This is a genomic window from Micromonospora sp. NPDC005413 (assembly GCF_040606435.1).
Classification (GTDB): Bacteria; Actinomycetota; Actinomycetes; order Mycobacteriales; family Micromonosporaceae; genus Micromonospora.
Genome location: NZ_JBEXEV010000028.1, coordinates 1 through 55,219, shown reverse-complemented (window position 1 = coordinate 55,219; position 55,219 = coordinate 1). Strand labels below are relative to the sequence as shown.

The window sequence follows — 55,219 nt, the reverse complement described above, 5'->3', positions numbered from 1 at the left end:
CCGGCCGATCCACCGTCCGAACCGGACGGTTACGGGTCTGCGGTGGACGTTGTCGCGCCGGTCGGCGCGGCCCGTGCGCTCGCTGGGCTGTCGGCGACTCCGCTGGCAGCGGCGGCAGACCGGTTCTGGTTGCCGCCGGTGCCGCTGCCAGATCGGCCGCCCCGACTGCTGACCGGCCCCGACCTGCTGCTGCGCCAGCTCGGAGCGCCAGCCCCGGCCATCGGTGGGCCGGGCCTGCTCGAACGGCTGCGCCGCGCGTACCGGGCGTTCGGCCCGGCCGACCGGTGAGCCGTCACGTCCAGCGGCGGCGGAACCGCCACATGATCGCGGCGTTGGCCACCAGCACCACCGCGCAGATAGCACCGGTCAGCCGACCGGCGAACACGGCTATCGCAGGCAGCGACGCCCACAACACGATGGTCAACAACATCAGATAGCGGCCCCTGCGGGCCCGGACCCGGTGGTCCATCCGGGCAAAGAAGGCCGGGTCACTCTCCCGGAGCTGACGGGTGATCTGGTCGAACCTGCGCTGATCCTCTTTGCTGAGCATGGCGCTGCCTTCCCCTCACGCGTCCAGCGGTTCGGCGGCATACCCGTTGCGGTGGCGGCTCACGCTCGCCCGCTGCTGCTACTTTTCCTTGGCGCGAGGGAGTCTCATGTCCGGCTTACCTGAACCTTAAGTTTGCCTGTGGTGGCGAACGGCGCGGAAAGTGTCGCGTAGGGCGGCGTGGTCCGATCCGTGCCCGGCTGCCGCGCGTACGCCCTGATGAGAGAGTCCGCGTACGTCCCCGGCCCGCCGCCTGTCGCCGTTGCCGCACTGAGCGCTGTCTTAAGTGCCCTCAGGAGGGTGTTCGGCCCACCTTGAAGGCCCCTGGGGCCTTGGTTACTTTGCCGTAGCAACCCCCTCAGGCAACAGTCGCCGCACCTGCCGCACCTGCCCGGTCGCAGCTTTCGGCGCTCATCAGAAATCGGGATTGGTACATGGCCGACCAGAATGTGCCACCACGTCGACCGCGGGACGACCGCGGTTGGGACGGACGCCAGCACCACAGCGCGGACGGTTACGGCGACCCCAACGCATCGACGCCCTACGGGTACGACTCGCCCCACCCCTACCAGGGCGGCCACCCGGCGCAGGCCGACCCGCGTGAGCAGTACGGCGACGGTTACGCACACGCCGGACAGCCCGCCCCCGCCCCGCGCGGACCGCAGTGGGTCGGCCCGGAAGGTCTCGGCCGTCCGGCCCCGGCACGGCCCGCCGGCACCGGACTGCCCACCCTGGACGATGACGACGAACCGGGTCGCAAGGTCGGCCGGCGCAAGGCCATGGTGGCCCTCGGCGGCACCGCTGCCGTCGTCGCCGGTGGCGCGGCGCTTGCCATGACCCCGCAGTTCCGCGGCCTCTTCGGTGACGAGGCGGCGGCCGGCGACGCGACCGGCAGCACGGTGACCGACGGCACCGCGGCGCGGCCCAGCGGCCAGCAGCCCAGCACGGTGCGTACCTACACCGAGCAGAACGAAAGCTACATGGGCTCCCGGGCCGGCGAGGCGCTGAAGAAGAACGCGCCGGCCGGTGGACGGACCTTCTCCGGCCCGGCCGCGGCCGCGGCGGCCACCCAGGTGACCGTGAAGACGGTCCTGGCCAAGGACCCGATCCTGCACCTGGCCCGGCGCACCACCTTCGGCGTGACGCCCGCGGTGGTCTCCGACATCAAGAAGCAGGGCATCGACGCCTGGATCCGCGCCCAGCTGGACCCGGACAAGCTTGAGCCGAGCAAGGCCGAGCTGAAGCTCGCCGAGCTGCCCACCCAGAAACTCACCGTGCAGCAGCTGCGCGACCAGCGGGACAAGCTCAACGACCAGGGTGCCCAGCCGGAGCGCGAGATGGTCGACGCCACCATCGCCCGGCAGATCTGGTCCAAGCGCCAGCTGTTCGAGGTGATGGTCGACTTCTGGAACGACTTCCTGCACGTCGCCGCGGACTTCGACGGCGGCGAGGTGTACCGCAACTCGTTCGACCAGGACGTCGTGCGACAGCACGCGCTGGGCAGCTACCCGGAGATGCTGGTCGCCGCGAACAAGCACCCCGCGCTGCTGATCTACCTGAACCAGAAGGACTCCCGCAAGGACGCGATCAACGAGAACCTCGCCCGGGAGAACCTCGAGCTCTACTCGGTTGGCGTCGACGGCGGCTACAAGGAGCCGGACGTCCGGCAGGCGGCCATGCTGCAAACCGGCCGTGGCGTCGACGACAAGGGCAAGTACGTCTTCCGCCCCGAGCAGCACTACGTCGGCAAGGTGAAGATCCTCGGCTTCAGTCACCCGAACAACTCGGCGGACCCGAAGAAGGCCGAAGCGGCGATCGACGCGTACATCACCTACATCGCGTTGCACCCGTCGACCGCGAAGTACGTGGCGCAGAGCCTGGCGACCCGGTTCGTCTCGGACACCCCGCCGAAGTCCCTGGTGGACCGGCTGGCCAAGACGTACACCACCAACAAGGGCATGATCAAGCCGGTGCTGATGGCGCTGTTCTGCTCCTCGGAGTTCTGGGCCGGTGTGGGCCAGAAGGTGCGCCGGCCGATGGAGTACTTGGTCGCCACGTACCGCACCCTGGGCGTCTCGCCGGATCCGTCGCCGACCCACAACAACGGCGACAACAAGCGCACCCCGTACGCACGGGGCCTGCGGCAGATCCACGACAAGCTGCGCGAGCTGGGCCACTTCCCGATGGGTCAGCCGACCCCGGACGGCTACCCGGACGTCTACATCGCCTGGACGTCGGCCGGCACCATGGTAAACGGCTGGAACGAGGCGGGCGAGATCCTCGCCGGCTACCGCACCGCCTTCACGTACACGCCACCGGAGAAGCTGATCGGCAAGCCGCCGGCCACCGCCGGGGCGTACGTGGACGCGCTCTCCCTGCGCCTGGTGGGCCAGAAGCTGAGCACGCGGGAGAAGAACCTGATCCTCGGCGTGGCCGGCGTGCCGGCGACCGCCAAGGTCGACGCCACGTTCAACGGGGCCATCACCGCCGTCGCGCGGGCGATCCTCGCTTCCCCCCAGCACCACCTCAGGTGAGGCACCCGATGGAGAAGACTGTGTACAACTCTTTCCCCCTGCACCCCGAATGCCCCGACGTGCGGCGGCTGGCCGACAACCCGGCCGAGGCGTTGCTGCGCGCGGAGGCGGACATCGTCGCCGCCGAGAACGCCGCCGAGTTCGACCGCTACCGCACCCTGGAGAACCTGGAGGAGGCGCAGCAGGACGGCCGAGGCGTCACGCGACGGACCTTCGTCGCCGGTGCCGCGGCCACCGCCACCGCCCTGGCCACCGCCCAGTTCGTCACCACCTCGGCGTCGTTCGCGGCGACCAAGACCGGCACCCTGATCCACGTCTTCCTCTACGGCGGGCTGGACGGGCTGAGCCTGATCGCGCCGGACAACGACGCGGTGCTCAACAAGGCCCGCCCCGACCTGCTGCTCGGCAACGACTCGCTGGCCCTGGGCCGCGGCTTCAAGCTGACCAGCGCGTTCAAGCCCCTCGAAAAGTGGCTCACGGCGGGTCAGCTGGGCTTCATCCCAGCGGTCTCCGACGAGCGGCTGTCGCGCAGCCACTTCCAGGCCGCGGACGCCTGCAACCTGGGCGGGCTGCCCAACGAGACCGGCGGCCGGGGTTGGCTGGACGGTCTGGTCGACAACCTCGGCAAGGGCACCGCGTTCCGTAGCGTCGGCATCGGCAGCACGCTGCCCCGCTCGCTGGTCGGCAACAACGGCGCGCTCTCGCTGAACAACGTCGGCTCGCTGCGGCTCAACGGCGACGAGCGGTTCCGGGCCGCCACCGAGAAGGCCATCAAGGGACTCTTCACCGGGATCAACCACCCGGTCGAGGAGGCCGTGCAGGAGGGCATGGGCGCGTTGGCCACCGCCCAGAAGCTCGCCGCCAAGCCGTACCAGCCCGCCGAGGGCGTCAAGTACGAGGGCGTCGGCAACGCGTTCCAGCAGCTCGCCCAACTGATCAAGGGCGGTGCCAACGTCCGGGTCGCCACCGTCGGCATGGGTGGCTACGACACCCACGAGAACCAGGGCACCCGTGACGGCGGCCAACTGCACCGCCGGTTGAACGAGCTGGCCAGCGCCATGGCCGCGTTCTTCACCGACCTCGGCCCGCAGGCCGCCGACGTGACGATCATGGTGTCCAGCGAGTTCGGCCGCCGGGTCGGCTCCAACGGCGGCGGCACCGACCACGGGCACGGCGGGGTGGTCACCCTGCTGTCCGGCAAGAAGCTGGCCGGCTCGCTGCTCGGCACCTGGAACGGCCTGGACAAGCTGGACTCCGGTGACGTGCCGGAGTACAACAACATGTTCAACGTCTACGGCGCGGTGGCGCAGGGCCGGTTCGGGCTCACCAACGCGGAGGTCGACAAGGTCTTCCCCCGCCAGAAGTACGCCCCGATGAAGCTGTACGCGTGACGCATTCGCACACCCACGCCGCCGGCCGTCGTACCGGGACCTCGTCCTGGCACGGCGGCCGGTCGGCTGCGCCCGTACCCCCGCAGATCCCGGCCCGGCGCGGACCTGGCGGCCGGCGGCTGCTGGCCGCGCTGCTCCTGGTCGGCCTGCTCGCCAGCGTGCTGCCGTGGTGGCTGGGCACTCCCGCCGGTTCGCTGCGGAGCACCGCGGCCACCGTCACCGCGGCGGGCCGAATCAGCGGCCTGATCGCTGGCTACCTGCTGCTGGTGCAGGTGCTGATGATGAGCCGGCTGCCGGTGCTGGAGCGGTGGATCGGCGGCGAGCAGATGGCCCGCTGGCACCGCGACATCGGTGCCACCCTGCTGGTCGCCGTGCTCGCGCACATGTCGCTGATCATCGTCGGCTACGCGGACCTGCGTAACCAGTCGGTCCTCGCCGAGGTTGGCACGCTGCTCGGTGACTACGAGGACATGGTGTCGGCGTTCGTCGCCATCGGCATCATGATGCTGGTCGGGTTCAGCAGCATCCGGGCGATCCGGCGGGCGCTGCCCTACGAGCTGTGGCACGCGCTGCACCTGTCCAGCTACCTGGTGCTGCTGCTCGGCTTCGGTCACCAGTTCACCCACGGCGCGCAGTTGTACAAACCCGGTCCGGTACGCACCGGCTGGATCGCGCTCTACCTGCTGGTGGTCGCCGCCCTGCTCTGGGGTCGGGTGATCGCGCCGCTGGCGTTCAACCTGCGGTACCGGCTGCGGGTCGCCGACGTGGTCGCCGAGAGCACGGACACCATCTCGATCTACCTGACCGGCGAGCGGCTGGACCGGCTGGCGATGCTCGGTGGCCAGTACTTCCGCTGGCGCTTCCTCACCCGCGGCTGCTGGTGGCAGTCACACCCGTTCTCCGTCTCCGCGGCGACGAACGGCCGTTGGCTGCGCCTCACCGTCAAGGTCGTCGGCACGCACACCGCCGACCTGCGCGACCTGGACCCGGGCACCCGGGTCTGGGCGCAGGGCCCTTCGGGCACCTTCACCGCCGCGCACCGGGTCCGCGAGCGGGCACTGCTGATCGCCGGCGGCAGCGGCATCACTCCGATCCGGGCCATGCTGGAGGAGTTGCCGCCGGGCGCCGCCCTGATCTACCGGGCCCGTACCCCGGCCGACGTGCTGCTCAGCCGTGAGCTGGACTGGTTGGCTCAGGAGCGCGACACCTCCGTCTGGTACGTCATCGGCTCCCGCGACGACCCCGGCCCCCGTCAGCTGATGAGCCCGGACGGGTTGCGTCAACTGGTGCCCGACGTGGCCCGGCGCGACGTCTACCTGTGCGGGCCGCCCGGGCTGGTGGAGCAGTCGGTGCGCGCGCTGCGCCGAGTCGGTGTGCCTCGCCGGCAGATCCACCTGGCCACGTTCGAGTTGTAGGAAGGGCATTCCATGCGTCGCGCGTTGCTCGCGATCACCGGCCTGGCCGCCAGCACCACCGCGCTGGTGGTGCTCAAGGGGTCACCGGGCACCACGCCGGTCGCCCAGGACCTGCCGACGGCCGAGGGGGTCGTCCCCACCCCGCAGGGTGCCGACCCGAACGCCGACCCGGTGGACGTCGCACCGACGCCGTCGGTGGCTCCCAACGCGCCGTCGTCGCCCAAGCCGACCAAGAGCACCAGTCGCCCATCGGGCACCCGCACCACCACGAAGGCGCCCTCCGCGCCCCGCACCACCACCAAGGCACCGCAGTCGACCACCCGCCGGGTCACCGGGCTGGGCGTGGACAACGAGTACGGGTACGTGCTGGTGCAGATCGTGGTCTCCGGTAGCCGGATCATCGAGGCCGTCGCGCTGTCGCTGCCCAGCGGGGGCGAGTCCGACATCCACAGCGGCGACGTCCGCAACAAGTACGACGGCACCGGCGGCGAGGTGGTGCAGAAGCAGAGCGCCAACGTCGACACCGTCTCCGGTGCCACCGAGACCAGCAACTCCTACAAGCAGTCCCTGCGGGCCGCCATCGAGAAGGCGTTCTGACGTGCCGGCCGCGATGACCCGACCCGGGCTGCGCCGGGTCGAGCAGATCATGGGTACGGCGATCACCCTGGACCTCGCCGACGACCTGCCACCGGCGACCCTGCGCGAGTTGGCCGACCAGGTCTTCGCCTGGATGCGCGAGGTGGACGCGCGGTTCAGCACGTACAAGCCGGACAGTGAGGTGTGCCGCTTCGACCGGGGCGAGGTGCTGCTCTCCGAGGCGTCCGCGGACCTGCGGTTCGTGCTGGAGACCTGCGCCGATCTGTGGGGTGCCACCGACGGGTTCTTCGACGCGTACGCCACCGGTCGGCTCGACCCGTCCGGGTTCGTCAAGGGCTGGGCGGCCCAGGTCGCCTCGGATCGTCTGCTCGCCGCCGGGGCCGCGAACCACTGTGTGAACGCCGGCGGCGACGTGCGGGTGCGCGGCTGCTCCCCGTCGGGGGAGCCGTGGCGGATCGGCATCCGGCACCCGTGGGACCCGATGGCGACCTGCCTGGTGCTCACCGGCACCGACCTGGCCGTCGCCACGTCCGGTGTCTACGAGCGGGGCCGGCACGTGGTGGACCCGCGCCGAAGGGTGCCGGCCAGCGGGCTGCGCTCGGTGACCGTGGTCGGCACCGACCTCGGGGTGGCCGACGCGTACGCCACGGCTGCCCTGGCCATGGGGGTCACCGGCCTAGGCTGGCTGGACCGCCAGGAGCACCACTCCCACGCCGTGGTAACCGACGAAGCACGCCAGTACCACTCCGCCGGCCTCCCGCTGACGAGCTGATCCCCATCCCCGCGATCGTGCAGTTTCGGCCGCTCGTTCGTCCTGAAAGCGGCGATTGTCGGGACCGGAAGTGCAAGATCGCGGAGGGAAGTGACGGGCTAGCGGAGCGGGCGGTTGGTGCCAGCGGGCCGGGAGCCGGTGGGGCGTGGGCGGCCGGGGCGCGAGCCGGACGGCCGGGTGCCGGCCCACCGGTGCCGTGGGTGGCTGCGCCGGGGCGGTTCGGTGCCGCCGGGATGAGCCGCTCTGTCGTCGGTGGACATCGTTCCCCCGTTCGTGGCGCGCGTTCGCGCCGTCCCCCTGTCAACGAGGACCGGCGCCCCGGCGACGCTGTCGGGCACCGGATGGAATCGTCGGCCCGGGCTGTCTCACATGCCTCGTCGGGGCAGTGGCAGGTGACCGGGGAGCAGGTCGGGGGCGAGCGTCACCCCGGTGGCGCGCAGCGCACCGATCAACGTGTTCTGCACCAGGTACGAATCTGGGAGTTGCCAACGGGCCTGCTCGGGGGCGACCGCCCAGCGGACCGTTCCCTCCGGCAGCCGGGTGGGCGGCGCGGGGATCCACGAGCCCGGCCCGTGCCGGACCACGTGGAAGCAGTGCTCCAGCTCGGGCCGGAGCGGATCGCCGGGGCGGACCAGGAACATCCACCGCCCGGTGGGGGTGACCAGCACCGGGCCGCGTACGCCGGTGCCGGCCGGGTGGATCTGCACCGCGTCGAGCACGTGCCGGCCGAGGTGGGCGGGCACCTCCAGCACGTCGAAGGCCCGGCCGGTGGGCAGCAGCACCCCGTGTGGACGGTTGCGCCACCAGGTGGCCACCCGGGCCGGGTCGGCGCTGGCAGCCAACTCCCAGTTCTCCAGGGCGGGGTGGCAACCCACGGTGGGACAGCCGGCCCGCCCGCAGACGAAGCGGCTGCGGGCCAGACAGGCCCCCGGGGTGACCTCCCAACCGTGTGCGGCGTACCGCATGGCGACCCGGCGCAGCCGGACCCGTTCCAGCGGCGACAGTTCGGCGACGCGCGGTGCGACGTTCCCCCACATGTGTGCCATCTCCCCTCGTGTGGCCCGGCGAACGCCAGGTCGCAGTTCGAGCACCGTCACTGCCGTAACCCACGATCGTTGAGGTTGACGAACGGCCCGTGCAACTTGCACGAAAAGTACGAGGACTGGCTGTACGGCTGACGTACATCGTGTGCGACCAGCGAAAACCTGAAGACGAACGACGGCCGCCGCACCCGCGGAGATCGCCCCGACCCGATGGGTCGCCGGCGGCAGGGGAGGGATGGGGAGATGGACGAGCTACCCATAGGACGGCGAGTGGCCTATTGGCGGGGGCGCCGCAAGATGTCGCAGCAGGTCTTCGCCGATCGGTTGGGCAAGTCCAAGAGCTGGGTGGACAAGGTCGAACGCGGCGTCCGCCGGTTGGACAAGTTCTCGGTCCTCTACGAGATCGCCGACATCCTCCAGGTAGACGTGCAACTCCTCATGGGCAAGGATCCAGAGCGCCGCACCGACGCGCTGAACTGCATCGACCAGGTCGAGGTGCAGGAGATCCGGGCGGCGCTGGAACGCTACGACTCGATGAGCGCGTACTTCGACGCGGCACCCTGCCCGCCGCCGCTGGACGGCATGCGCAAGGCCGTCAACCACGCCTGGCTCACCTACCAGTACGGCCGCTACGGGATGCTCACCCGGGCGTTGCCCAAGCTGCTGCGCGACGCCCAGGCGGCCGACGCCGCGTACGGCGGTGAGCAGGCCGCCGAGGCGGCGCACCTGCTCGGGCAGGTCTACCAGATCGCCTCCTCGGTGCTGCGCAAGCTCGGCGAGTGCGAGCTGGCCTGGTTGGCCGCGGACCGGTCGATGGCGGTGGCCCAGCGGGCCGACGACCCGCTGCTGGCCGGCATCGCCACCACCCGGGTGTGCAACGCCCTGGTCGCGATGGGTCGGGCCCGTCCCGCACTGGAGCTGAACGTCCAGATCGCCAACCGGCTGGCACCGGGCGGGAGCAACGAGATCTCCCCGGCTCGGCTCTCCGTCTACGGAATGCTGCTGCTCCAGGGCGCGATGGCCGCGTCCCGCATCGGCGACTCGGCCAGCGTCGATGACCTGATCAACTGTGCGCAGGAGGCCGCCACTCTGCTCGGCGGTGACCACAACCATTACTGGACGTCGTTCGGCCCGACCAATGTCGAGCTGCACCGGGCCGCCGCAGCGGTGGAGTTGGGCGACGGGGGCCGGGCCGTGGAGGTGCACCAGCTGCGCATCGCGGAGCACTCGTTCAACGCGCTGTTGCCCGAACGCCGCGCCCACCACCTGCTCGACATCGCCCGCGGGTACGCCCAGATCGGCGACGTGGCGAACGCCGGCGAGATGCTGCTGCTTGGTGATCGGCTCGCTCCGTCGGAGATCCGTTGCCGGCCGATCGCGCACGAGGTGATGTCGGACATCCTCCGTCGCACACGTGGTGCGCCGCCTTCGCCGGTAGCGGAGTTGGCTGAGCACATGGGAGTAGGGGTATGAGCGCGGAGCCGGTTTGATGGCCGGTTCACCGCACAGCAGCGGGCATCGCGAGGTGCTCTACGTCATCGCCTGCGGTTCGCCGCTGGCACGGCACGTCGGTCGTCTGGTCGACCTTGCCCAACAGGATGGTTGGGACGTCTGCGTGGTCACCACGCCGGACGGGGTCAAGTTCATCGACCAGTCGGCCCTGATCCGGCAGACCGGCCACCCGGTGCGGACGCACTACAAGAATCCCGGTGACCCCGACGTGTTGCCGTCCGCCGACGCCATGATCGTCTGCCCGGCCACCGTCAACACGGTCAACAAGTGGGCGGCCGGGATAACCGACACCCTCGCGCTCGGGCTGCTGGTCGAGGCGCAGGGCAAGGGCGTCCCTATCGTGGCGGTGCCGTACACCAACGCCGCGATGGCCTCCCACCCGGCGTTCCGTGCCGGGATGGCCCGGCTGGCCGAGTGGGGCGTCACGGTGCTCTTCGGTGATCACGTGATCGCCCTGCATCCGCCGGGAACGGGGGAGCAGCACCTGCACGCCTTCCCGTGGGCGATGCCCCTGGCCGCGCTGCAAACCGTCTCCTGGAGCGCGGCTTAGCGCTCGCGACCGGGCTTCCACCCGGCGCGGCCGGGCCGGGCGTCACCGCTCGGCGGCCCCCGCGCCGGTAAGCTGGCCCGCCGTGAGCATAAGCCGATCCGCCCCCACGGTGACCGACGTGGTCGCGGAGCTGGAACGGCGCTATCCGCCGGTCTGGGCCGAGGAGTGGGACCGCGTGGGTCTGGTGCTCGGCGAGCCGGCCGCTCCGGTCCGCCGGGTGCTCTGTGTGGTCGACGTGGTGCCCGAGACGGTCGCCGAAGCGCTGGCCGCCGACGTGGACATGATCGTTTCGCATCACCCGCTGCTGCTGCGCGGGGTCTCGTCGGTCGCTCCGACGACCTTCAAAGGGCGGATCATCCACCAGCTCATCCGGGCCGGGGTGGCGCTCTACGCGGCGCACACCAACGCCGACGTGGCCTCCCCAGGCGTCTCCGACGCCCTCGCCGCCCGGTTCGGGCTGACCGGGCTGCGCCCGCTGCAGCGGCCCGCGCCCTCCTCACCCGCCCACGGCGACGACCGGGGGTTCGGTCGGATCGGCGAGCTGCCCCAGCCGATGACCCTCGCCGAGCTGACCCGGCACGCCGCCGCCGTGCTCCCCGTCACGTCCTGGGGAGTTCGCGCCGCGGGGGACCCCGGGCGTATGGTTCGTACCCTCGCCGTCAGCGGCGGGTCGGGGGACAGCTTCCTCGGCGCCGCGACCGCCGCCGGGGTGGACGCGTTCCTCACCGCCGACCTGCGGCACCACCCGGCCGGCGAGCACCTCGCCGCCGATGGTCCCGCCCTGATCGACGCCGCCCACTGGGCGACCGAACGACCGTGGCTGGACGACCTGGCCGCCCTCCTACGGGAGGCACTGGGCGTCGAGACGCTGGTGTCCGACCTGGACACCGACCCGTGGACCGTGCACGCCGCCGCACCCGTTGTGGACGACAAGGAGCCCGACCGTGAAGGCTGACCCTCAGGTGCAGCGCCGCCTGCTCGACCTCCAGGCGATCGACACCAACCTCGCCCAGCTCGCCCACCGTCGGCGTTCGCTGCCCGAGCGGGCCGAGCTGGAGTCGCTGGCCCGGGAGTTGTCGTCACTGGAGGACGAGCGCGTCCGCGCCCAGGTGGCGGTCGACGACCTGGACCGGGACATCACCCGACTGGAGAAGGACGTCGAGCAGGTCCGGGCCCGTAAGGAGAAGGACCAGAACCGGCTGGCAGCCGGCACCGGCCCGGCCCGGGAGCTGGAGGCGCTCCAGCACGAGCTGGTCTCGCTGAACCGGCGCCAGGGCGACCTGGAGGACGCCGAGCTGGAGCTGATGGAGCAACGGGAGACCGCGCAGGGCGTACTGGACGGTGTGGAGCAGCGGCTGGCCGACACCCGGGACAAGCGGGCCGCGACCGAGCAGCGGCGCGACGCCGCGATGGCCGAGATCGCCAAGGAGGAGGAGTTCAAGCGGGGGGCCCGTCAGCCGCTCGCCGCCGACCTTCCGGGTGACCTGGTCAACCTCTACGAAAAGATCCGTGAGGACACCGGGCTGGGTGCCGCGCTGCTCACCACGGGCCGCTGCGGCGGGTGCCGGTTGGAGCTCTCCGGTGCCGACCTGGCCCGGATTCGCAAGACCGCCCCGGACGACGTGGTCCGCTGCGAGGACTGCCGACGGATCATGGTCCGCACCAACGAGTCGGGTCTGTAGGTCGTGGCGCCGCGCGTGGTCGTCATCGAGGCCGACGGCGGGTCCCGGGGCAACCCGGGCCCGGCCGGCTACGGCGCGGTCGTGCGCGACCCGGAGACCGGTGAGGTGCTCGGCGAGCGCTCCGAGTCGCTCGGCACGGCGACCAACAACGTCGCCGAGTACCAGGGACTGATCGCCGGGCTGACCGCCGCCGCCGAGCTGGGTGCCGCCGAGGTGGACGTCCGGATGGACTCCAAGCTGGTGGTCGAGCAGATGAGCGGCCGGTGGCAGATCAAACACCCCGGCCTGCGACCCCTCGCCGCCCAGGCCGCCGGGCTGGTGGGCCGGTTCACCGCGGTCCGGTTCACCTGGATCCCCCGCGAGCACAACCGGCACGCCGACGCGTTGGCCAACGCCGCGATGGACGCCGCCGCCGGTCGCCCCCCGGCGGCCCCGGCCCTCGGCCGCCCTGCGGCTCCGGCCACCGGCCAGGCTCCGGCGGCTCCGGCCCTCGGCAGCGACCCGGCGACCGCGCCGGCCTCGTGGGAGCCGCGACCGAGCTTCACCGCCACCCGGCTGATCCTGGTCCGGCACGGCGAGACCGAGTACACCGAGCAGCGGCGCTACTCCGGCCGCGGCGACGTGCCGCTCTCCGAGAGTGGCCGAGCCCAGGCCCGGGCCACCGGCGCCCGGGTGGCCGAGTTGGCCCCGTCCGTCGCGGCCGTGCTCAGCTCACCGCTGTCCCGGTGTACGGCTACCGCAGCGGCGATTGCCGGTGCTCTCGGTGACGTGCCGGTCCGCACCGAGGACGACCTGATCGAGTGCGACTTCGGCCAGTGGGAGGGGCGCAGCTTCGCCGAGGTGCGCCAGCAGTGGCCGGGTGAGATGGACGCCTGGCTCGCCTCACCCCGGATCGCCCCGCCGGACGGAGAGTCGTTCACCCACGTCGCCGAACGCGCCCACCGCGTGATAGCCGGGCTGCTCACCGCGTACCCCGGCGAGACCGTGGTGGTCGTCTCGCACGTCTCGCCGATCAAGCTGGTGCTGCGTGACGCGCTCGCCGCCGGCGACGGGTTCCTGCATCGGCTCTTCCTGGACGCGGCCGGCATCTCGCTGCTCGACATGTGGCCCGACGGCGGCGTCGCCGTCCGCACGGTCAACGACACCGCCCACCTCGCCGCGCTCTGATCGCTGCTGGCGGTGGATGAGGTCCACCGGCTCGTCCCGTCCTCCGTCGGCCGGGCCTGCTGCCCCGGCGGCTCGTCGTTCGGCGCACCGTAATCACCGCTCGGCGCACAATTCGCCTTCCGGGCCGCGTGACGGCCGTCACAAAGTCGTAGCCTCCGGCCGTTACATCGAGAGCCACGACTCCCCGGAGGTGTGTCAGATGGCTGCACCGGAACCGGAGGCGCCGACCACGGCGCCAACCAGGGCGAAGGACCACAGCCCCTGGAACTGGTTGCTCTTCATCCCCATCGTGGTGCCGCTGATCCCGGCCTTCTTCAACGGCGACTCGCCCCAGATCTTCGGGTTCCCGCGCTACTACTGGCTGCAACTGGCGTACATCCTGCTCGGCGTCACCACCACGACGCTGGTCTACCAGATGACGAAGAAGCGGGGTGGCCAGTGAGCGCGAGGAGTGAGCCGGGTCTGCGAGCCCCGCAGTCGCGAACGAAGGTGGTGCCGGTGAGCGCGAGGAGTGAGCCGGGTCTGCGAGCCCCGCAGTCGCGAACGAAGGTGGTGCAGTGATGTGGCGGGACCATCTCACCGAGATCATCGTCTTCTCCCTGCTGTTCCTCCTGGTCAGCGGGATGGGCTTCGTGGCCGCCCGCTGGCGGGCACCGAAGGACATGGCGCACCTGGACGAGTGGGGGCTGGGCGGGCGCAGCTTCGGCGGCTGGATCACCTGGTTCCTGGTTGGCGGTGACCTCTACACCGCGTACACCTTCGTGGCGGTGCCGGCGCTGATGTTCGGAGCCGGGGCGGCCGGGTTCTTCGCCGTGCCGTACACCATCGTCATCTATCCGTTGGTCTTCCTGGTGTTGGTCCGGCTCTGGTCGGTGTCGCACCGGCACGGGTTCGTCACGCCGGCCGACTTCGTCCGCAAGCGGTTCGACTCGCCGGTGCTGGCGCTGCTGATCGCGATCACCGGCATCGTCGCCACCATGCCGTACATCGCGTTGCAGTTGGTCGGCATCGAGGCGGTGCTCAAGACGATGGGGGTCACCGGCGACAACACGCTGGCCCGGCACCTGCCGATCATCATCGCGTTCGCCATCCTGGCCGCCTACACGTACCAGTCGGGGCTGCGCGCGCCGGCGCTGATCGCGTTCGTCAAGGACATCCTGATCTACATCGTCATCCTGGTGGCGATCATCTACCTGCCGTACAAGCTGGGCGGCTGGGGTGACATCTTCGCCGCCGCGGACGCGAAGTTCGATGCCTCGCCCAACCCGAACGACGGCATCCTGCTCAACGGCAACAACCAGCTCCAGTACGTCACGTTGGCGCTCGGGTCGGCGTTGGCGCTCTTCCTCTACCCGCACAGCATCACCGGTGTGCTGGCCAGCCGGAACCGCGACGTGATCAAGCGGAACATGTCGGCGCTGCCGGCGTACAGCCTGCTGCTCGGGCTGATCGCGCTGTTGGGTTACATGGCCATCGCGGCGGGCGTGAAGCCCCTGCCGGGGGCGTCAGCCGGCAGCGTGGACAACAACACCATCGTGCCGCTGCTCTTCGACCAGCAGTTCCCGGACTGGTTCGCCGGTGTGGCGTACGCGGCGATCGGCATCGGCGCGCTGGTGCCGGCGGCGATCATGTCGATCGCGGCGGCGAACCTGTTCACCCGCAACATCTACAAGGAGTACCTGAAGCGGGACGCCTCCCCGGCCCAGGAGGCCAACGTCTCGAAGATCACCTCGCTGGTGGTGAAGGTCGGCGCCGTGGCCTGCATCGTCTTCCTCGACCCGCAGTTCTCCATCGACCTTCAGCTGATCGGTGGCGTGATCATCCTGCAGACCCTGCCGGCGGTGGCGCTGGGCCTCTACACCCGCTGGTTCCACCGCACCGGGCTGATCGTCGGCTGGGCCTTCGGTATGGGGCTGGGCATGTGGATGCTCTACCAGGTGGCCAGCCCGACCCGGAAGCACTTCGGCGGCTCGGCGTTCCCGCTGTCGGAGTTCGGCTTCGACACCACCAGGACGATCTACGTCGGCATCGTGGCGGTGGTGGTCAACCTGGCCGTCGCGGCGCTGGTGACGCTGGCGCTGCGGGCCGCGAAGGTGGCCGAGGGCGTCGACGGCACCACGCCCGACGATTACTTCGCCGACGAGGGCGACCCCCGGGTCACCCCCGGCACCGAGAGCAACGCAGACCCGGCCCGCGAACCGGTCGCCTGACCCCACCCCACCCCACCCCTGCCCCCACCCGCGTCCCCACCCCGCCACCCCGCCCCCCACCCCGCCGCCCCCGCCCCCGCCCTCCGCCGCCGCCCCGCCGCCCCGCCCCCCGCCCCCGTCGATCTAGGGCAGATAGTCGCTAGTTGATCTCCGCGAGCAGCGATTTGCCCTAGATCGACGGGGGTGGGGGCGCGGGACGCGGGGCGCGGGTGGGGGCGCGGGGCGCGGGCGTGGGCGTGGGGACGCGGGTGCGGGTGGGGTGGGGTGGTTAGCGGGGGCGGTTGCGGGACTCTAGGGCCTTGTTGAGGCGGTGTAGCAGCACCGCTAGGGTCTCCCGGTCATCGGCGGGCCAGTCGCCGAGCATCTCGCCGTAGAGCCGCGTCCGCGCGGCCCGCACCGCGGCCATCCGTTGCAGGCCGGCGGCGGTGGGGGAGATGACCGTGCCCCGTCCGTCGGTCGGGTCCGGGTTGCGGGTGATCAGGCCGTCGCGCTGGAGTGCGGAGACCTGCCGGGTCACGGTCGAGCCGTCCAGGTTGAGCCGGGCGGCGAGCGCGGAGACGTTCTGCGGGCCGGCGGTGTCCAGGTGGCGCAGGATCACGTACGCCGCCCGGTCGAGCACCCGGTGCTCGGCGGTGCCGGTGGCCCGCCGGGTGGCCTCGCCGAAGCGCATCAGCAGGGCCACCTCGGTCTCGATGCGGCCGAGGGTGATCTCCTGGTCGTCGTCCATAGCTGTACGATACAGGATAAGTGCCTGCATGATACAGCTAACTGGGGAGTCGAAGTGGATCGGCGTTCCGAACCGAACCGCAGTGCCATCTACGCCACCACGCTGGTGGCCTTCCTCGCCATCGCCGGCATCGCCGTCGTCGACCCGATCCTGCCGGCCATCGGCGACGCCATCGGGGTCACCGCCTGGCAGGTCGAGCTGCTCTTCACCGCGTACATCGCGGTCATGGCCCTCGGCATGATCCCGGCGACGCTGGCCAGCGGCCGGTTCGGTTCAAGCCGGTGCTCCTCACCGGCGTCTCCGTGGTCGGCCTGGCCGCGATCCTCGCCTCGTTCAGCAACAACATCGTGCAGCTGTCCGTGCTGCGCGGCGTCTGGGGGCTGGGCAACGCGATGTTCTTCGCCACCGCCATGGTGGTGCTGGTCAACCTGGCCGTCGACCGGGAATGGGTGGTCGGCCTCTTCGAGACCGCCCTTGGTCTCGGCTTCGCCGTCGGCCCGCTGATCGGCGGCCTGCTCGGCGGGATCAGCTGGCGGCTGCCGTTCTTCGTTTGCGGCGTGTTCATGGTCCTCGCCCTCGGCGTGGCCACCCGCAAGCTCCGCGAGCCCACCAATCGGCAGGCCCCGGTACGCGTCGGCCAGATCTTCGCCACCTATCGCCGGCCGGCGTTCATCGCGCTCTGCGTGGTGACCGGCACGTACAACTTCGTGTTCTTCGTGGTGCTCGGCTACACGCCACTCTTCCTGGGCCTGGACGTCATCCCGCTCGGGCTGGCGTTCACCGGCTGGGGGCTCGGCCTGGCCGCCGGCATCCTGGTGATCGGCCACCGACTGGCCCACCGGATCGGTGCCGTGCAGACCGTCGGCGTGGCCATCGCCGGGCTGCTGGTCTGCATGGTCCTCTTCGCCACCTCCACCAGCACCGCCGAGGCGCTCGTGGTGCTGGTGCTCTCCGGCCTGTGCATGGGGCTGGCAAACGCCAACCTCACCGACCTGGCGCTCGGCCTCGGCTCCAGCGACCGCCGGGTCGCCACCGGTGCGTTCAACCTGGTCCGGTGGGGCGCCGCCGCGCCGGCACCGATCATCTCCGGCAAGCTCGCTGAGCACTCGCTGTCGCTGCCGTTCTGGGTCGGCTTCGGGGTGCTCGCCGTCGGCGTCCTGGTCTACCTGGCCTTCGCGCACCTGATGGCCGCCGGATACGGCGAGCGGGTGCTCTGGTCCCGCCGGAACCGAGCCGCCTCCAGCACCGAGCACGAGCCGGTCGGCGAGACGTACTGATCGCCGTTGCGGGGTCAGCTCAGGGCACGCCAGAGCAGGTAGAGGCCGATCGTCGTGCCGAACACCACGATCACCGTTTTGAGCAGCACCGGCGGCAGCCGGCGGACCAGCCGGGCGCCCGCGTACCCACCGATCAGCGTGGCCGGCGCGACCACCGCGACGGCCGTCCAGTTCACCGGGCCGAACAGGGCGAACACCACCAGCGTCGTGCACCCCACCACCGCGGAAAGCAGATTCTTGATCGCGCTCACCCGCGCCAGCGTCGCGTCCAGCACCAGGGCCAGCCCGGCGACCAGCATCACCCCGAGCGCCGCGCCGAAGTACCCGCCGTACACCGCGCCGAGCGCGACCATCGTCTGCACCGCGATCGTCCGCTGGCGCGGCGACATGTCCCGGGGGTGGCCGACCAACCGGCGCAGCGGGTCCTGGAAGGCCAGGACCGCGGTCGCGCCGAGGACCAGAAAGGGTACGACCAGCTCGAACGCGCGGGCCGGGGTGGCCAGCAGCAGCATCGCCCCGAGGATCGTGCCGACGATGGTGGTGGGCACCAGCGTGGCCAGCGCGCGGGGGCGCGGCAGGTCCGCCCGGCTGCCCGCCACGCTGGCCAGATAACCGGGGAACACGGCGACCGAGTTGCTGACGTTCGCCGGTACCGGGGGCAACCCGACCGCGATCATCGCCGGGAAGGTGATCAACGAGCCACCACCGGCCACCGCGTTGACCGTGCCAGCGGCGAGACCGGCGGCGAGCAGCAGCGCGGCGTGGGAGAGATCCATAGCCCCACGAGGCTAGCCGTCGCCTCGCGGAGCGGATTCGCCGACCGCCCTTGAGCTGCGCGATCTTGCTCAGGCGGGGCGGCAATACCGGCAGCACGCTCGTCGTTAGGATAGGAGCGCGACGGACGAGTCGACCGGGCGGCCGCGTCGGCGGGCTTCGGCCCGCCGCCGAGGAACGTCCGGACTCCACAGGGCAGGGTGGTTGTTAACGGCAACCCGGGGCGACCCGCGGGACAGTGCCACAGAAAACAGACCGCCGACCCCATGCGGGGACGGTAAGGGTGAAACGGTGGGGTAAGAGCCCACCAGCACCCCGGGTGACCGGGGTGGCTCGGTAAACCCCACCCGGAGCAAGGCCAAGCAAGGGCCGTCACCGCAAGATGACGACCCGGCGCAGACGCTTGAGGGCTGCCCGCCCGATGTCTGCGGGTAGGCCGCTGGAGCCTGCCGGCAACGGCAGGCCGAGATGGATGGCCGCCGCCGGCGCAAACCCTCCGGGGTACGCGCCGCGCACAGAATCCGGCGTACAGGTCGACTCGTCCGTCGCCCACCAGCTTGGTGCGACGCCAATACTTTGCCCTTGCGCTAAGTGTCGTTGCAAGCCATGCTTAGCCGCATGGCACAGTATTCGGCGCAGCTCGACGATGTGTTCGTCGCCCTCGCCGACCCGACCCGGCGCGGGGTAATCCGGCGCCTCGGCCACGGCCCGGCGAGCGTCGGCGATCTCGCCAGCGAGTTTCCGATGACCCTTCCCTCGTTCATGAAGCACGTACGGACGCTTGAGTCCAGTGGGCTGATCCGCACGGCGAAGTCCGGTCGGGTGCGTACCTGTGTGCTCAGCCGTGAAGGCCTCGCCGTCATCGATGACTGGCTCGCGGAGCAGCGCCGCATCTGGGAAGAGCGCACCGATCGCCTCGAACACCTCGTCACCGACCCCGAGGAGAACCGACAGTGAATCCCGACCTGGATCTGACCCTGGAGCGGGTGATCCGCGCCCCCCGTGCCGCCCTGTGGAGCGCGTGGACCGACCCGTCCCGCTTCGAGAAGTGGTGGGTCCCGGCTCCGACCCTGTGCCGCGTCGACCGCTTGGACGTCCGGCCCGGCGGCGCGCTCGTGACACGACTAAGCGACGACGGGGTGGAGTTCGTCCCGCACGTCGACGCGACCTTCCTCGTCGTCGACGAGTTCGAGCGGATCGTGTTCACGAACGCGATCGACAGCGCCTGGCGGCCCGCGGACCCTGCCCCGGTCCGCATGACCGCCGAGATCACCCTGAGCGATCACCCGGATGGCACGGACTACCGGATCATCGTCCGCCATGGTGATCCCGCTGCTCGCGCCCGTCACCAGGAACTCGGCTTCGGGGAAGGCTGGAGCTCGGTCACCGAGCAACTCGCCGGGGTCACCGAAAGCCAGGGCGCGCGATGAAGATCGCCCTTACCGAGTTCGTAACCCTCGACGGGGTCAGCCAGGGTCCCGGCTCGCCGACCGAGGATACGAGCGACGACTTCACCCGGGGCGGCTGGCTTGTGCCCTACCTGGACAAGCTCTTTGTCCAGCGCACCTCTGAATGGCTGGGGCTCGCCGACGGTCTGCTGCTGGGGCGGCGGACCTACGAGGCGTTCGCTCGCGACTGGCCGCAGATCACCGACGTGGACGACCCGTTCACCGAACGGATGAACTCACTACCGAAGTACGTCGTGACCAACACCCTCACGGAGGGTAGTTGGCACCCGTCGACCGTGCTCCACGGCAACCCGATCCAGACCGTCGGGAAGCTCAAGGAGCAGCCAGGACGGGAACTCCAGATCCACGGGAGTGCACGACTCGGAAACGCCCTGTTGTCGGCCGGCCTCGTCGACACACTCCGACTCGTCGTGGCTCCCACCGTGATTGGTTCCGGGCGGCGGCTGCTCGACCGCCCAAGCGCACCCGTCGGTCTGCGACTCGTTCGCCACGAGGTAACGGCGAACGGTCTGCTGCTGCTGGAGTACGAGCGTGTCGGCGTCGCCCCCGTGGCGGAATACGAAGGCGTCACTGCCTTCGTCTAGTCACCGTGCTCACACATGTGGCCGGCCAGTGCCTCCATCGACTGATGCAGCGACACGCATGTGCGTAACGGATAACGCTGGCGTTGCGCGAACGGGGCCACGCCAGCCCACCGCATCGCGCCCCGCCCGCACGGGGGACAGGCGCCTCCGCGCGGCTGTCGTCGGTTACGGCCGCTCGGGGACCTGGGCGACGAACGCGGCCCAGGTTGTTGGGGCGAAGGTCAATGCCGGACCGGCTACATCTTTCGAGTCGCGGATGGCCACAACGCCGCGCATGTTGCTCGCCACCTCGACGCAGTTCCCACCGCTTGCGCCGCTGCGGGTGGACTTACGCCACCGGGCGTTACTGAGGTCCATGATGGCTCTCAACTTCCTTCAGCAGGTCGATGGACTGCCGGCGTGGGAGCGCCTCGTTTCGGACGCTCTCCCACCTTGCCTGAAGCGTAGCTACCTCATCGTTCTTGTCGATGACGTCCCCGCCAAGCTGGTTTTCGAGGTGTCCAACCCAGACGCCCTCGCTGGACCGAGCCAGCGCGAGCGGCCCGGACAGCCCGATGTGTAGGCCGCTGGCTATCGGGATGACGTGGACGTGAACGTGCGGAAGCTCGGCCATCGTGACCAGGTGGGCGACCTGTTGGGCCATGATCCCGCCGAGACCATCACCCGTGCGCCGTATCGCGGCTTCGTCCAGCACGGCGACAAACTGTGGCCGGCGCTCTCCAGTCAGGATCGCTTGCCGGCTCATGCGCCCTTCCACGCGCTGCTCAACCTCGTCATCGGTGAGGCTTTCGACTGTTCGCAGGACGGTGCGGGCGTAGTGCTCCACCTGTAGTAGGCCGGGGATCAGATTGGGCTCGAAGTAGCGAAGCTGTGTCGCTCCGCGCTCCGCGTCCAGCCAGGGCAGGAACCACGACGGTGCGCCGAACTTCGTCGCCAAGCGCTCGAATAGTCCGCCGTTGTTCAGTGCCCGATCGGCGCCCTTGATGAAGTCAGTCGTCAGCGCTCGGGTGCCGCCCTCTACGGCGCTGACGTGCGAGGCACTGAAGCCGGCAGCTCGGCCGAATGACTCTTGCGTCATGCCGGAAGCCCCTCGGGCGCGGCGGATCTCGCCAACGATGAACGCCGACATCGGGCCTGGCACGTCAGCCATGCAACGCTCCTCAAATTGAAGATCGACTACCCGAGGCGCCACACGTCTGGAGCCTGTTCTGCCAGCTCATCCCGGATGCCCGAGGCACCTTCCGAGCGTAGTGGTCTCCACATCAGAGTGTCACCAGGCGGCGTGACTGGTAGGGGCACGAGACCCGGCGGTCGCGTTCGTAGCGGGGCCGCTCCCGACGGGCGAGCACTCACGGGAGCGGTCCCTTCCCAACGGCACCAGGGGGAGACTGTGCCCGACGACAGGCCCGAGAAGTCCAAGCCCAAGGCGGCGAGCCCGCCGCCCGCGAACCCGGATACGCCGACTGCCTCTTACGACCCGTGGCCGCCGAGGACGATCGTTCCGCCCTTCCGACGTCCGGGCGCGAACCGCGCCCGCGCGTACCGGTGGGTGTCGCAGTGATCGGGGAGATGAAGGCTGGCGACGTGGTCCACCTGGCCACCGCGGCAAGCGTGCAGTTCCTTCGCCCGATCTTCGTGCGCGTCATCCGCGAGCTGCCTGAGCGGCACACGTACGACGGGTGGGTGTGGATTGAGGGATACGAGCTGAACGCGGCAGGCGACGCGGTGGCGCGCCGAGAGTTGTTCGTGATGCGTGCGGGCGTGCGGTTGCAGGCACTGCCCGCCGCACTGCCGAAGCCCGCCAAGCGTCGGCCCGTCCGTCGGGTTCCGGTGCGGGTCGGATGACCGCCCGCCCGCGCCCGCACCTGCCGATGCGCCCGGTGTGGCTGTGCCGCAACTGCGCCGCGCCCTGGCCGTGCAGCCCCGCTCAGCTTGACCTCATTGCCGAGTTTTACGGCCATTCGATCGCGCTGGCGTTCTATCTTGCCGCGTCGATGCACGAGGCAATCGACGACGTGTACGGCCTGGGGCTGCGCCCGAGCTCGCCCGCGATGCACGCCAGGTTCCTCGGGCGGTTGTCCCTGGCCCGCTGGCCTCGCCGGTCACCTCGACTCTGAGGTTCCGTCGTCGCGTAGCGAGGGCTGGGTCAGCAGTGGGAGCCGCCGAGCGGGGCGGCGCCGACGAGCGCTTCGACGGTCGTCGTTGGCGCGATCGACTCAGCCGGCGTCGGCGTCGGCGGGGCGGCACTGGCCGTGGGGGTCGGCGGAGCCGAGGGTGAACCGCTGGGCGTAACGGCGGCGGCGGGGTCGACGAGGGTGACCGTGCTGCCTTGGAGCTGCTTGGTGACCATCCGGATGTCGGTGGCGGTCGCCTGGTGCCCGTACACGTCGGTGATTCTGATGCTGTAGGGCCCGGGGCCGAGCCCGCCCTCGACGGTCCAGTAGTTGTCGCTCTGGCGGGCCGCCTTGCGGAAGCCGCCGCCAGGCCCCTTCGCCTCGACCGAGCGGAGCGGGTTGCCGTGGTTGCCGACCTGCACCGCGAACCACCACTGCGAGGCGCCCCCCTTCATCCGGAAGGTGAGCCCTCCGTCGAGCGGTGGGTTCACCACCGCCCGGTACGTCACCGGCACCACGCCCTGCGCCCGGTCGGCGATTCGGTCGAACGCCTGGTTCGAGAGGTCGATCTTGCCGGGTGGGCATCCGCCGCACTGGTCCATGACCAGGACCCGGACCGTGCCCTTCGGGCCGCTCACGTCCAGGTAACTGCCGCAGGCCGCCGCCCCGGAGTACTCGGATGAGCCGAGGGCCACGTAGAGCCGGTCCGCCGCAGGGCTCGGGAAGGAGCAGTTGCCGCCCGAGCGGCCCGCGTCGTAGAAGCTGGCCTTTCCCTTGTGGACGGTGTTTCCGGTCGGTGGCGCGGCGCAGGCCGGGGTGGCACCGGAACGTACGGCGAGGGTGATGCCGAGTACGGCCGCCAGGGCTGTCACCCCCGCACCGGCCAACCAGTGTCTGACCCGCCGATTCGACCGGGGCGTGCCGTTGTCGCCGGCCGGGGTGTCGTTCTCCGGGCCCGTGTCTGGTGCCGTCACGGCGCCTGATGTTGCCGCACGATGCTGCGGAAGCGCAAAGCCGTCGAGCGGACCGCGCCCCTTGGACGGCCACCAGCGGTAGATGGTCTGCTCGACTACTCGTATCGCCACGGGCCCGGGGCGCGGCGTTCTAGGCTCCGAGATATGGCGGCGGCGTGCCCATTTCGACGGTGGCACATAAGGCCCGGCGGTGTCTTCACCCCATGATTCCCCTTGCGAGGCGCGAACTCAGACGGAGAGGAAGCACGCATGGCTGTCAAAACCACAGCACGTCCAGGCACCACGGAGATTCGGCCGTTCACTGTCGAAATCCCTCAGGCGGACCTTGACGACCTGCGGAGGCGCATCGGGGCCACCCGCTGGCCGGAAAAGGAAACCGTTGACGACCAGTCGCAGGGCGTGCCACTCGCGACGATTCAGGCCGTTGCCCGCTATTGGGAGAACGAGTACGACTGGCGCAAGGTCGAGGCGCGGCTGAACGCCCTACCGCAGTTCATGACCGCCATCGACGGCGTGGACATCCACTTCATCCACGTCCGCTCGAAGCACGAGGATGCGCTGCCACTCATCGTCACGCACGGGTGGCCCGGCTCTGTGATCGAGCAGATGAAGATCATTGAACCGCTCACCGATCCCACGGCGCACGGCGGGAGCGCGTCGGACGCCTTCCACCTGGTGATCCCCTCGCTGCCCGGCCACGGCTTCTCGGGCAAGCCGACCTCGTCGGGCTGGAACCCCGAAAAGATCGCGACCGCCTGGACCGAGCTGATGAGGCGTCTCGGCTACACGCGGTTCGTCGCGCAGGGCGGCGACTGGGGTGCGGTCGTCGTGGATCAGATGGGTGTGCAGGCGCCTCCGGAACTGCTCGGCATTCACACCAACATGGCGGGTGCGGTCCCACCTGAGATCGACAACTTGTTCCAGGGCGACACCACTGGAGCGAACAACGCGATGGGTTCGCTGCCATCCGGTCTGTCCGACGACGAGATGCGTGCGGCCACGGAGTTGGACTACGTCTGGAAGCACGTCGCCTATGCCCTCATGATGGCGACGCGTCCGCAGACGCTGACCGGGCTGGCGGATTCTCCGGTCGGCCTGGCGGCCTTCCTGCTCGACCATGACGCGAAAAGTCTGGCCCTGATCGCGCAGGTCTTCGACGGAGCCAACGCAGGCCTCACCCGCGACGACATCCTGGACAACATCTCGCTCTACTGGCTGACGAACACGGCGATTTCCGCGTCTCGTCTGTATGCGGAGAACAAGCTCTCGTTCTTCGCCACCAAGGGCGTGAACGTCCCGGTCGCGGTGAGCGTCTTTCCCGATGAACTGTACGAGGCCCCGCAGAGTTGGGCCGAGCAGGCGTACCCCAACCTCATCTACTACAACAAGCTCGACATGGGCGGGCACTTCGCGGCCTGGGAACAGCCGAAGATTTTCTCCGAAGAGCTTCGCACCGCCTTCCGGTCGCTTCGCTAGATGGCCGTGTTCGGGCGGCCGCACCTGCCTCCGCTCGACGGGGCGGCCGAGTGGCTCAACACCGAGCCACTCGGCCCCACCAACCTGCGTGGCCGCGTCGTCCTGGTGAACTTCTGGACGCTGACGTGCATCAACTGGCTGCGTCAGGAGCCGTACGTCCGTGCCTGGTCACAGGCCTACCGCGACGATGGGCTCGTCGTCGTCGGGGTGCACACGCCGGAGTTCTCGTTCGAGCACGAGGTCGAGCGGGTCAGACGGGCGGTCGCGGCGCGGTCGATCGACTACCCGGTCGCGGTCGACAACGACTACGCGATCTGGGGCGCCTTCGACAATCACTACTGGCCGGCGCTCTACTTCGTCGACACCGACGGGGTCATCCGCGACGAGCACTTCGGCGAGGGGCGCTACGAGCAGTCCGAGCGCGTTCTCCAGCAGTTGCTCGGCATCGAGCGCGAACCCGTTCCCGTCGAGGGTCTCGGCCCGGAGGCAGCGGCCGACTGGGACAACCTGCGTACGCCGGAGACGTACCTCGGTTTCAGTCGCGGCGAACACTTCGCGTCGCCGAACGGCGCCGCGCCCGACGAACGCCGCGCCTACGAGGTGCCGGAGCGCCTGGGCCTCAACCAGTGGGCCCTGGCGGGTGAGTGGACGATCGGGGCGGAGAACGTCGTGGTCGACCGGGCCGGCGGCAGCATCGCCGTCCGGTTCCACGCACGCGACGCGCATCTCGTGCTGGCTCCCGGGACGCGACAGTCGATCCCGTTCCGCGTGCTCCTCGACGGCGACGCTCCGGGCCCGTCACACGGGGTCGACGTCGACGAAGACGGCATCGGCGTACTCCAGGACGGTCGCCTCTACCAGCTCGTACGCCAGCACGGCGCGGTCCGTGAGCGAACCCTGGAGATCACGTTCGGCGAGCCCGGCGCCGAGGCCTACGCCTTCACCTTCGGCTGACGCGCAGATCGACACTGCTCACCGTGTCGGAGACCGGTGAGAAGCTGCGTACCCGAGCGCCGGGACGCAGACGGTTGTCGGTGGCGTACCGGTCAGCGAGCGCCTTCTCCGCGGCCTCGTCGCCGTCGTCGGCCTGGAGCAGCAGCGCGGCGATCTCGTCGGCGAGCGTGAGGTCGGCGTCGGCGAGGTCGTCGGTCATCGCGCCGAAACTGTCCCACAGCAGCAGTTCGTCCTTCTGCCGATGGGCCAGTTCGTGCAGGACGTAGTTGTAGATGAACCAGGCGCCGTGGACCGGCAGGTCGGGGGCCACGCCGTAGACGTCGGGATCGATCGTCCCGGCCCGGTAGGCCGACCACACCCGCGCTGCCGAGTCAAAGAGCCCGGCCTCGGGGTCGAGGTCGTAGCCGTCGAACTGCCAGTCACCAGCCGGGTCGAGCTCCGGGTCCGCCCAGACCCAGCGGTGGCCGTCCCAGTACTCGACCAGTACGTGATCGTGATGCCAGCCGGGGGTGAAGTAGGAGGCGAAGCCGACCCGGCTGCGGCTGGGAATGCCGTGCTGACGGAGGATCGCGACCGACAGCAGTGTGTGGTCCCGGCAGCAGCCCGCCACCCGTTCGGCTGTCAGACGCCCGGTCGTGAGGGCAGGGGAAATCGGGACTGGTCGATGTCGAGGATGCGGTCCACCCAGCGGCAGTTCACCTCGTCCAGCCGGTCGCCGGGCAGCTCGACGCCGCCGGCCCGGTAGTGAACGATCACATTGCGCGCGGTCGCCGCCACGGTGGGGATGTCGGTCGCCACGGCGTCGAGGAGTCCGCCGTGCCGACCGGGGTCGCTGTAGGGGGAGTGTCTCCGGTAGTCATCGAGGTCCATGGGACCAGTCTCCGGCCCGCCACCGTGTCAGGGTCAAGGCGCCATTCCCGGATAGTGTCGATTGCTGTGACAACGCCTGAGATCACCGTCGCCAGCCCAGCCGACCGCGATGCGGTGGTCGGTTCGCTGGTCGCCGCGTTCGTCAAGGATCCCGTCCTGCGGTACCTGTTCCCCGACGAGGAGACCTACCCGCGCTACGCCGCCGCCTTCTTCGGGCACCTCTTCGACAAGCGGGTGCACCGGTCGTCGATCTGGACGATCGGTGGCGGTGCGTCCGTCGCCATCTGGGAGCCGCCGGCTCGGCAACCGGCTGACGTGCCGGCTGCCGGGCACGGGGCGCCGAAGGAAGCTCCTTATCCGGCCGACGTGCTGGCCCGGGTGCAGGGCTACGACGACACTGTGCACGCCGCCCTGCCGACGTTCCCGTTCTGGTATCTCGGCGTCCTGGGCACGCACCCCGACAGCGCCGGACGTGGTTGGGGTCGCGCCGTCATGAGGGCCGGGCTGGACCGCGCCGCCGCCGATGGCCTGCCGGCGATCCTGGAGACCAGCAACCCGGGCAACGTCGAGCTGTACCGCCGGGCCGGCTGGGAGGTGGTGGGCTCCCTGTCGGAGCCGGTGCCCACCTGGATCATGCAACAGTCGACCCGCTGAGAGCCAGATCTTGGACATCTCCCGTTAGGAGGGCGAGCTAACGGAAACTGTCCAAGATCTGCGCGGATTGCCGGTGACGTGAGGCCATCAAGCGGCGAAGATGCGCTCGTAGATCTCGTCGATGACGTCGTTCTTCGCCAGACTGTAGTCGCGGGGCCGGTCCGCGGTGTCGCGCGCGAGGCGCCGCTTGGTCGCGGCGTAAAGCTCCCGGTCCTGCGGATGCGAGCGCAGCCAGTCGCGGAAGAGCCGGTGCCGGACGGGTTCCGGCGCACCCTGCGGCCAGACGTGCAGGTTGACGTCCTCGGCGGCGCTGAGAAGCATCCGGTGCCCGTGCCACCAGGGCTCCCGGAGGACGAGTCGGTACCCGAGCCCTTCCAGGGCGGGGAGATACGTGGGCTCCTCCGCTGCGTCCTCGATGATGAGGTCGACATCGATGATGGGCTTGGCCGCCAACCCTGGCACCGCGGTGGACCCGACGTGTTCCACACCGATGATCTGGCCACCCAACGCGTCGGAGAGCGACGCGCGGACGGCTCTGAACCGTTGTGCCCAGTCCGGGTCGTACTCCTCGATGACGACGGACTCCCACGTCTGTGGTGGCTCGCCCAGCAGGCCGGCGTCGACCTGTTCGGGCGTGCCGTGGAAGCGCTGCACGACGTCCTGCGGGTACTCGGCCACGGCAACCTCCCGACGAAGCAAAGTCCGCCAGGATACGACAGGACGATCGGTGCGGCCCCACCCGACCGTTGCGGGCACCGGATGTCGGGTGCGCCACCGGCCCCGCCACCTAGCGTCACTGCTCGAAAGGGAAGGAGGCCCGGGTGCTGGAGCGGCTCAACGAGGCCATGGCGTACATCGAGCGGCACCTCGACCAGCGGATCGAGGTCGCTGAGCTGGCGCGGATCGCGCTGACGTCGGAGTACCACTTCCGGCGGCTGTTCTCCGCGCTGGCCGGCATCCCGCTGTCGGAGTACATCCGTCGGCGTCGGCTCACCGTCGCCGGCGCGGACGTCCTGGCGGGTGAGCGGACGTTGCTCGACGTCGCGGTGCGCTACGGCTACAGCTCGGCCGAGGCGTTCGCCCGGGCGTTCCACGCCGTGCACGGCGTGGGGCCCGGAGAGGCTCGGCGTACGGGGGCAGCGCTGCGCGCCCAGCCTCGGATGTCCTTCCGACTCACCGTCGAAGGGAGCGGCAGCATGGAGTACCGAATCGTCAGCAAGGACGTGTTCACGCTGGTGGGGCGCAAGGCCCGGGTCCCGCTGGTGCACGAGGGGATGAACCCGGCGATCGTCGCGTTCATCCGGAGCATCGACAAGGAGACGACCGGGCGGATCGAGGCGCTCTCCGATCAGGAGCCGGCCGGGATCGTCAACGTCAGCGACAACCTCGCCGACAGCCGGGAGGAGGGCACCGAGCTGGACTACTGGCACGGGGTGGTGACCGGCGCAGCCCCGCCGGAGGACCTGGACGCGCTGCCGGTGCAGGCCGGGACGTGGGCGGTGTTCACCACCTCCGGCGCGTTCCCGCAGGCGGTGCAGTACCTGTGGCGCGACGTGTTCACCCAGTGGTTTCCGTCCAACCCGTACCGCAGCCGACCGGGACCGGAGATTTCCCGGGTCCGGGTGTCCGCGGACGGCACCACGGCGGACGCCGAGTTGTGGATCCCCGTCGAACGGGTCTCTACCCCTATGTAGTGTTCCGATACAGTTGCCGGATGCGGATGACCATTCCGGTCGCGAAGGTGCTCGCGGCGCTGCTCGCCGAACCTGACGCGCAGCGCTACGGGCTGGATCTGATGCGTTTGACCGGCCTACCCAGCGGCACCCTCTATCCGGTGCTGCACCGGCTGAGGGGGGCCGGCTGGCTGGCCGCCGACTGGGAGGCGATCGACCCCGTCGTGGCCGGGCGGCCGGCCCGCCGCTACTACCGGCTCACCGCCGAAGGCGTGGCCCACGCCCGGAGCGCGCTCGCCGAGCTGCGCGCCGCCATCCCCGATGGTCGCTCTTCGTGGGGCGGCACCGAGCCCCCCGGGGCGCCGGCATGGTGAGCCGCCGGGCCGCCGAGCTGCTGCTGGAGATGGCCGCTCGCCGCTGGCCAGTCGACATCCGCGACGACCTGCGCCGGGAGTGGGCCGCCGAGTTGCACGTGCTCGCCGAGAGCGGCCGCCGGACGAAGATGGTCGGCTTCGCGGTGAGCCTCGCCGTCAGTCGGGCCGGCGCCCCGCTCGTCGACCGCAGCATGATGCATCGGCGGGCCCGCCGTACCGCGGCCGCGTTGCTGCTGTCCCCGCTCGTCTGCGCGCTCGCGTACACCATTCGGGCGGCCCGGTCGGCGCCCACCGCGCCGGTCGCCCTCGCGCCAACCCCGACCCCGGTCTGAGCCATGCGGCTCAGCTGGGTACGTCGTCCCAGGTCGTGCCCGGCTCCAGGTACCCGGTCAACTGGTTCTCGCGCAACGCGTACGCGATGACCAGCAGGGCGTGCTTGTCCAGCTCGGGCAGCCGGTCCAATGGGAACCACCGCACGGCCAGCGACTCGTCGTCGTTGACCCGGGCGGTGCCGGCCACCACCCTGCACAGGAAGCCCAGGTTGAGGTACTCGCAGCGGTCCCCATTGGGGTAGGTGTGCGGGTGCGAGACGGCACTGGACAGCCGTACCGGCGCGACGTCCAGACCGGTCTCCTCCCGCACCTCGCGGACCAGCGCGGTGGCCGGCTGCTCGCCCGGCTCGACGAATCCGCTGATCACCGACCAGCGCCCGTCGTCGGCGCGCTGGCCGAGCAACAGCTCACCGGCGTCGTTGCGGACCACGGCGCTGACGCTGGGCAGCCAGAGCAGGTCGTGACCGACGTGCTTGCGGATCCCCACGATGTAGTCCGGTGTCGCCATCCGGCGATCATAGGCCGCGACCCCACTGGCCAGCGCCGTCCCGCCACCCCGCGTCGGGCGTCAGGCCGACCAGCTGACGGTACGGCGGAAGCCCTCGTACTCCTTGGCGAGTTCAGCGTCGATCCGTTCCATGCGAGTCTCGGTGAGCACCACCGAGGGGTCCTGCCACGGTCGGCCGGCGAGCATCCGGCGGCGCAGTCCGGTCGGTGGATGGGGGGCGAACAGCGACGCCCCGGCACGGACCGACAGTGTCCGGAACTGGCCGCTCAGCCGACGGCCAGCGGCGGGTGAAGTATCCCTACCTGGGCTTCTTTCGGTGTTCCGGCCCGAGACGCCATAACCAGCTCTACTGTGGAGAGGGTCGGCGACTTGTGCGATCCGGTGGCGGCCGGTCGGTTCGCGGTGCACAGTGATTCCCATGAGCGACAGCGGACGTAGTGGGCAGTTCTACTGGTGCACCCGGCACCACCGGGTCGAGACGGACGCCAACGTGTGCCCGGCGAAGCACGTCCTCGGCCCGTACGACTCGGCGGCCGACGCGGAGAACGCCCTGCAACGAGTGCAGGAGCGGAACGAGGCGTGGGATGCCGAGGACGCTCGTTGGGCCGGGGAGGACAAGTAGGCGGCGCGGGACGGCCCGCGCCGAGGTATTTCGTGCTCCGCGAGGACGCACGCGAGAGCACGTCCCCAAGGAGGGAACCACGATGGCCGAGACACAGCAGGCCACCACCCGCCCGGCCGCCCGACGCACCACCGCGAAGAAGACCGCCGCGGCGGAGCGGAACACGGCGGCGAGCCGGACCACCCCCGTCCGCAAGTCCACCGCAAGTGCGGCTGCGGCGAAGGCCCCGGCCAGGAAGGCAGCCGGCGGCGCGGGGCGCGCCCCGGCCACGAAGACCACCACGGCGGCCAAGAAGGCCCCCGCGAAGAAGGCCACGACCAAGGCCACCACCAAGGCGTCCACTGCGGCCAAGAAGGCGCCGGCGAAGACCTCGACCGCCACCCGCAAGACGACCACCGCCGCCAAGCGGACCCCGGCGCCCGCGGCGAGGAAGACAACCGCCGCCGCGAAGAAGACCACCGGTACGGCGAAGAAGACGGTGAGCGCGGCGAGGAAGACCACCACCTCGGCGGCGAAGAAGACCACTGCCGCGGCGAAGGCGCCGGCGCGCAAGACCGCGACCAAGGCGTCCGCCGTCAAGAAGACAGCGGCCAAGAAGACGGCCCCGACGAAGACGACTGCCAAGAAGGCACCGGCGAGGAAGACGGCGGCGAAGAAGACCGTGTCCACCCGCCCCAGCGGCGGCGCCCGCAAGGCTCCGGCGAAGAAGGCCCCAGCCGCCAAGGCGACAGGCACCTCGTCGACCACCGCGCGTAAGGCGGCGGCGAAGAAGGCCCCGGCAAAGAAGACCGTCGCGGCCAAGGCTCCGGCCCGCAAGGTGACCGCCCGCAAGTCGCCGGCACGCCCGGCCGCCGCACGGGCCACTGCCCCCCGGGGTACGCGCAGCACCGCTCGAAAGGCGACCGGCTGAGTGCAGGCGGCCCGGCCGGCTGTGTGCAGGTCGCCCGGCCGGGTGGTGTGACGGGGTTCGTCCGGGTGTGCCTGAGCCGGTTCGTTCAGCCGTGCCTGAGGCGGTACTTCCGGCGCTTGAGGCGGTTCGGTGTGGCGCAGTTCGTTCAGTGGGCGCTCGCGAGACTCGTCGGCTGGGAACGGGCGCATTTTTGGGCCGGTCACCGGAAGCGGATCACGCGCGGCGCTGTCAGGATTGACCCGTGGTCATTCGACGCGTACTCGCGCCCCGTATCGACTTCGGCGCGCTGCGCCGCGAGCTCGGCCTGTCCGAGGATTTCCCGGCTGACGCTCAGCGCGAGGCCGACGAGGCGACTGCCGCACCGCCGCAGCCGCCCGTCGACCGCACCGACGTTCCGTTCGTCACGGTTGACCCGGCCTCCTCCCGCGACCTGGACCAGGCGATGCACCTCGCCCGCCGTCCGGGTGGCGGCTACCGGGTGCGGTACGCGATCGCCGACGTCGCCGCGCACGTCAGCCCGGGCGGCGCGTTGGAGGCGGAGACCTGGCGGCGAGGGCAGACCATCTACCTGCCCGACGGAAACGTGCCGCTGCACCCGCGGACGCTCAGCGAGGGTGCGGCCAGTCTGCTGCCCGACGACGACCGGGCCGCGGTGATCTGGACCATCGACCTGGACGCCGACGGTGCCACCGTGGCCGTCGAGCTGGAACGCGCCCTGGTTCGCAGCCGGGCCAAACTCGACTACTCCGGGGTGCAGGCGGCAGCCGACGGTGGGCGACTGCCCGACCCGATCGCGCTACTGCCCGAGATCGGCGACCGGCTGACCGCCCGAGGGTTGCGTCGCGGTGCCATCAACCTGCCGCTGCCCGAGCAGGATCTGGAGCCCGACGGCGACGGTTGGCGGCTGGTGCTTCGTGCGCCGGTGCCCATGGAAGAGCACAACGCCCAGATCTCCCTGCTGACCGGGATGGCCGCCGCCGATATCATGCTGGCCGGCCGGGTCGGCGTGCTGCGTACCATGCCGGCGCCGAAACCGGAGGCGGTGCAGCGGCTGCGGGCCGCCGCCGCGCCGCTGGGCGTGCACTGGCCGGACGATGTAGGCCCGGGTCAGGTGATCGCCGGTTTGGACGCCGCCCAGCCGCGCGCCGCCGCGTTCATCGACCAGGCGGCCGAGTTGATGCGCGGCGCCGCGTACACCGCCTTCGACGGGGCGCTGCCGGAGCAGCCGGAGCACGGCGGTGTGGCAGCCGCGTACGCCCACGTCACGGCGCCATTGCGGCGCCTGGCCGACCGGTACGCCACCGAGGTCTGCCTGGCCCTGCACACGGGCCGGGCGGTGCCCGACTGGGCCCGCGCCGCGCTGCCCCGGCTGCCCGAGGTAATGGCGAGCACCGACCGGACCGCTTCGACTGCCACGCGAGGTGCCGTCGAGCTGGCCGAGGCGGTGTTGCTGGCGCACCGGGTGGGCGAGACCTTCGACGCGGCCGTGCTCGACGTGGACGCCCCGCCCAACGGCCGAGCCCGCACCCGACCGCCCGGCGGCACGGTCGCGCTGGACGCCCCGCCGGTACGCGGCCGCTGCCTCGGCCAACTGCCGCTCGGCGAACGGGTCCGAGTCCGACTCGTCACCGCCGACCCGACCGCCCGCACGGTCCTGTTCGAGCTGGCCTGACCCGGCTGCCGGCCGCAAACCCGCTGCCTCGGGTTGGCCAGCTGCCTAGGGCTGGCCAGCTGCCTAGGGCTGGCCTGTTGTCTCGGGTTGGCCTGCTGCCTCGGCGGGCCGACTGCCTCGGGCGGACTGGCCGCTGCCTCGGGCTTGCCCGTTGGCCTGCTGCCTCGGGCTGGCGGCTCGTCGCTGGGCGGGATGCGGGCTACCTGGAGGCAGCGGGGATTGTCACAGCGCTCGGCGCTGCAGTCGGACCGGGCGGTTTGCGAGGATGAACCCATGGCATACGACGCGAGCACGCTGCCCGACGTGTCCGGGCTGACGGTCGGCATCATCGGTGGCACCGGCGACCAGGGACGGGGCCTCGCCTACCGGTTCGCGCGGGCCGGGCAGACGGTGCTGATCGGCTCTCGGTCCGCTGGGCGGGCCGTCGAGTCCGCGGCCGAGATCGCCGCCCTACCCAGGATGCCGGCCGACGTCAGCGTCACTGGTGCGGCCAACGATGAGGTAGCCCGGCGTAGCGACGTGGTGATCATCGCGGTGCCATGGGACGGGCACGCCGCCACCGTCGCCGCTCTCGCCGAGCCGCTCGCCGGGCGGATCGTCGTCGACTGTGTCAACCCGCTCGGCTTCGACAAGCAGGGCCCGTACGCGCTGACCGTCGCCGAGGGCAGCGCCGTGCAGCAGGCGGCTGCGTTGCTGCCCGAATCCCGGGTCTGCGCGGCGTTCAACCACGTCAGTGCCCCGCTGCTGGCCGACCCCGAAGTCGACCGGATCGACCTGGACGTGCTGATCTGCACCGAGGAACGCGAGCTGGTCGACGTGGTCGGCGCGCTCGCCGCCCGGATCCCGGGGATGCGCGGCATCTACGCCGGCCGGCTGCGCAACGCCCACCAGATCGAGGCGTTCACCGCCAACCTGATCGCCATCAACAAGCGCTACAAGGCACACGCCGGCATCCGCGTAACTGACCTGTGACCAGCTCACCCGACCTTCAAGTGCGCTGACCGGTGCTGGGTCGGCCCGATGCTGGGTCGGCCCGACGCTCGTCGGCCTTCGAGCGCGGCGCCCTGCGTTGGTGCTCTGACCGATGCTGGGTCGACCCGATGCTGGGTCGGCCTTGGAGCGCGGGCCCTGCGTTGGTGAGCTGATCTGCCGCGCTGACCTGACAGGGTGTGCCGACCTGCCATGGTGCGCCGATCGGCAGGGTTTGCTGACGTGCCAGGGCGTCTTGACCTGCGATAGGCGCGTCGGCCTGACCTTGCGCATGCCGGCCCGCCTTCGAGACGTCGACAGGTACCGATCGGCGCGGCTGTAGGCACGCCTGGCGGCCTTGAGTGTGCTCACGTGCGTCGGTGGTACTGGTTGCGGCGGGGGAGTTGGTTGGGGTCGAGCCAGGTTGGTGGGATGAATTCGGGGTGGCCGTCGCCGGCTAACCGCACCTGCCAGTCGCTGTGGTGGATGTGTCGGTGGTGGTGGGTGCAGAGCAGTGCCGCGTTGTGTAGGGCTGTGTCGCCGTTGTCGGCCCAGTGTTGGATGTGGTGGGCGTCGCACCAGCGGGGTGGGCGGTCGCAGCCGGGGAAGGTGCAGCCGCGGTCGCGGAGGAGCAGGGCGCGTCGGAGGGGGCCGGTGATGAGGCGGCGTTGTCTGCCGACGTCGAGGACTTGGCCGGTGCTGCCGAGGACGGCGGGCAGGATGGTGGCGTCGCAGGCGAGGCGGCGGACTGTTTCGGGGGTGAGTTCGAGGCCGGTGTCGAGGGTGCCGGCGTTGAGTTGCCGGGTCAGGTTGTCGTAGTTGGTGGTGACGACGAGTTGGGCGGGGTCGCCGCCGTGGTCGGGTAGTTCGCCGGTGCGCAGGGTGAGTCGGCAGAGGTCGGCGAGGGCGTCGTGTCGGCGTTGCCCGGGGGAGCGGGTGTCGTCGGGGCCGGTGGGTGCGGTCAGTGGGTCGATGGCGGCGCGGAGCAGGCCGGCTGCCTCGGCGTCCAGGGTGCCGGTTAGCCGCAGACGGCCGTCCTGCAGCGCCGACACAGTGACATGACGGTCGCGGCGGGCTCGGCGTGCCTCGGCCTCCAATGCCGCCTGGGCGGCGGCTTCGGCGGCCTCGGGTGCGACGTGGTCGAGGATCCGGGTGCCCAGCTTGCGCAGCAGGGTGGGGTCGAACTGCCCGGCCCACTCGGTGAGCACACCGACCGCCTTGTCGGCCGCCTCGGCGCCGGCGGCGGCCTGCACGGTGTCGACGGTGTCGGCGATGACCCGGGCCTGTTCGAGGCTGATGTGCCCATCGGCGAGCGCCTGTCGGACCCCCGGGTTGCCGGTGTCCAATGCGGTGGCGAGGTCGACGAGCCGGCGGGCGGCGGGGATGGTGAGGCGTAGCCGTTCGCGGAGCCAGACCGGGGTGGAGGAGGCGCCCTGGGCGTGGGGCGTGCCGCGGCCGTTGATCTCGCGGACCAGGGCGAGCTTGACTGCGGCGAGGCGTTGCTCGAGGCGGTGCGCGGCGTCGAGCGCCGCGACCAGCTCGTCCTCGTGCAGCGCCCAGGTGGCGGCGGCGGCGCAGGCCGCGACCGCACTCTCTGCCTGGGCCAACTCCTCAACCATGACTCGACACTAGAACAGGTGTACGACACCTTCATTTGTCATGATCGATTGATTCGTTGGCGGTCCCAGGCTGGTCGGCGGGGCCGGCTGGCGGACGGAAACTCCGTACCGGCCGACCCCGCCGCCATAGGCAATGCCGGCATGGCCCACGGACTGTCGGGCCGTGGGCCGCTCTAGAAGGTGTGTTCGGTGGCCGGGAAATCGCCGCCTCGGACCTCGTCGGCGAAACGGCGGGTGGCGTCGGTGAGGGTGCCGGCCAGGTCCGCGTACCGCTTGACGAAGCGTGGCGCCTTGCCGGTACGCAAGCCTGCCATGTCCTGCCAGACCAGCACCTGCGCGTCGGTGTCCGGGCCGGCGCCGATGCCCACCGTCGGGATCGGCAGTTCGTGGGTGATCCGCTTGGCGACCTCACCGGGCACCATTTCCAGCACCACCGCGAACGCGCCGGCCTCCGTCACCGCCCGCGCGTCGGCGAGCACCTCGTCGGCCGCGTCGCCCCGACCCTGCACGCGGTAGCCGCCCAGGGTGTGTTCGCTCTGCGGGGTGAAGCCGATGTGCGCCATCACCGGAATGCCGGCGCCGACGATCGCGGCGATCTGCGCGGCACAGCGGCGGCCACCCTCCAGCTTCACCGCGTGGCAGCCACCCTCCTTCATGAACCGGACGGCGGTGCGCAGCGCCTGGGCCGGGCCCTCCTCGTACGAGCCGAACGGCAGGTCACCGACGACCAGCGCCTGCCGGGTCGCCCGCACCACGGCCCGTACCAGCGGGAGCAGCTCGTCGGCGGTGACCGGCAGGGTCGTCTCGTAGCCGAACACGTTGTTCGCTGCCGAGTCACCGACCAGCAGCACCGGGACGCCGGCCTGGTCGAAGATCGACGCCGTGTACTGGTCGTACGAGGTGAGCATCGGCCACCGTTCGCCGCGCTCCTTGGCGGCCATCAGGTCGCGGGTGCGGACCCGTCGTGTGGCCGGGCCGCCGTACAGCGCGGTCACCTCGTTCGGAGTGGACTCCACCATCTCTGTCTCCCTTCCTCGAGGCCGCCTGCGCGGTCCCCGGGTTCCGCCGCGATCGTCGCACCGCGAGACGGGGTGACGGCAGGGCCCAGTGCAAGATGTCACTCCACCGCCTTGAGCAGCGCCGCGAAGCCGCCGCGAGCAGCGCCGCTAAGCAGCCCGCGCACAGCGCCGCGAGGCCGCGCCCGCGAGCAGCGCCGCGAGGCCGCGCCGCGCACAGCGCCGCGAGGCGGTGCCGGGCCGTGCCACCGACCCGGCACCCCCAGGTGTACGGCTCAGCCGCGCTCGCGCCACCGGTTGGTGATCGGCAGACGGCGGTCCCGGCCGAACGCCTTCATGGAGATCTTCGCGCCCGGCGCGGACTGCCGTCGCTTGTACTCGGCGGTATCCACCAGCCGCAGCACCTTGTCCACCACCGCCGGGTCGTGACCCGACTCGACCAGCCCGTCACGGCCGAGGTCGCCGTCGACGTAGCCGATCAGGATCGGGTCCAGTACGTCGTAGTCGGGCAGGCTGTCGCTGTCCAGTTGGCCCGGGCTCAGTTCGGCGCTCGGTGGCTTGCCGATCGAGTTCTCCGGGATCGGGGCGGTCTCACCGCGCCGATCCGCGTCCGTGTTGCGCCACTTCGCGAGTCGCCAGATCAGCGTCTTCCAGACGTCCTTGACGGGGTTGAAGCCACCCACCGAGTCGCCGTACAGCGTGGAGTAGCCGACCGCCAGCTCGCTCTTGTTTCCGGTGGTCAGCACCAGGTGGCCCTCCTGGTTCGACAGCGCCATCAGGATCACGCCACGAACCCGGGCCTGCAGGTTCTCCACGGCCACCCCGGACAGCGACAGGTTGGCCAGGAAGCCGTCCACCATCGGCTGGATCGGCTCGACGCGGTAATCCAGGCCGGTGCGCTTGGCCAGGTCGGCGGCGTCCTCCCGGGAGTGCTCGGAGGAGTGCTGGCTCGGCAGCGACACCCCGACCACCCGGTCCGGGCCCAGCGCGTCCACGGCCAGCGCGGCCACCACCGCCGAGTCGATGCCGCCGGACAGGCCGAGCACCACCGACGGGAACCGGTTCTTGTTGACGTAGTCGCGCAGGCCGAGCACCAGCGCCTGCCACACCTCGGCCTCGTCGGCCACCGGCTCGATGAGCCCGCCGGTGGCGGCCGGGCCGGACGGCGTGGGCGGAATGCCGTCCAGCGTGGTGTGCACCACCCGCATGTTGTCCGCGACGGCCTCCGCTGGCGGCGTCGTGGTGGCGGCCGGCAGTTCGACGTCGTGCACGAGGAGGTGCTCGACGAACTGCGGGGCCCGGGTGAGCAGCTCGCCGTCGGCGCTCACGATCATCGAGTCGCCCTCGAAGACCAGCTCGTCCTGGCCGCCGATCATGTTCACGTACGCGATGGCGGCACCCGCCTCGGCGGCCCGGCGGCGGACCAGCGGCAGCCGGACGTCGTCCTTGTTCAGCTCGTACGGCGAGCCGTTGATGTTGACCACGAGGCCGACGCCGGCCTGCCGGGCGGCGGCGAACGGGCCGCCGGCCTGCCACAGGTCTTCGCAGATGGTCAGCGCGACGTCCACGCCGCCGATCCGCACCACGGTCAGGGTGTCGCCGGAGACGAAGTAGCGGTCCTCGTCGAAGACCCCGTAGTTGGGCAGGTGGTGCTTGAAGTAGCGGGCGGCAACGGCACCCCGGTGCAGCAGCGCGGCGGCGTTGCGGGCGCCCCGGCCCGGCTCGGCGTCCCCGCTGACCTGTGGCGGCCCGTCGGCGTCCAGGTAGCCGACCACGACCGGCAGGTCGCCGAGGCCGTCGGCGGCGAGGTCGGCCGCGAGTCGCTCCACGGCGGCCCGGGACGCGGCGACGAAGGAGCGCCGGAAGACCAGGTCCTCGACCGGGTAGCCGGTCACCATCATCTCCGGAAAGAGCACCAACTGGGCACCGGCTTCGGCGGCCTGGCGAGTCCAGCTGCGGACCAGGTCGGCGTTTCCGGCGAGGTCGCCGACGCTCGGATTGACCTGGGACAGGGCGAGACGCAGGGTGGGCATGTCCTCATCTTGCCCCAGCCTGCTCGGCAGAATCCGTACCCTCGGACGAGATGGCGGCCACGCTGCCGCGGCCCGCGCTCGCCGGACGGCAGGGCACGTGCTCGCCGGGCGGGACGCGAGCGGACGGCCGGCGGCAGTTCGCGTAACGTCTGCGTAACCAGGCCCGGGAACACTGGGCGATCAGGTCGGGTGCAGCCCGGCCAAGGCGGACAGCAAAGTGTCGCGAGGGGTTGGGGAAGTGGACCGTCAGCAGGAGTTCGTCCTCCGGACGCTGGAAGAGCGGGACATCCGGTTCGTCCGTCTGTGGTTCACCGACGTGCTGGGCACGCTCAAGAGCGTCTCGGTGGCGCCCGCCGAGCTGGAAGCGGCCTTCGAGGAGGGCATCGGCTTCGACGGCTCGGCGATCGAGGGCTTCGCCCGCGTCTTCGAATCGGACATGGTGGCCATGCCCGACCCGACCACCTTCCAGGTCTTCCCCTTCGAGGGCGGGGTCAGCGGCGAGAGCGCCCGGATGTTCTGCGACATCCTGCTGCCCGACGGCGGGCCCTCCTGGGCCGACCCCCGGCACGTGCTGCGCCGCGCGCTGTCCAAGGCCGCCGAGAAGGGCTTCACCTTCTACACCCACCCCGAGATCGAGTTCTTCCTGCTGGAGAACGGCCCGCAGGACGGCTCGGTGCCCATTCCGGTCGACACCGGTGGCTACTTCGAGCACACCACCCACGCCGTGGCTCGGGACTTCCGTCGCCAGGGCGTGCTGGCGCTGGAGCGGATCGGCATCTCGGTGGAGTTCAGCCACCACGAGGTCGCGCCCGGCCAGCAGGAGATCGACCTGCGCTACGCCGACGCGCTCACCACCGCCGACAACATCATGACCTTCCGGCACGTGGTCAAGGAGGTGGCGCTCTCCACCGGCGTGCAGGCCAGCTTCATGCCGAAGCCGTTCACCGATCAGCCGGGCAGCGGGATGCACACCCACCTGTCGCTGTTCGAGGGGGAGCGCAACGCCTTCCACGACGCCGGCGACCCGATGAAACTGTCCAAGGTGGCGAAGTCCTTCATCGCCGGCCTGCTGGTGCACGCCCGGGAGTACACCGCGGTCACCAACCAGTGGGTCAACTCGTACAAGCGGCTCTTCCCGCAGGCCCTGCCCGACCGGATCACCGAGAGCCCGGCGTACGTCTGCTGGGGTCACCTCAACCGGTCCGCGTTGGTCCGGGTGCCCGCGTACGGCAAGCCCAACTCGGCCCGCGTCGAGGTCCGCTCACCGGACTCGGCGGCCAACCCGTACCTCGCCTTCGCGGTGCTGCTCGGCGCCGGCATGAAGGGCATCGAGGAGGGGTACGAGCTGCCGCCGGGCGCCGAGGACGACGTCTGGTCGCTGACCAGCGCCGAGCGACGTGCCATGGGGTACGAGGCCCTGCCGGAGAACCTGGCCGAGGCGATCGACGTGATGGCCGGCTCCGAGCTGGTCGCCGAGGTGCTCGGCGAGCATGTCTTCGACTTCTTCCTGCGCAACAAGCGGGCCGAGTGGGAGCAGTACCGCCGCGAGGTCACCCCGTACGAGCGGCAGCGCTACCTGGCGCTGTAGCCGCTGGGGCTGACGCGTTTGCGCGCTGCCGCTATCGTCTCGATCACCGCGCCGGTACCCCTCCGGGCGGAGAGTTCGGGAGGCAGTCGGTGCTGGAGGATCTGCTCAGCGGTGTCTGGCAGAGCGTCGTGTTCGGGATCGTCGGCGTGGGGCTGATGGCGGCCGGCTTCGTGCTGGTCGACCTGCTCACGCCAGGTCGGTTGCGGGACCTGATCTGGGTCGACCGCAACACCAACGCGGGGTTGCTGCTCGCCGCCAACCAGCTCGGCATCGCCGGGATCGTCTTCACCGCGATCCTGACCAGCTACAGCGACTTCGGGAAGGGGCTCGCCTCCACCGTGGTGTTCGGGCTGGTCGGGTTGGCCATCATGGCGCTGGCCTTCTTCGTGCTCGATCTGCTCACCCCGGGCAAGCTCGGCGAGGTCATCTGCTCGCCCGAGCCGCACCCGGCGGCCCGGGTCAGCGCCGCCACCCACTTCGGCGCCGCGCTGATCGTGTGCGCCTGCATCGCCTGAGCGCGGTCGTCGTACCCCGGCCGTAGCGTGCCGGGCATGAACCGCACGGACCGCCTCTACGCCCTGGTCGAGGAGCTGCGGGCGGTGTCGCCACGGCCGCGCAGCGCCCGCTGGCTGGCCGCGCGCTTCGAGGTCAGCAGCCGGACCATCGAGCGCGACCTAGGTGCGTTGCAGGAGTCCGGCGTGCCGATCTGGGCCGAGCCCGGGCGCACCGGCGGCTACGTGCTGGACCGCGCCCGCACCCTGCCGCCGGTCAACCTGACCGCCGCCGAGGCGGTGGCGATGGCCGTCGCGCTGCACCGGCTCGCCGGCACGCCGTTCGCCGGGTCGGGCGCCACGGCGCTGCGCAAGCTGGTGGCGGTGCTGCCGGCCGCCGACGCGGCCGAGGCGCACCGGCTCGCCGGTCGGGTGCACCTGGTCGGCGACGGGCCGGCCACGCCCGTCCCGGCCATCGTCGCCGACGCGGTCGCCGCGCGGCGGGTGCTGCGCATCCGGTACGCCGACCGCGACGGCACCGAATCACTACGCGACGTCGAGCCGCTCGGCTACCTGGGCAACCCGCGACACTGGTATCTGCTCGCCTGGTGCCGGCTGCGCGATGAGCTGCGCTGCTTTCGCACCGACCGGATCCGGAGCGTTCGGGCGTTGCCCGAGATGGTGGCCCGGGAATTCCACCCGACGGATCTCGACATCCCCCACGACCGGGTCCGCCCACTGAGCCTGGTCTGAGACGCCGCAGCGCGGCAGTCTCGCGTCAGCGCATGGCACGGTCGGTACGAACCCCGTCGGCTGATCCGGAAACACCGACAGGACGGTGTCGCGGACGCCCCCGAGACTGCTCCAGACGACGGCCGAACGGCCGGCACGGGAAACCTCTGGAGGCAGCAGATGTCCACGACGCCCATCACCTGGTTCGAGATCGGCACCGACCGGCCGGAGGAGGCGGAGCGCTTCTACGGCGAGCTGTTCGGCTGGACCTTCGAGGAGCAGGGCGGGCCCGGCGGGTCCTACCGCGTCACCGGTGCCGGTGGCGACACCGGGATCGGCGGAGCGATCCGGGGCACCGACGGGACGTCGCCGAACTACGCGGTGTTCTACGCCGAAGTCGCCGACGTGGCGGGGACCTGCCGCCGGGCCGAGGCGGCCGGCGGCAAGGTGCTGGTGCCGGCGCGTACGGCCCCGAGCGGGCTCACGTTGGCCCACCTGCTCGACCCGGCCGGGAACCACCTGGGTGTGTTCACGCCCCCACCCGCCCAGGGCTGACCGGGCCAAGCAGGTCTGATGCGCCAAGCAGGTCTGACGCGCCAAGCAGGTCTGACGCGCCAAGCAGGTCTGACGCGTCAAGCAGGTCTGACGCGTCAAGCAGGTCTGACGCGTCAAGCAGGTCTGACGCGTCAAGCAGGTCTGACGCGTCAAGCAGGTCTGACGCGCCAAGCAGGGCCGGTCGGCGCGTGTCGGGACGGTGATCGACTCCAGATCGCCGATGTGGCGGTGTCCATATGCCTGGACACCGCCACATCGGCGAAACGGAGTGGATCAAGCCGGGCCGGCGCCGGCACAGGTCCGGGTCAGCCCGTCGGGGTCACTCGCTGGGCGTGGCCTCGGGAGCGTCCGGCTGGTCGGAGCCCTTCGGGCCACCCTGACCGTCGGGGCCACCCTTGTCGCCCTTGTCACCGGCGCCACCCTTGTCACCGTGGCCACCCTTCTCGCCCGGGCCACCCTTGCCGCCCGGACCGTCGTGACCGCCGGGGAAGACGCCGGCCTCGACGGCCTTGGTGATGGCGTCGGCCTGCTCCTGGGTGAGCTTGCCGTCCTCGACCGCCTTGTCCAGCCGCTCCTTGAGCGCGGCCTGACGGTCCTCGGCGGACGGGCGCTCCGGCCGGTCGGCCGGCTTGTGCTGCTCGCGGACCTTCTCCAGCGCGGCGGTCACCTTGTCGGTGGAGACGCCCAGCTCCGTGGCGAGCGCCTCGGCGAACTCGCCCTGCCGGTCGGCCTTCGAGCCCTGCTTCTCGGTGGTGCTGCTGGCGCTCGGGGTCGGCGTGTCGCCGTCCGCGGCGAACGCCATCGTCGGAGCGGCGATCCCCACGCTGAGGACGCCAGCGGTGGCCAGGCCGGCCAGCAGGTGCTTCTTGCGGATGGTGCGGGACATGCTCTCCTCCAGGTAACTCGGTGGTGTTGCGATGTCGTAACCGACTGTGACCACGGGGGCTGGGTGTAAGCCGTGCCGAACCTGTCCGCCGGCTGGCAATCCGGGTCGAGAAATGGGACAAACCTGTTGCTTCGGCGCGTCCGGTGGGCGAAGGTGGTTGCTCTCCGTGCCCGCTGGCCGCGCTACGTGGGGTCGGCCGGGTCCATCGACGGAAGGCAGCTCTCGTGACGTCCACCGTGATCAGGGAACTCCCGCTCGTCGACCCGCAGGCCGGGCCGTACGGCATCACGACCGGCCCCGACGCGGCGCTCTGGCTGACTCTGGTCCACGCCGGCGAGATCGCCCGTATGGACGTGGACGGTTCGGTGCGCCGCTGGCCGGCCGGTGGCCCGGGTAGTCGGCCACTGATCGTCACGCCCGGCCCGGACGGTGCGCTCTGGTTCACCCGCTCCGGGGACGACCGGATCGGCCGGATCACGACCGACGGAGAGCAGAGCGAGGTCGTTCTGCCGGCGGGCACCGGCCCGGGCGGCATCGCCGCGGGCCCGGACGGCGCCCTCTGGTACGCCGGGATGAGCTCCGACACCGTCGGCCGGGTCAGCACCGACGGCGTGGTCACCGAGGTGCGGCTACCAACCTCCGGGGCGTTCGCCTCGATGGTGGCGGCCGGGCCGGACGACGCCGTCTGGTGCACGCTCAACCAGGCGAACGCGATCGCCCGGGTCGGCATGGACGGGGCGGTGCGCGTGCACCCGCTTCCCACCGAGGGTGCCGCGCCGGTGGGTATCACCGCGGGTGTGGACGGAGCGTTCTGGTTCGTGGAGATCGCCGCCGGTCAGGTCGGGCGGATCACCCCGGACGGCCGGATCGAGGAGTACCCGCTGCCGGACCGGACGGCACGGCCGCACGCCATCGTCGCCGACCCGGCCGGCGGCGCCTGGTTCACCGAGTGGGCCGGCAACCGGATCGGCCACGTCGACCCGGCCGGCCGGGTCGACACCTACGAGCTGCCCACTCCGAAATCCGAGCCGCACGGTCTCACCGTCACCCCTGACGGCACCGTCCACGCCGCCCTGGAAATCGGCCGCCTGGCCCAACTCACCCCCTGACCCCGACTCCCACCGTCCTGCGGGTCAGGCGACTGCCGGTTGGACCGTGAGGGTGCCGGCGTCGGTGTCGAGGGTGGCCGGGGTGCCGACGGGGACGGTGAGCTGGCCGGGGCCGTGGCCGATCGGCAGCCCGCCGAGCACCGGCACGCCGAGGTCACCGAGACCTTCGGTGAGCACGTCGGCGACCGTGGTGTCCCAACTGTCGGCGCAATCGGTGAACTGCCCGACCGCCACCCCGGCCAACCCGTCCAGCGCACCGGCCCGGCGCAGCTGGGTGAGCATCCGGTCGACCTTGTACGGGGGCTCCTGCACGTCCTCGATCAACAGCACCGCCCCGGTCAGGTCGGGCAGGTCCGGCGTGCCGATCGACGCGGCGATCATGCACAGGTTGCCGCCGAGCAGGGTGCCGGTGGCGCGACCCGGGACGCGTACGCCGAAGGTGTCCTCGGCGGGCACCGCGGCGACCGACACCGGCTCGGTCGTCATCAGCGCCGCGTGCAGGGATTCGGCGGAGCGCAGTGGGGTCCGCTCGTCGCGCCAGGCCGCCCCCGGGCCGTGCACTCCGGCCAGCCGGGCACCCCGCCACAGCGCGAACTGCAACGCGGTGATGTCCGAGAAGCCGGCCACCACCTTCGGGTCGCGGCGGACGGCGGCCATGTCGATGGCGTCCACGATCCGCTGGACGCCGTACCCGCCCCGGGTGCAGATCACCCCGCGCACCTGCGGGTCGGCGAACGCCGCGTTCAGGTCGGCGGCGCGCAGATCGTCCGCGCCGGCCAGGTAGCCGTGCCGGGCGTACGCGTTCGGCGCCAGCACCGGCCGCAGACCCCAGCCGGTCAGCAGCTCCACCCCACGGGCCACCCGCTCCGGCGAGGTCGGCCCGGACGGTGACACCAGCAGAACCGTGTCGCCGTGCTGCAGTACGGGCGGGCGGACGACGGAGTTCACGGCACGGTGGTCGGGCACAGCGGCAGAGCTTAGCCGGGTCGGCGGGTCACTGGTCGGCGTACCGCTCGGCCCAGTCGGGTGCCGGCGGAATGGGCGTGATCACGTCGATCAGGACGCCTGCGGGGTCGGCGACGATGAAGTGTCGCTGCCCGAAGTCCTCGTCGCGCAGTGTCAACTCAGGGCGGAGCCCGCCGCGGACGATCAGCCGCTCCCATTCCGCGTCGACGTCGGTGACCTCCACGTTCAGCAGCAGCCCTTGCGCCGGCTTTCGGTATGCCTCCGGGACCGATGGGTGCCGGTGGTCGAGCAGTGCCAGTTCGTGGGCCGGAGGGCCGGGGCGGCGCAGGCTCACGTACCAGTCCGCTTCGAAGGTCGTCTCGAACTCAAGGAAGCGCCGGTAGAACTCGTGGCACTCGGCCAACTTGGTGGTGCAGATGACCGGGTAGAAGCTGGTGACATTCATCGGGACTCCTTCGCGTACCATCGGTATGTCAATGACCGTATTTCGCGTACCGCTGGTATGTCAATGGAGGCGTGATGGGCCGGGGAGTGCGTGAGGAGCAGCGGGAGCAGACCCGGCGGACACTGCTGCTGCAGAGCCGGCATCTCTTCGCGACACGCGGCTACCAGGCCGTCGGCCTGGCAGAGATCGTGGGCGCGGCCGGGGTGACCAAGGGCGCGCTCTACCACCACTTCGCCAGCAAGGTTGAGCTGTTCCGGGCGGTGCTGACCCAGGTGCAGCAGGAGGTGGGCGGTCGGGTCGCCGCCATCGCCGATGCCCAACCTGACCCGTGGTCTCGGCTCACCGCCGGCTGCCAGGCGTTCCTCAGTGCCAGCGCCGATCCCGACTTGCAGCGGATCATGCTGGTCGACGGGCCCGCCGTGCTCGGCTGGCACGAGTGGCGGGCCCTGGACGAGGCCACCTCCGGCCGACACCTGGCCGACGCGCTCGCCGACCTCATCACGGCGGGCGTGATCGCCCCACAGCCGGTGGCACCCCTGTCCCACCTGCTCTCCGGTGCGATGAACGAGGCCGCGCTCTGGCTGGCCGGATCGGCAGACCCGGCCGACCTCGTCGCCACCCAGGCCGCGCTGTCCCGGTTGATCGACGCGCTGCGGGTCAACGAGCCGCTGTAGGTCCGATCACCGGCACTCTTCTGAGCGGGCCTGTGGCGGGGCGTGGCGCACCCGGCCCACCGGCTAGCCTCGACGGGTGGCAACCGCGCTGGTGATCGAGAACGACCCGACGGACGACGCGCGCCGGCTGGGTGAGTGGCTGACCGAGGCTGGGCTGGAGCTGTGGGTGGTTCGCCCGCACGCCGGCGACGAGCTCCCCGCCGACCTGGAGGGGTACGCGGCGCTGGTGGTGCTCGGCGGCGACCAACAGGCGTACCCGCTGCCGGACGGCTCGCCCGGCGCACCCTGGTTTCCCGCCGTGGAGGGTCTGCTGCGCAAGGCGGTCCGCTACCGGGTGCCCACCCTGGCGGTCTGCCTGGGCGCGCAGCTGCTCGCCACCGCGCACGCCGGGCTGGTCGAGCGGAGCCCTTCCGGGCCGGAGATCGGCCCCGGCGTGGTCGGCCGGCGCGACGCCGCCGAGGGCGACCCGCTGTTCCGCTACGTGCCGCTGATCCCGGACGTGCTCCAGTGGCACTCCGATGAGATCACCGAGCTGCCCCGGGGCGCCACGCTGCTGGCCGCGTCCACCCGCTACCCGCACCAGGCGTTCCGGCTCGGCGACCGGGCGTGGGGGTTGCAGTTCCACATCGAGTGCGACGCCGCGATGATCGCCGACTGGGCCAGCGACTCGACCCAACTCGCCGAGCTGGGCTACGACCCGGAGCTGGTGGTCGCGGCCTGCGCCTCGGTGCTGGTCGACGTCGAGGAGGTCTGGCAGCCGTTCGCCGCCCGGTTCGCCGCGCTGGCCCTCGGCGAGCTGGACGACAGTACGACGCGGCGCGGTCTGCCGCTGCTCGGGCACTGATGAGCCGGCCGACCAGGGCGACGGGCTGGCTCGCCCGGTACGGCTTCGGCACCGCCGAGGGCGACGGCGGGGCGCGCGCCGCCGACCTGCTCGGCCCGGACGGGCTGCGGCTGTGGCGACCGGTCGAGCAGGAGCCCGTCGACGAGCCGGCCGGGGAGCTGCTCGCCGCGCTGTCCCGGGCCGCCGACCCGGACCTGGCGCTGCGTCAACTGCACCGCATCGTCGAGGCCGAACGCCGCACGAATGGCGGCACCGCCGAATCGGCCCTGCTCGCGGAGTTGCACACCGACCCCGGGCTGCGGCGGCGGCTGATCGCGGTGCTCGGTGCCTCGGCGGCGCTCGGCGATCACCTGGTGGCTCATCCCGAGCACTGCACGGCGCTGCGTACCGCCCCGGACGGGCTCGCGCCGATCGCCGAGGGGCGGCTGGAGCAGGACGGCGACGGTAACCCCGTGGCGGTGCTGCGAAGCGCGTACCGGCTGGCCCTGCTGCGGATCGCGGCGGCGGACCTGACCGGCGGGCGCGGCCTGGAGCAGACCATGGCCGCGCTCTCCGCGCTGGCCGACGCGACGCTGGCCGCGGCGTACGAGATCGCCGTCGCGGAGCTGGCGGAGGGCACCGAGCGGCCCCGGCTCGCGGTGGTGGCGATGGGCAAGTGCGGCGGCGGTGAGCTGAACTACGTCTCCGACGTCGACGTGATCTTCGTGGCGGCCGAGGACGCCGACCTGGCCGCCGCGACCCTGGTGGCGACCCGGCTGATCTACATCTGCGGGCTCGTCGCGTGGCCGGTGGACGCCGCGCTGCGCCCGGAGGGCAGCCGGGGCCCGCTGGTGCGGACCCTTGCCAGCCACCTGGCCTACTACCGCCGGTGGGCGCGCACCTGGGAGTTCCAGGCGCTACTCAAGGCCCGCCCGGCCGCCGGTGACCTGCCGCTGGCTCAGGAGTGGATCGACCAGCTCGCGCCGCTGGTCTGGCGGGCGGCCGAACGGCCCGAGGCGGTCGAGGACGTCCGCGCGATGCGACGCCGGATCATCGACCACATCCCGCCGAAGGAGTTGGAGCGCGAAATCAAGCGCGGCCCGGGCGGGCTGCGCGACATCGAATTCGCCGTCCAGTTGCTGCAACTCGTGCACGGCCGCGGTGACGAGACGCTGCGGGAACCCGGCACCATCCCGGCGCTGCGCGCGCTCGTCGCCGGGGGCTACGTCGGCCGGGCCGACGGCGAGGCGCTGCTGCGCGGCTACCGCTTCCTGCGCAGCGTCGAGCACCGGCTCCAACTGCAGGGCCTACGCCGTACGCACACGGTGCCCACCGAGCCGGGCGCGCTGCGCTGGCTCGCCGCCGCGCTGGGCTTCACGGCAGCGCCGGGGCGCAGCGCCGTGGAGAGCTTCCGGGCCGAGTGGGTCACCCACGCCGCCGAGGTACGCCGGCTGCACGCCAAGCTGCTCTACCGGCCGCTGCTGGAGTCGGTGGCCCGCGTGCCGGCCGACGGGCTGCGGCTCACCCCGGAGGCGGCCCGGCATCGGCTGGAGATCCTCGGCTTCGCCGACCCGGCCGGGGCGCTGCGCCACCTGCAGGCGCTCATCGGCGGGGTGAGTCGCACGGCGGCCATCCAGCGGACGCTGCTGCCGGTGCTGCTCAGCGAGTTCGCCGACGCGCCGGAGCCGGACCGGGGGTTGCTCAACTACCGGAAGGTCTCCGACAAGCTGGGCAGCACCCCCTGGTATCTGCGGCTGCTGCGCGACGGCGGCCCGGTCGCCCGTCGGCTGGCCCGGGTGCTCGCCCTGTCCCGCTACGTCGCCGACCTGCTCGCCCGGGACCCGGAGGCGCTGCGGCTCCTGGCCGAGGAGAACGAGCTGGCGCCGCGATCCAGCGAGGTGCTCCGGGACGGGTTCCTCGCGGCGGCGGCCCGGCACACCGACCCGGTCGAGGCGACCCGCGCGGTGCGCGCACTGCGGCGCCGGGAGCTGGTCCGGGTGGCGTGCGCCGACGTGCTCTGCCGGGCAGGGGCGCTCGCACCCACCCCCACCCGGCCCGACGGCGCGAAGCGAGCACCCGGGCTGGCCGACATCACCGAGGTCGGTACGGCGCTCGCCGACGTCACCGACGCCACCCTGGCTGCCGCCCTGCGCGCCGCCCGGGCCAGCCAGCCGGCGCCACCCGGGCTGCGGTTCGCGGTGATCGGCGTGGGACGGCTCGGCGGGTACGAGTCGAACTACCTGTCCGACGCCGACGTGCTCTTCGTCTACGACTCGCCCACCGGCAGCGGCGACAGCGCGGCCAGCACCGCCGCACACGCGATCGCCGAGGAGCTACGCCGACTGCTCGGCGTGCCCGCCCCCGACCCGCCGCTCGGCGTCGACGCCGACCTGCGCCCCGAGGGCCGGCAGGGTCCGCTGGTACGCAGCCTCGCCGCCTACGCGCAGTACTACGCCCGCTGGTCGCGGGTGTGGGAGGCGCAGGCGCTGCTGCGCGCCCGGTTCGTCTGCGGCGACGCCGACCTGGGCGCCGAATTCGAGGCGATGATCGACCCGGTGCGGTACCCGGCCGACGGACTGACCCGCGAGCAGGTCGTCGAGATCCGCCGGATCAAGGCCCGGGTGGAGACCGAGCGGCTGCCCCGCGGCGCCGACCCGGCCACCCACACCAAGCTGGGTCGCGGTGGGCTGGCCGATGTGGAGTGGGCGGTGCAGCTCGTCCAGCTCCGGCACGCCGGCGCGATCCCGGCGCTGCGCGGCACGCGTACCCTCGACGCCCTCGCGGCCGCCGAGCGGGCCGGCCTGGTCGACCCGGCGGACGCCGCCGAGATGGCCGCCGGCTGGTCCCTGGCCGCGCAGGTGCGCAACGCGTTGATGCTGGTACGGGGCCGGGCCGGCGACCAGCTGCCCCGGCACGGGGTGGAGCTGGCCGGGGTGGTTCGGCTGCTCGGTCGGGACGACCCGGGGGAGTTCCTCGACGAGTACCTGCGGATCGGCCGCCGCTCCCGCGCCGCCGCCCAGCGCGTCCTGGAGGCGTAAGGGGCCTTTCAGCTGCCGAGGGTGTACTCGCCCGGGCGGGGGACCGTGACGGTGGTCCAGTCGCCGTCGGCGGTGACTGTGGCGCCGCCGGACGCGGCCAGCCAGCGGCTGTGCCGGACCCGGACCGCGACCGGGCCGGCGGTCGGTGCCCGGAAGGTCACCGCCGCGCCGTCGGCGCGGACCAGCTCGGCGGGCGCGGCGACCAGCGGCGTCGGGTCGGCCACCGCCCAGACCCGCCAGTGCGGGCCGGACCAGACCGGCGTCAGATACGGCAACCCGCCCTCGACCAGCTCCGCCTCGGCGCGCCCCACCCAGGACAGGGGGGCGTCCGGCACCGCCACGAACTGCACGGCGTTCTCTGCCAGCCAGGCCCGGTAGGTGGACGGGGTCAGCGGTACGCCGGTGCCGGCCGCACCTGGCACGGTTGTGAAGAACAGCGGGTTGCGGTCGATGTCGGCCTGTCGCAGCCAGCCCCGGGCCAGCGGCACCTCACCCAGCCGCGCCGCCTCCCAGTAGTTGCGCGTCGGTGGCACCTCGACCCGGCCGGTGAGCTGGTGCCCGGCCAGGAACGCACGCAGCGGCGCGTAATAGCCGGGCGCGCTGGTCGGGTCGCCGATGCCGCGCAGGTCGGCGGGGACCACCGGCGGCTGCCAGACGCAGACCGTCACCAGCAGCGCGGCCAGGCCGACACCGCCGACCAGCCGGGCTCGGGTGGGGCGTGCCGCCCGGCGGGCCAACCGTTCGGAGAGCCAGGCCGGCGGGTGGGCGGCGGCGGCCAACACCGGCAGCGCGAACATCGTCACCAGCCGGGTCGCGTTCAACCCGACCGGAGTGTGCACCAGGGCGGCGGCGAGCACCCCCGCCGCGGCGAGCAGCGCGCCGAACCGCACCGGCCGGTACGCCACCAACGCCGCCACCACCAGACTGGTCAGCGTCGCGCGCAGTGTGTCGGTGCGGCTGATGTTCATCCAACCGCCGTCGCCGAAGAACAGCGCCGTCGCCGCGAGCGGCACGGCCGCCGCGACCCCGAGTGTCAGACCGTCGGCGTACCGGCGGCTGAGCAGCAGCGCGGTGCCCGCGAGACCGACGAAGAGACCCGCCACCGGGCTCGTGGCCGAGGCCAGCAGGGCGCAGCCCGCCGCGAGACCGAGCCGCCACCACGGCCTTCGGCCCGGGGGTACGCCCCGACTCAACGCGAGCAGCGCGGCCAGCCCGAACGCCACACCCAGGGCGTAGGTGACCCGGCCGGAGACCAGGTTGCCGGCCAGCGTGACCACCCCTACCAGGCTGCCCAGCAGTGGCCGGGGCACGTCGCTGCGGACCAGCAGCGCGGCCAGCGCGGCGGCCGACGCCACCAGCGCCAGCGCACCGGTCACCCGCACGCCGAGCAGCGCCATGATCGGCTGGGACAGCAGGCTGTAGCCGAACTGCTGCACCCCGCCGTACCAGCGCAGATCCACCGGCGTCGCACCGTGGGCGGCGAAGAAGTCCGCCCTGGCGACCTGCGCGGCGAGGTCCGAGCCCATCAACGGCAGGGCCAGCCAGAGCACGCCGAGCACGACGGCGGAACCGGTGGCCACCGCCACCACCCGACTGCGCCGCATGCCCACCTCCGTACCGCGACCACCGTACTGGCAGCATGTCCGGCGTGCCTCACCACCTCGCGCGTTGGATCGGACTGGCGGGTTCGGCGCTGCTCGCCGTCGCCGCGTTCCTCGGCGGCGCCCTGCCCGGGTCACCCCTGCGCCCCACCCCGGTCAGCATCTGGCAGGGCCCGAACGGGCCGCTGGTCATCGCCGCCTGGCTGATCGGCACCGCGCTGATGGCCTACGCCTGGTGGTCGCTGCGCGACAACGTGCCGTCGACCCGCTGGGCGCTGATCACCGTCGGGCTCTGGCTGCTACCGGTGCTGATCGCGCCGCCGCTGGCGAGCCGCGACGTCTACGCGTACGCGTGCCAGGGTGCCAGCTACGCGGCCGGGATCAACCCGTACGAGCAGGGTGTCTCCGCGCTGCCCTGCCCCTGGCTGGACACCATCTCCTACATCTGGCGGGACACCCCTGCACCGTACGGGCCGCTGTTCGTGGTGCTGTCCGGCGCCGTGGTGAAGGCCACCGGCTCGCTCACCGGCGCGATCGTGGCGTTCCGGCTGATCGCGGTGGCCGGAGTGGCGCTGACCGCTCTCAGCCTGCCGGTGTTGGCCCGGCGTGCAGGCGTACCCGCCGGACGGGCGATCTGGTTGGCGCTGGGCTGCCCGCTGGTCGCCGTGCACCTCGTCTCCGGCGCGCACAACGACGCGCTGATGGTCGGCCTGCTGGTCTCCGGGCTGGCGGTGATCGCCTCCCGGCCCGGCCGCCCCGGGCCGCTGCTCGCCGGTGGCGTGCTGCTCGGCCTCGCCGCCGCGATCAAGGTGACCGCGCTGGTCGTGGTGCCGTTCGCCGCGTTGGCCGCGATCGTCGGCGGATACTCGGTCCGTGCGCTGATCCGGCAGGGCGGGTGGGTGGTCGGCGGCGCGGTCGCCGTCGTGGCCGGGGTGACCTTCGCGGCCGGGCTGGACTTCGGCTGGGTCGGTGGGCTGGCCCGCGGCGGCGACGTGATCGCCTGGACCTCGCCGTCCACCGCCGTCGGGCAGACCATCGGCTACCTGGCGGTGCCCTTCGGCGGGCACATCGACGCGCTGCCGGTGACCCGGGGGATCGGCATGGCCGTGCTGGCCCTGCTGCTGGTCTGGCTCTGGTGGCGGGCCCGCACCCGGGAACCGCTGTGGTACGCCGCCCTGGCGCTGGCCGCCACGGTCGCCCTCGCGCCGCTGTTCCACCCCTGGTACTGGATCTGGCCGCTGGCCGTGCTGGCGGCCACGGCCCGGCGGACCCGATGGTTCACCGTGGTAGCCCTGTTCTCGTCGTTCCTGGTGCTGCCCGACGGCACCGGCCTGCCTCGGTTCACCAAGTCGGTCGGTGCGCCGTTGATGACGCTGTTGGTGATCGTGCTGGTCATCCGGTTGGTACGGTCGGCTCGGGCGGCCCGTCAGCCGGTCGCCGCCGACTGAGGGAAGGTGCGCCGGTGACCGCTCCCGGCGCACCCCAGCAACCTGTTCCGCCGGGGTCTGGCCCTCCGCCTGCTCCGCCGCCGCCCGGCCCGCCGCCTGCTCCGCCGCCTGGCCCGCCGCCCGGCCCGCCGCCTGCTCCGCCGCCCGGTCTGCTGCCGCCCGTTTCGTCGGCGGCGGCATCGGCTGTGCGGTACGTCGGCCTGGCCGGCGCGGTCCTGCTCGCCGTGGCCGGGTACCTCGGCGGGGCACTGCCCGACGCCCCGCTGGGCGCGACGCCGGTGTCGATCTGGCGAGCCCCGGGCGGCCCGGCCACGCTGACCTGCTGGCTGGTCGGCACCGCGCTGCTGGTCGGCGCGTGGTGGTCGTTGCGCGAAGGCGCTCCGTCGACCCGCTGGGCGTACGCCACCGCAGGGCTGTGGGCGCTGCCGCTGCTGGTCGCGCCGCCGCTGGGCAGCCGGGACGTCTACTCGTACGCCTGCCAGGGCTGGACGTACGCGCACGGCGTCGACCCGTACACGGTGGGCGGGGCGGCGGCGGGCTGCCCGTGGCTGGACGCCGTGGCGCCGATCTGGCGGGACACTCCGGCACCGTACGGGCCGGTCTTCGTGCTGCTCGCGGCGCTCGCGGTGGGCCTCGGCGGCGGGCTGATCGGCACGGTCGTGCTGCTGCGCGTGATCGCTGTGGCGGGGCTGCTGCTGGCCGTACTCTGCGTGCCCGGGTTGGCCCGGGCGGCCGGGGTGCCGACCCGGCGGGCGGCCTGGCTGGCTCTGGCGTGCCCGTTGGTCGGGGTGCACCTGGTGGCCGGGGCGCACAATGACGCGCTGATGCTGGGCCTGCTGCTGTACGGGCTGCTGATCGTGGTCCGCCGACCGGGCCGGCCGTCGGCGTTGCTGTTCGCCGGGGCGCTGCTCGGGCTGGCCGTGATGGTGAAGGCCAGTGCTGTCGTGGTGGTGCCGTTCGCCGCGCTGGCCGCGGTGCACGGCCGCTACACCGTACGGGCGCTGCTGCGCGACGGTGGCTGGCTGGCCGGCGGGCTGCTCGCCTCGTTGCTGGTCACCTCGGCGCTGTCCGGCCTCGGGTTCGGCTGGGTGGGCGGGCTGACCCACAGCGGCGACTCCGAGCAGTGGACCTCGCCCCCCACCGCCGTCGGGCTGGTGGTGGACTACGCCGGCGCGCTGGTCGGCCGGGACCCGCAGGCGGTGCCGGTGGTCCGGGCGGTCGCGCTGCTGCTGCTCGTCGGCGTGCTGGTGGTGTTCTGGTGGCGGGCCTGGCGGACGTTGGGCGCGTTGACCGACGTCCGGCAGCGGACGCCCCGGATCGAGGCGACCGGCCCACGGGTGGCGCTGCACGGCGCGGCGCTGGCGCTGGTCGCCACCGTCGTCCTGTCCCCGGTCTTCCACCCCTGGTATGCGACCTGGCCCCTGGCGCTGCTCGCGCTCACCGCGTCCCGGACGACGTGGTTCGTGCTGCCGGCCTCGGCGGCGGCCTTCCTCGCCCTGCCCGACGGCACCAACCTGGCCCGCTTCACGAAGGCCCCCGGCGCCCTGGCGATGACCGCCCTGCTCCTGGTGGTGCTCCTGCTCGGCGCTCGCCGCGCGGCCGGCGCTCGCCGCGCGGTCCGCGCCGCGCGCAGGCTCCGGTGATCGGTGGTTGCTGGGTGATAAATCGGGCTAAACGCCTTCCTGGCCTCGTGTTCACCCAGGGCTAGCGGTCAAGATCGTGCTCGATCCAGGATCGAGTGGCATCAGCGCGTCGGTAGACCACTACATCCTGGATCGAGCACGATCTTCGGCGCGGGGCGCGGGGCGCGGGGCGCGGGGCGCGGGGCGCGGGGCGCGGGGC

58 protein-coding genes, 1 other RNA gene and 1 pseudogene (1 of these 60 cut by a window edge) are annotated in these 55,219 nt (G+C 71.6%); 40 read left to right on the top strand and 20 right to left on the bottom strand.

Annotation, left to right across the window (positions count from 1 at the left end; translation table 11 throughout):
* Nucleotides 1-288: the 3' portion of an SWIM zinc finger family protein gene (locus tag ABZS37_RS24645; RefSeq protein ID WP_355172567.1), read on the top strand. 621 nt of this gene lie to the left of the window's left edge; only the last 288 of its 909 coding nucleotides appear in the window; the start codon falls outside the window, past its left edge; the stop codon is at nt 286-288.
* Nucleotides 289-292: 4 nt separating this feature from the next.
* On the opposite strand, the gene ABZS37_RS24640 is transcribed toward ABZS37_RS24645, so the two are convergent.
* Nucleotides 293-550 carry a DUF3040 domain-containing protein gene (locus tag ABZS37_RS24640; protein WP_354996870.1) on the bottom strand — a complete coding sequence of 86 codons (258 nt, stop codon included), beginning with the start codon at nt 548-550 and terminating at the stop codon, nt 293-295.
* Nucleotides 551-981: 431 nt separating this feature from the next.
* Between ABZS37_RS24640 and ABZS37_RS24635 the strand changes: the two genes are divergently transcribed.
* From ABZS37_RS24635 to ABZS37_RS24615, 5 genes are read left to right on the top strand one after another with little or no spacing between them, the layout of a single operon-like run.
* Nucleotides 982-3,081, top strand: coding sequence for a DUF1800 family protein (locus ABZS37_RS24635; RefSeq protein WP_355172565.1), 2,100 nt, complete (start codon nt 982-984; stop codon nt 3,079-3,081).
* Nucleotides 3,082-3,089: 8 nt separating this feature from the next.
* Entirely contained in the window at nt 3,090-4,472 is a 1,383-nt protein-coding gene (locus tag ABZS37_RS24630) for a DUF1501 domain-containing protein (RefSeq protein WP_355172563.1), read from the top strand.
* Nucleotides 4,469-5,887 (top strand): ferredoxin reductase family protein, encoded by a 1,419-nt coding sequence (locus tag ABZS37_RS24625; protein WP_355172561.1) that lies wholly within the window; start codon nt 4,469-4,471, stop codon nt 5,885-5,887. The genes ABZS37_RS24630 and ABZS37_RS24625 overlap by 4 nt, the downstream gene beginning before the upstream one ends.
* Nucleotides 5,888-5,899: 12 nt before the next feature.
* Complete coding sequence (locus ABZS37_RS24620; protein WP_355172559.1) at nt 5,900-6,484, top strand: FMN-binding protein; 585 nt, start codon at nt 5,900-5,902, stop codon at nt 6,482-6,484.
* Nucleotides 6,485-6,533: 49 nt separating this feature from the next.
* A complete protein-coding gene (locus tag ABZS37_RS24615) occupies nt 6,534-7,256 on the top strand; it encodes an FAD:protein FMN transferase (RefSeq protein WP_355172638.1) in 723 nt (240 codons plus the stop codon).
* 365 nt (nt 7,257-7,621) lie between these two features.
* Here ABZS37_RS24615 and ABZS37_RS24610 read toward each other — a convergent pair whose 3' ends face one another.
* Nucleotides 7,622-8,293, bottom strand: a complete 672-nt coding sequence (locus ABZS37_RS24610) for a bifunctional DNA primase/polymerase (protein ID WP_354996920.1) — start codon at nt 8,291-8,293, stop codon at nt 7,622-7,624.
* A 249-nt stretch (nt 8,294-8,542) separates the two neighbouring features.
* On the opposite strand from ABZS37_RS24610, the gene ABZS37_RS24605 reads away from it, so the two are divergent.
* The 7 genes from ABZS37_RS24605 (at nt 8,543) to mctP (ending at nt 15,420) form a co-directional block, all read left to right on the top strand.
* Nucleotides 8,543-9,772: a helix-turn-helix domain-containing protein gene (locus ABZS37_RS24605; protein ID WP_355172557.1), complete on the top strand. Its 1,230-nt coding sequence runs from the start codon at nt 8,543-8,545 to the stop codon at nt 9,770-9,772.
* A gap of 16 nt (nt 9,773-9,788) precedes the next feature.
* Nucleotides 9,789-10,361: a flavoprotein gene (locus ABZS37_RS24600; protein ID WP_355172554.1), complete on the top strand. Its 573-nt coding sequence runs from the start codon at nt 9,789-9,791 to the stop codon at nt 10,359-10,361.
* A 118-nt stretch (nt 10,362-10,479) separates the two neighbouring features.
* Nucleotides 10,480-11,316: a Nif3-like dinuclear metal center hexameric protein gene (locus tag ABZS37_RS24595; RefSeq protein WP_355172636.1), complete on the top strand. Its 837-nt coding sequence runs from the start codon at nt 10,480-10,482 to the stop codon at nt 11,314-11,316.
* A complete protein-coding gene (locus ABZS37_RS24590; RefSeq protein WP_355172552.1) occupies nt 11,306-12,043 on the top strand; it encodes a C4-type zinc ribbon domain-containing protein in 738 nt (245 codons plus the stop codon). The genes ABZS37_RS24595 and ABZS37_RS24590 overlap by 11 nt, the downstream gene beginning before the upstream one ends.
* A 3-nt stretch (nt 12,044-12,046) precedes the next feature.
* Nucleotides 12,047-13,210: a bifunctional RNase H/acid phosphatase gene (locus ABZS37_RS24585; protein WP_355172550.1), complete on the top strand. Its 1,164-nt coding sequence runs from the start codon at nt 12,047-12,049 to the stop codon at nt 13,208-13,210.
* A gap of 199 nt (nt 13,211-13,409) precedes the next feature.
* On the top strand, nt 13,410-13,652 hold the full coding sequence (locus ABZS37_RS24580) for a DUF3311 domain-containing protein (RefSeq protein WP_355172548.1): 243 nt from the start codon (nt 13,410-13,412) through the stop codon (nt 13,650-13,652).
* 118 nt (nt 13,653-13,770) lie between these two features.
* On the top strand, nt 13,771-15,420 hold the full coding sequence (mctP, locus tag ABZS37_RS24575; RefSeq protein WP_355172546.1) for a monocarboxylate uptake permease MctP: 1,650 nt from the start codon (nt 13,771-13,773) through the stop codon (nt 15,418-15,420).
* 268 nt (nt 15,421-15,688) lie between these two features.
* On the opposite strand, the gene ABZS37_RS24570 is transcribed toward mctP, so the two are convergent.
* Nucleotides 15,689-16,147, bottom strand: a complete 459-nt coding sequence (locus tag ABZS37_RS24570) for a MarR family transcriptional regulator (protein WP_355172544.1) — start codon at nt 16,145-16,147, stop codon at nt 15,689-15,691.
* Nucleotides 16,148-16,236: 89 nt separating this feature from the next.
* Nucleotides 16,237-16,374: a hypothetical protein gene (locus tag ABZS37_RS24565; protein WP_355172542.1), complete on the bottom strand. Its 138-nt coding sequence runs from the start codon at nt 16,372-16,374 to the stop codon at nt 16,237-16,239.
* A 54-nt stretch (nt 16,375-16,428) separates the two neighbouring features.
* Here ABZS37_RS24565 and ABZS37_RS24560 point away from each other — a divergent pair, with 54 nt between their 5' ends.
* Complete coding sequence (locus ABZS37_RS24560; RefSeq protein ID WP_355172540.1) at nt 16,429-17,424, top strand: MFS transporter; 996 nt, start codon at nt 16,429-16,431, stop codon at nt 17,422-17,424.
* 14 nt (nt 17,425-17,438) lie between these two features.
* Here the strand turns inward: ABZS37_RS24560 and ABZS37_RS24555 are convergent, their stop codons facing one another.
* On the bottom strand, nt 17,439-18,200 hold the full coding sequence (locus tag ABZS37_RS24555; RefSeq protein WP_355172538.1) for a sulfite exporter TauE/SafE family protein: 762 nt from the start codon (nt 18,198-18,200) through the stop codon (nt 17,439-17,441).
* 126 nt (nt 18,201-18,326) lie between these two features.
* Here ABZS37_RS24555 and rnpB point away from each other — a divergent pair.
* The 4 genes from rnpB (at nt 18,327) to ABZS37_RS24535 (ending at nt 20,251) form a co-directional block, all read left to right on the top strand.
* Nucleotides 18,327-18,743, top strand: an RNA gene (gene rnpB, locus ABZS37_RS24550) — RNase P RNA component class A.
* A 46-nt stretch (nt 18,744-18,789) separates the two neighbouring features.
* Nucleotides 18,790-19,155 carry a metalloregulator ArsR/SmtB family transcription factor gene (locus ABZS37_RS24545; protein WP_355172536.1) on the top strand — a complete coding sequence of 122 codons (366 nt, stop codon included), beginning with the start codon at nt 18,790-18,792 and terminating at the stop codon, nt 19,153-19,155.
* Nucleotides 19,152-19,628, top strand: a complete 477-nt coding sequence (locus tag ABZS37_RS24540) for an SRPBCC domain-containing protein (RefSeq protein ID WP_355172534.1) — start codon at nt 19,152-19,154, stop codon at nt 19,626-19,628. The genes ABZS37_RS24545 and ABZS37_RS24540 overlap by 4 nt, the downstream gene beginning before the upstream one ends.
* A complete protein-coding gene (locus tag ABZS37_RS24535) occupies nt 19,625-20,251 on the top strand; it encodes a dihydrofolate reductase family protein (protein ID WP_355172532.1) in 627 nt (208 codons plus the stop codon). Before ABZS37_RS24540 ends, ABZS37_RS24535 begins: the two co-directional genes overlap by 4 nt.
* 165 nt (nt 20,252-20,416) lie before the next feature.
* On the opposite strand, the gene ABZS37_RS24530 is transcribed toward ABZS37_RS24535, so the two are convergent.
* Together ABZS37_RS24530 and ABZS37_RS24525 are read right to left on the bottom strand one after the other, a co-directional pair.
* Nucleotides 20,417-20,608, bottom strand: a complete 192-nt coding sequence (locus ABZS37_RS24530) for a DUF397 domain-containing protein (protein WP_354996888.1) — start codon at nt 20,606-20,608, stop codon at nt 20,417-20,419.
* Nucleotides 20,595-21,401 (bottom strand): helix-turn-helix transcriptional regulator, encoded by an 807-nt coding sequence (locus ABZS37_RS24525; RefSeq protein ID WP_355172530.1) that lies wholly within the window; start codon nt 21,399-21,401, stop codon nt 20,595-20,597. The genes ABZS37_RS24530 and ABZS37_RS24525 overlap by 14 nt, the downstream gene beginning before the upstream one ends.
* 419 nt (nt 21,402-21,820) lie before the next feature.
* Here ABZS37_RS24525 and ABZS37_RS24520 point away from each other — a divergent pair, with 419 nt between their 5' ends.
* Both ABZS37_RS24520 and ABZS37_RS24515 read left to right on the top strand, forming a co-directional pair.
* Entirely contained in the window at nt 21,821-22,096 is a 276-nt protein-coding gene (locus ABZS37_RS24520) for a hypothetical protein (protein WP_355172634.1), read from the top strand.
* A complete protein-coding gene (locus ABZS37_RS24515; protein WP_355172528.1) occupies nt 22,093-22,368 on the top strand; it encodes a hypothetical protein in 276 nt (91 codons plus the stop codon). The genes ABZS37_RS24520 and ABZS37_RS24515 overlap by 4 nt, the downstream gene beginning before the upstream one ends.
* 29 nt (nt 22,369-22,397) lie before the next feature.
* On the opposite strand, the gene ABZS37_RS24510 is transcribed toward ABZS37_RS24515, so the two are convergent.
* Entirely contained in the window at nt 22,398-23,339 is a 942-nt protein-coding gene (locus tag ABZS37_RS24510; RefSeq protein WP_355172526.1) for an expansin EXLX1 family cellulose-binding protein, read from the bottom strand.
* A 249-nt stretch (nt 23,340-23,588) separates the two neighbouring features.
* Here ABZS37_RS24510 and ABZS37_RS24505 point away from each other — a divergent pair, with 249 nt between their 5' ends.
* Nucleotides 23,589-24,815: an epoxide hydrolase family protein gene (locus ABZS37_RS24505; RefSeq protein ID WP_355172524.1), complete on the top strand. Its 1,227-nt coding sequence runs from the start codon at nt 23,589-23,591 to the stop codon at nt 24,813-24,815.
* Nucleotides 24,816-25,769: a redoxin domain-containing protein gene (locus ABZS37_RS24500; protein ID WP_355172522.1), complete on the top strand. Its 954-nt coding sequence runs from the start codon at nt 24,816-24,818 to the stop codon at nt 25,767-25,769.
* On the opposite strand, the gene ABZS37_RS24495 is transcribed toward ABZS37_RS24500, so the two are convergent.
* Together ABZS37_RS24495 and ABZS37_RS24490 are read right to left on the bottom strand one after the other, a co-directional pair.
* Nucleotides 25,756-26,379: a transglutaminase-like domain-containing protein gene (locus tag ABZS37_RS24495; RefSeq protein ID WP_355172520.1), complete on the bottom strand. Its 624-nt coding sequence runs from the start codon at nt 26,377-26,379 to the stop codon at nt 25,756-25,758. The genes ABZS37_RS24500 and ABZS37_RS24495 overlap by 14 nt on opposite strands.
* Before the next feature lie 11 nt (nt 26,380-26,390).
* On the bottom strand, nt 26,391-26,639 hold the full coding sequence (locus ABZS37_RS24490; RefSeq protein WP_355172518.1) for a hypothetical protein: 249 nt from the start codon (nt 26,637-26,639) through the stop codon (nt 26,391-26,393).
* 66 nt (nt 26,640-26,705) lie between these two features.
* On the opposite strand from ABZS37_RS24490, the gene ABZS37_RS24485 reads away from it, so the two are divergent.
* A complete protein-coding gene (locus ABZS37_RS24485; protein WP_355172516.1) occupies nt 26,706-27,293 on the top strand; it encodes a GNAT family N-acetyltransferase in 588 nt (195 codons plus the stop codon).
* An 87-nt stretch (nt 27,294-27,380) separates the two neighbouring features.
* Here ABZS37_RS24485 and ABZS37_RS24480 read toward each other — a convergent pair whose 3' ends face one another.
* Nucleotides 27,381-27,971: a GrpB family protein gene (locus tag ABZS37_RS24480; protein ID WP_355172514.1), complete on the bottom strand. Its 591-nt coding sequence runs from the start codon at nt 27,969-27,971 to the stop codon at nt 27,381-27,383.
* A 143-nt stretch (nt 27,972-28,114) separates the two neighbouring features.
* Here ABZS37_RS24480 and ABZS37_RS24475 point away from each other — a divergent pair, with 143 nt between their 5' ends.
* From ABZS37_RS24475 to ABZS37_RS24465, 3 genes are read left to right on the top strand one after another with little or no spacing between them, the layout of a single operon-like run.
* Nucleotides 28,115-28,987 (top strand): AraC family transcriptional regulator, encoded by an 873-nt coding sequence (locus ABZS37_RS24475; RefSeq protein WP_355172512.1) that lies wholly within the window; start codon nt 28,115-28,117, stop codon nt 28,985-28,987.
* Nucleotides 28,988-29,007: 20 nt separating this feature from the next.
* Entirely contained in the window at nt 29,008-29,340 is a 333-nt protein-coding gene (locus ABZS37_RS24470; RefSeq protein WP_355172510.1) for a PadR family transcriptional regulator, read from the top strand.
* On the top strand, nt 29,334-29,672 hold the full coding sequence (locus ABZS37_RS24465) for a hypothetical protein (protein ID WP_355172508.1): 339 nt from the start codon (nt 29,334-29,336) through the stop codon (nt 29,670-29,672). The genes ABZS37_RS24470 and ABZS37_RS24465 overlap by 7 nt, the downstream gene beginning before the upstream one ends.
* Before the next feature lie 10 nt (nt 29,673-29,682).
* On the opposite strand, the gene ABZS37_RS24460 is transcribed toward ABZS37_RS24465, so the two are convergent.
* Nucleotides 29,683-30,180, bottom strand: a complete 498-nt coding sequence (locus ABZS37_RS24460; protein ID WP_355172506.1) for an NUDIX domain-containing protein — start codon at nt 30,178-30,180, stop codon at nt 29,683-29,685.
* 60 nt (nt 30,181-30,240) lie between these two features.
* Nucleotides 30,241-30,366 carry a hypothetical protein gene (locus ABZS37_RS24455; protein WP_355172504.1) on the bottom strand — a complete coding sequence of 42 codons (126 nt, stop codon included), beginning with the start codon at nt 30,364-30,366 and terminating at the stop codon, nt 30,241-30,243.
* 232 nt (nt 30,367-30,598) lie between these two features.
* Between ABZS37_RS24455 and ABZS37_RS24450 the strand changes: the two genes are divergently transcribed.
* From ABZS37_RS24450 to npdG, 4 genes are all read left to right on the top strand, one after another.
* Nucleotides 30,599-30,802 carry a hypothetical protein gene (locus tag ABZS37_RS24450; RefSeq protein ID WP_354996898.1) on the top strand — a complete coding sequence of 68 codons (204 nt, stop codon included), beginning with the start codon at nt 30,599-30,601 and terminating at the stop codon, nt 30,800-30,802.
* Between the two features lie 82 nt (nt 30,803-30,884).
* Complete coding sequence (locus ABZS37_RS24445) at nt 30,885-31,712, top strand: histone (protein ID WP_355172502.1); 828 nt, start codon at nt 30,885-30,887, stop codon at nt 31,710-31,712.
* Nucleotides 31,713-31,953: 241 nt separating this feature from the next.
* Entirely contained in the window at nt 31,954-33,384 is a 1,431-nt protein-coding gene (locus ABZS37_RS24440; RefSeq protein ID WP_355172500.1) for an RNB domain-containing ribonuclease, read from the top strand.
* A gap of 273 nt (nt 33,385-33,657) precedes the next feature.
* A complete protein-coding gene (gene npdG / locus ABZS37_RS24435; protein WP_355172498.1) occupies nt 33,658-34,356 on the top strand; it encodes an NADPH-dependent F420 reductase in 699 nt (232 codons plus the stop codon).
* Nucleotides 34,357-34,721: 365 nt separating this feature from the next.
* On the opposite strand, the gene ABZS37_RS24430 is transcribed toward npdG, so the two are convergent.
* The 3 genes from ABZS37_RS24430 to ABZS37_RS24420 all read right to left on the bottom strand — a co-directional run bounded on the left by ABZS37_RS24430 (nt 34,722) and on the right by ABZS37_RS24420 (nt 39,021).
* Nucleotides 34,722-35,972: a DUF222 domain-containing protein gene (locus ABZS37_RS24430; RefSeq protein WP_355172496.1), complete on the bottom strand. Its 1,251-nt coding sequence runs from the start codon at nt 35,970-35,972 to the stop codon at nt 34,722-34,724.
* A gap of 173 nt (nt 35,973-36,145) precedes the next feature.
* Complete coding sequence (gene panB / locus ABZS37_RS24425; protein WP_355172494.1) at nt 36,146-36,991, bottom strand: 3-methyl-2-oxobutanoate hydroxymethyltransferase; 846 nt, start codon at nt 36,989-36,991, stop codon at nt 36,146-36,148.
* Between the two features lie 272 nt (nt 36,992-37,263).
* A complete protein-coding gene (locus tag ABZS37_RS24420; RefSeq protein WP_355172492.1) occupies nt 37,264-39,021 on the bottom strand; it encodes an NAD+ synthase in 1,758 nt (585 codons plus the stop codon).
* Between the two features lie 238 nt (nt 39,022-39,259).
* Here ABZS37_RS24420 and glnA point away from each other — a divergent pair, with 238 nt between their 5' ends.
* The 4 genes from glnA to ABZS37_RS24400 all read left to right on the top strand — a co-directional run bounded on the left by glnA (nt 39,260) and on the right by ABZS37_RS24400 (nt 42,387).
* On the top strand, nt 39,260-40,609 hold the full coding sequence (gene glnA, locus ABZS37_RS24415) for a type I glutamate--ammonia ligase (protein WP_354996905.1): 1,350 nt from the start codon (nt 39,260-39,262) through the stop codon (nt 40,607-40,609).
* A gap of 89 nt (nt 40,610-40,698) precedes the next feature.
* The gene (locus tag ABZS37_RS24410; RefSeq protein ID WP_354996906.1) at nt 40,699-41,124 is read left to right on the top strand and encodes a DUF350 domain-containing protein; all 426 of its coding nucleotides are present in this window, start codon (nt 40,699-40,701) and stop codon (nt 41,122-41,124) included.
* Nucleotides 41,125-41,160: 36 nt separating this feature from the next.
* Entirely contained in the window at nt 41,161-41,853 is a 693-nt protein-coding gene (locus ABZS37_RS24405) for a WYL domain-containing protein (RefSeq protein WP_355172490.1), read from the top strand.
* A gap of 159 nt (nt 41,854-42,012) precedes the next feature.
* Nucleotides 42,013-42,387, top strand: coding sequence for a VOC family protein (locus ABZS37_RS24400; RefSeq protein ID WP_355172488.1), 375 nt, complete (start codon nt 42,013-42,015; stop codon nt 42,385-42,387).
* 460 nt (nt 42,388-42,847) lie between these two features.
* Here ABZS37_RS24400 and ABZS37_RS24395 read toward each other — a convergent pair.
* Nucleotides 42,848-43,273 (bottom strand): annotated as a pseudogene (locus ABZS37_RS24395) (hypothetical protein); the annotation flags it as partial.
* A gap of 224 nt (nt 43,274-43,497) precedes the next feature.
* On the opposite strand from ABZS37_RS24395, the gene ABZS37_RS24390 reads away from it, so the two are divergent.
* Entirely contained in the window at nt 43,498-44,382 is an 885-nt protein-coding gene (locus tag ABZS37_RS24390; RefSeq protein ID WP_355172486.1) for a virginiamycin B lyase, read from the top strand.
* Between the two features lie 24 nt (nt 44,383-44,406).
* Here the strand turns inward: ABZS37_RS24390 and ABZS37_RS24385 are convergent, their stop codons facing one another.
* Nucleotides 44,407-45,348 carry an LD-carboxypeptidase gene (locus tag ABZS37_RS24385; protein WP_355172484.1) on the bottom strand — a complete coding sequence of 314 codons (942 nt, stop codon included), beginning with the start codon at nt 45,346-45,348 and terminating at the stop codon, nt 44,407-44,409.
* Between the two features lie 28 nt (nt 45,349-45,376).
* Nucleotides 45,377-45,793: a VOC family protein gene (locus tag ABZS37_RS24380; RefSeq protein ID WP_355172482.1), complete on the bottom strand. Its 417-nt coding sequence runs from the start codon at nt 45,791-45,793 to the stop codon at nt 45,377-45,379.
* Nucleotides 45,794-45,867: 74 nt separating this feature from the next.
* Here ABZS37_RS24380 and ABZS37_RS24375 point away from each other — a divergent pair, with 74 nt between their 5' ends.
* The 3 genes from ABZS37_RS24375 (at nt 45,868) to ABZS37_RS24365 (ending at nt 50,328) form a co-directional block, all read left to right on the top strand.
* Nucleotides 45,868-46,467, top strand: a complete 600-nt coding sequence (locus ABZS37_RS24375) for a TetR/AcrR family transcriptional regulator (protein WP_355172480.1) — start codon at nt 45,868-45,870, stop codon at nt 46,465-46,467.
* Nucleotides 46,468-46,543: 76 nt separating this feature from the next.
* A complete protein-coding gene (locus ABZS37_RS24370) occupies nt 46,544-47,311 on the top strand; it encodes a type 1 glutamine amidotransferase (protein WP_355172478.1) in 768 nt (255 codons plus the stop codon).
* Entirely contained in the window at nt 47,311-50,328 is a 3,018-nt protein-coding gene (locus ABZS37_RS24365; protein WP_355172476.1) for a bifunctional [glutamine synthetase] adenylyltransferase/[glutamine synthetase]-adenylyl-L-tyrosine phosphorylase, read from the top strand. Before ABZS37_RS24370 ends, ABZS37_RS24365 begins: the two co-directional genes overlap by 1 nt.
* A gap of 8 nt (nt 50,329-50,336) precedes the next feature.
* On the opposite strand, the gene ABZS37_RS24360 is transcribed toward ABZS37_RS24365, so the two are convergent.
* Nucleotides 50,337-51,932, bottom strand: a complete 1,596-nt coding sequence (locus ABZS37_RS24360) for a hypothetical protein (protein ID WP_355172474.1) — start codon at nt 51,930-51,932, stop codon at nt 50,337-50,339.
* 44 nt (nt 51,933-51,976) lie between these two features.
* Between ABZS37_RS24360 and mptB (ABZS37_RS24355) the strand changes: the two genes are divergently transcribed.
* Nucleotides 51,977-53,377, top strand: a complete 1,401-nt coding sequence (gene mptB, locus ABZS37_RS24355) for a polyprenol phosphomannose-dependent alpha 1,6 mannosyltransferase MptB (protein WP_355172472.1) — start codon at nt 51,977-51,979, stop codon at nt 53,375-53,377.
* 185 nt (nt 53,378-53,562) lie between these two features.
* Nucleotides 53,563-55,020 (top strand): polyprenol phosphomannose-dependent alpha 1,6 mannosyltransferase MptB, encoded by a 1,458-nt coding sequence (mptB, locus tag ABZS37_RS24350; RefSeq protein WP_355172470.1) that lies wholly within the window; start codon nt 53,563-53,565, stop codon nt 55,018-55,020.
* Nucleotides 55,021-55,219: the final 199 nt, after the last annotated feature.

Coding starts and splice junctions, on each gene's coding strand:
- ABZS37_RS24640 (WP_354996870.1), bottom strand. CDS start 550: ATGCTCAGCAAAGAGGATCAGCGCAGGTTCGACCAGATCACCCGTCAG.
- ABZS37_RS24635 (WP_355172565.1), top strand. CDS start 982: ATGGCCGACCAGAATGTGCCACCACGTCGACCGCGGGACGACCGCGGT.
- ABZS37_RS24630 (WP_355172563.1), top strand. CDS start 3,090: ATGGAGAAGACTGTGTACAACTCTTTCCCCCTGCACCCCGAATGCCCC.
- ABZS37_RS24620 (WP_355172559.1), top strand. CDS start 5,900: ATGCGTCGCGCGTTGCTCGCGATCACCGGCCTGGCCGCCAGCACCACC.
- ABZS37_RS24615 (WP_355172638.1), top strand. CDS start 6,534: ATGGGTACGGCGATCACCCTGGACCTCGCCGACGACCTGCCACCGGCG.
- ABZS37_RS24610 (WP_354996920.1), bottom strand. CDS start 8,293: ATGTGGGGGAACGTCGCACCGCGCGTCGCCGAACTGTCGCCGCTGGAA.
- ABZS37_RS24605 (WP_355172557.1), top strand. CDS start 8,543: ATGGACGAGCTACCCATAGGACGGCGAGTGGCCTATTGGCGGGGGCGC.
- ABZS37_RS24600 (WP_355172554.1), top strand. CDS start 9,789: ATGGCCGGTTCACCGCACAGCAGCGGGCATCGCGAGGTGCTCTACGTC.
- ABZS37_RS24580 (WP_355172548.1), top strand. CDS start 13,410: ATGGCTGCACCGGAACCGGAGGCGCCGACCACGGCGCCAACCAGGGCG.
- mctP (WP_355172546.1), top strand. CDS start 13,771: ATGTGGCGGGACCATCTCACCGAGATCATCGTCTTCTCCCTGCTGTTC.
- ABZS37_RS24570 (WP_355172544.1), bottom strand. CDS start 16,147: ATGGACGACGACCAGGAGATCACCCTCGGCCGCATCGAGACCGAGGTG.
- ABZS37_RS24565 (WP_355172542.1), bottom strand. CDS start 16,374: ATGACCGCGATGTACGCGGTGAAGAGCAGCTCGACCTGCCAGGCGGTG.
- ABZS37_RS24555 (WP_355172538.1), bottom strand. CDS start 18,200: ATGGATCTCTCCCACGCCGCGCTGCTGCTCGCCGCCGGTCTCGCCGCT.
- ABZS37_RS24535 (WP_355172532.1), top strand. CDS start 19,625: ATGAAGATCGCCCTTACCGAGTTCGTAACCCTCGACGGGGTCAGCCAG.
- ABZS37_RS24530 (WP_354996888.1), bottom strand. CDS start 20,608: ATGGACCTCAGTAACGCCCGGTGGCGTAAGTCCACCCGCAGCGGCGCA.
- ABZS37_RS24525 (WP_355172530.1), bottom strand. CDS start 21,401: ATGGCTGACGTGCCAGGCCCGATGTCGGCGTTCATCGTTGGCGAGATC.
- ABZS37_RS24520 (WP_355172634.1), top strand. CDS start 21,821: ATGAAGGCTGGCGACGTGGTCCACCTGGCCACCGCGGCAAGCGTGCAG.
- ABZS37_RS24515 (WP_355172528.1), top strand. CDS start 22,093: ATGACCGCCCGCCCGCGCCCGCACCTGCCGATGCGCCCGGTGTGGCTG.
- ABZS37_RS24505 (WP_355172524.1), top strand. CDS start 23,589: ATGGCTGTCAAAACCACAGCACGTCCAGGCACCACGGAGATTCGGCCG.
- ABZS37_RS24500 (WP_355172522.1), top strand. CDS start 24,816: ATGGCCGTGTTCGGGCGGCCGCACCTGCCTCCGCTCGACGGGGCGGCC.
- ABZS37_RS24490 (WP_355172518.1), bottom strand. CDS start 26,639: ATGGACCTCGATGACTACCGGAGACACTCCCCCTACAGCGACCCCGGT.
- ABZS37_RS24470 (WP_355172510.1), top strand. CDS start 29,008: ATGCGGATGACCATTCCGGTCGCGAAGGTGCTCGCGGCGCTGCTCGCC.
- ABZS37_RS24465 (WP_355172508.1), top strand. CDS start 29,334: ATGGTGAGCCGCCGGGCCGCCGAGCTGCTGCTGGAGATGGCCGCTCGC.
- ABZS37_RS24460 (WP_355172506.1), bottom strand. CDS start 30,180: ATGGCGACACCGGACTACATCGTGGGGATCCGCAAGCACGTCGGTCAC.
- ABZS37_RS24455 (WP_355172504.1), bottom strand. CDS start 30,366: ATGCTCGCCGGCCGACCGTGGCAGGACCCCTCGGTGGTGCTCACCGAG.
- ABZS37_RS24450 (WP_354996898.1), top strand. CDS start 30,599: ATGAGCGACAGCGGACGTAGTGGGCAGTTCTACTGGTGCACCCGGCAC.
- ABZS37_RS24445 (WP_355172502.1), top strand. CDS start 30,885: ATGGCCGAGACACAGCAGGCCACCACCCGCCCGGCCGCCCGACGCACC.
- npdG (WP_355172498.1), top strand. CDS start 33,658: ATGGCATACGACGCGAGCACGCTGCCCGACGTGTCCGGGCTGACGGTC.
- ABZS37_RS24430 (WP_355172496.1), bottom strand. CDS start 35,972: ATGGTTGAGGAGTTGGCCCAGGCAGAGAGTGCGGTCGCGGCCTGCGCC.
- panB (WP_355172494.1), bottom strand. CDS start 36,991: ATGGTGGAGTCCACTCCGAACGAGGTGACCGCGCTGTACGGCGGCCCG.
- ABZS37_RS24420 (WP_355172492.1), bottom strand. CDS start 39,021: ATGCCCACCCTGCGTCTCGCCCTGTCCCAGGTCAATCCGAGCGTCGGC.
- ABZS37_RS24405 (WP_355172490.1), top strand. CDS start 41,161: ATGAACCGCACGGACCGCCTCTACGCCCTGGTCGAGGAGCTGCGGGCG.
- ABZS37_RS24400 (WP_355172488.1), top strand. CDS start 42,013: ATGTCCACGACGCCCATCACCTGGTTCGAGATCGGCACCGACCGGCCG.
- ABZS37_RS24380 (WP_355172482.1), bottom strand. CDS start 45,793: ATGAATGTCACCAGCTTCTACCCGGTCATCTGCACCACCAAGTTGGCC.
- ABZS37_RS24375 (WP_355172480.1), top strand. CDS start 45,868: ATGGGCCGGGGAGTGCGTGAGGAGCAGCGGGAGCAGACCCGGCGGACA.
- ABZS37_RS24365 (WP_355172476.1), top strand. CDS start 47,311: ATGAGCCGGCCGACCAGGGCGACGGGCTGGCTCGCCCGGTACGGCTTC.
- ABZS37_RS24360 (WP_355172474.1), bottom strand. CDS start 51,932: ATGCGGCGCAGTCGGGTGGTGGCGGTGGCCACCGGTTCCGCCGTCGTG.